We start from the raw sequence: 57,671 nt of genomic DNA on the forward strand, positions 1-57,671 counted from the left end.
GCGTTCCGTCCTCCCCCGAGGGCACCGTCCGCCTCAGCCGCCTCAGCCGTGTCCGCCGCATGTCTCGTCGTACCGAACGTCCTCGGGTGGCCTCGCGCGCCTCCCGGCGTTCCTCCGGGGCGCAGCAGCCCGCCTGCGAGGCTCGGGAGCTCCCCCACCCACAGACGAAGGACGGCCCCGGTCGTGGTGACCGGGGCCGTCCTGGCGGAGCAGCGGTGACGAGCTAGGCGCGCGAGTTCTCGAGCACGTAGCCCTCTTCGCCGTGCAGCGCGAGGTCGATGCCCGCGACCTCGTCCTCGTTCTTGACGCGGAAGCCGATCGTCTTCTCGATGGCCAGGCCGATCAGGAAGGCGAGCACGAACGAGTAGGCCATGACGGCGAGGGCCGAGAGCGCCTGGATGCCCAGCTGGCGGAACGAGCCGGAGAAGATCAGGCCCGAGCCGTTGGCGAAGAAGCCGAGGTACAGCGTGCCGAGGAGGCCGCCGACGAGGTGGATGCCCACGACGTCGAGGGAGTCGTCGAAGCCGAGCTTGAACTTGAGGTCGATCGCCAGGGCGCAGACGGCGCCGGCGACGACGCCGAGCACGATGGCCCAGAACGGCGACAGGGCGGCACAGGCCGGCGTGATCGCGACGAGGCCGGCGACGGCGCCCGAGGCGGCGCCGACCGAGGTGGCCTTGCCGTCCTTGACCTTCTCGACGACGAGCCAGCCGAGGATGGCGGCCGCGGGGGCGGCGATCGTGTTGAGGAAGGCGAGGGCGGCGACGCCGTCGGCGGCGAGTTCCGAGCCGGCGTTGAACCCGAACCAGCCGAACCAGAGGAGGCCGGCGCCCAGCAGCACGAAGGGCGGGTTGTGGGGCTTGTCGGCGCCCTTGGCGAAGCCGACGCGCTTGCCGAGCACCAGGGCGAGGGCCAGGGCGGCGGCGCCCGCGTTGATGTGGACGGCCGTGCCGCCGGCGAAGTCGATGACGCCCATGCTGGCGATCCAGCCGCCGTCGACGACCGAGCCGTCCTCGCCGAGGGTGAAGTTGAAGACCCAGCTCGCGACGGGGAAGTACACGACCGTGGCCCAGACGCCGGCGAAGATCATCCACGCGCCGAACTTGGCGCGGTCGGCGATGGCGCCCGAGATGAGGGCGACGGTGATGATCGCGAACGTCGCCTGGAAGGCGGCGAAGGCGATGGTCGGGTAGTCGCCGACCGGCGCCGCGCTCTCCTGGAAGAGCGAGTCGAGGCTGAACATCGACGGGTCGAAGCCGAAGACGCCGTCCCACCCGATGTAGGTGTCGGTGCCCGCGGGGCCCTGGGGGCCGTTCGAGAACGCGATGGAGTAGCCGAAGAGCACCCAGAGGACGCCGATCAGGCCCATGGCCCCGAAGCTCAGCATCATCATGCTGATCACGCTCTTGGCCTTGACGAGGCCGCCGTAGAAGAACGCCAGGCCGGGCGTCATGAGCAGCACGAGTGCCGCGCAGATCAGCATGAAGGCGGTGTTGCCTTGATCCATGTGTGTGTCACCTCTCGAGTTCTGACAAGCCAGGGAGGCACCGGCCGCCCCGACCGTGGGGGTGCCACGGGCTGTGCGGGACGATGCGGGTGGTGCCGCCCTCAGTGTCTCGACGAGGTGTTTCGGGTCGTGTGCCGTCGTGTTTCGGGGATGTAACACGTATCGCGCGACTGTGAACAACGTGTTTCGCCCGCCTCAGGAAGGCCTCCGGGGTCGGGGCCCAGGGGGCGACGTCGCCGCGCGCCTCCGACGTCAGTGCGCCGACGTGAGCGCCACGAGCCTCGAGGTGGCCCGCAGGTACTTCTTCCGGTAGCCGCCGGCCAGCATCTCGTCGCTGAACACCGTGTCGAGCGGTGCGCCGGACGCGAGGACGCGCACCTGCGCGTCGTACAGCCGGTCGACGAAGGCCACGAAGCGGAGCGCGTCCGTCTGGCTCGTGAACGGCCGGACGTCGCGCAGGGCGACCCCGTCGAGGCCGTCGATGAGCTTGACGTACCGGCTCGGGTGCACCGACGAGAGGTGCGCGACCACGGCCGCGAAGTCGTCCACCGACACCGTGCCCGGCAGGGAGGCCACCGCGGCGTCCAGGTCGTCGACCGTGTGGGCCTTCGCCTCGACCTCCCGACGGCGGTAGTCGTCACCGTCGATGCGGAGGGTGCGGAAGCGGTCGGAGAGCCCCTGGATCTCGCGGAGGAAGTCCGCCGCCGCGAACCGGCCCTCGCCGAGGGCCGCCGGCGGCGTGTTCGAGGTCGCGGCGATCCGCGTCCCGCCCTCGGCGAGGTCGCCGAGCAGCCGCGTCATCATCATCGTGTCGCCCGGGTCGTCGAGCTCGAACTCGTCGATGCAGACCAGGGAGGCGCCCTCCAGCTGGCGAGCGGCGCCCGCGTACCCGACGGCGCCGACCAGGGCCGTGTACTCGATGAACGTCCCGAAGTAGCGACGCCCCGTGGTCCGGTTGAAGAGAGCGGCGAGCAGGTGGGTCTTGCCGACGCCGAAGCCGCCGTCGAGGTAGAGGCCGGGGAGCACGTCGGGAGAGTCCGCGCGTCGGCGGAACAGGCCGCGTCGTGCGGGACGCTCGGCGGCGCCGCCGAAGCCGGCCACCGCCTCCACCGCTTCCGCCTGCGACGGGAAGGCCGCGTCGGGCACGTAGTTCTCGAGCGACGCCCCGTCGAACTGCCGGGGCGGGACGAGCTCGGCGACGATCTCGGCGCCCGTGATCGTGGGGGCGCGCTCGGTCAGCGCGACGCGGGCGGTGAGGGGATCTGGTGACATCGGGCGACCTCGCAGGCAGGGGACCAGGGGGCGACGCACGTCGGGGGCCTGGCCGCGGTGTGCGTCGGGGCGATCTGTGTCAGAGTCTGAGGGGCGCCCGGACGACGCTCACGCCGTGTGCGTAGCCTCGACGGTGACCCGGGCCCGAGTCTAGCCACCGGGCACCGGCGCCCGTCCGCAGCGCCCGCCGCGCTGCACCCGAGATCGTCCGCCGTCGCCGGCGGCGCTCCGTCCCCGCGACGGAGAGACACAGCAGGAGGCACCCATGGTCGTCGAGCACGACGCAGCACCGAAGTTCCAGGAGTTCGCGCACCCCGAGCGCCTCGTCAGCACCGACTGGCTGCAGGAGCACCTCGGCACGCCGGGGCTCGTCGTCGTCGAGTCCGACGAGGACGTGCTGCTCTACGAGACCGGGCACATCGCCGGCGCCGTCAAGATCGACTGGCACCTCGACCTCAACGACCCCGTGCAGCGCGACTACGTCGACGGCGAGGCCTTCGCGGCGCTCATGTCGCGCAGCGGCGTCACGCGCGACTCGACGATCGTCGTCTACGGCGACAAGAACAACTGGTGGGCGGCCTACGCCCTCTGGGTGTTCTCGCTCTTCGGCCACGAGGACGTGCGCCTGCTCGACGGCGGCCGCGCCGCGTGGGAGGCGGAGGGCCGTGAGTACACCACCCAGGCCCCGAGCCCGGAGCCGACCGACTACCCCGTGGTCGAGCGCGACGACACCGTGATCCGCGCCTACAAGGACGACGTGCTCGCCCACCTCGGCCGGCCCCTCATCGACGTGCGCTCCCCCGAGGAGTACTCGGGCCAGCGCACCACCGCCCCCGCCTACCCGGAGGAGGGCGCCCTGCGCGCCGGCCACATCCCCAGCGCCCAGAACGTGCCGTGGGGCAAGGCCGCGGCCGACGACGGCCGCTTCCGCGGGCGCGCGGAGCTCGACGCGATCTACCGCGACGGCGCCGGCCTCGCCGACGGGGACTCCGTCGTGGCCTACTGCCGCATCGGCGAGCGGTCGAGTCACACCTGGTTCGTGCTGCACCACCTGATGGGCTTCGAGGACGTCCGGAACTACGACGGCTCGTGGACCGAGTGGGGCAGCGCCGTGCGCGTCCCGATCGTGCAGGGCACCGAGCCCGGCGCCGTCCCGGCTCGATGACGGCCGTGGCCGACACCGCGGCCGGCGCGGGCGACCTGCCCGCCTCGCTCGCCGAGATCCGTGACGAGTTCCTCGCCCTCGAGGTGCGGGACCGCCTCCAGCTGCTGCTCGAGTTCTCGAACGAGCTGCCGGCGCTGCCCGCCGAGTACGAGGGCCACCCCGACCTGCTCGAGCGCGTCGAGGAGTGCCAGTCGCCGGTCTTCATCTTCGTCGAGGTCGTCGACGGCGTCGTCGCGATGCACGCCACGGCCCCCCGTGAGGCGCCGACGACGCGCGGCTTCGCGTCGATCCTGGCGCAGGGCCTCACGGGCCTGACCGCCCAGCAGGTCCTCCGGGACGTGCCGGACGACTACCCCCAGACGATCGGCCTGGTCGAGGCCGTCAGCCCGCTGCGGGTCCGGGGCATGACCGCCCTCCTCGGGCGGGCCAAGCGCCAGATCGCCGAGAAGACGGCGCAGGCCGACACCGCCGGCGCCCCGGGGGCCTCGGGCGCGTGAGCCTCCGGGTCCTGCACACCGCCGCCCCGGCCTCCCTCGCGTCGGCGGGCGACCTCGTCCCGGTGGAGGGCGACGGCGACGGGGGGCGCGAGACCCTCCGGGGCCTCTACGCTCCCCCGGCCGAGACCTGGCTGCGCCTCAACCTCATCGCGGCGGTGAGCGGCGACGCCGCCGGCGAGGACGGCACCTCCGACACGCTCAGCAACGCGGTCGACCGGGCGGTGCTCGCGGTCGTCCGTGACCTCGCGGACGGCGTGGTGGTCGGCGCCGCCAGCGTCCGCGCCGAGGGCTACCGGGTGCCCAAGACCTCCCGGCTCGTCGTCGTCACGTCGTCCGGCGACCTGTCGGGCCACCGGATGGACCCCGCGGAGGCCGAGCGCGTCGTCGTCGTGTGCCCCGCCGGCGCGACCGACGCCGTGGCCGCGAGCCTGGGGCCGGCGGTCGCCGAGGCGGCGACCGTCCTGGTGGTCGACGACGTGGACGGGCGTCTCGACCCCTCGACGGTGCTCCGACGGCTGCGTGACCACCGCCTCCTCTCGCTCGTCTGCGAGGGCGGGCCGTCGCTGGCCGGGCAGTTCCTCCGCGACGGCCTCGTCGACGAGCTCTGCCTCAGCACCTCCCCCGTCGCGATCGGCAGCGGCCTGCCCGTCTTCGGCCGCGAGAGGTTCGACCCCGCGCGCCTCTCGCTCAGCCAGCTGCTGAAGGACGACCACGACGCGCTGTACGCGCGCTGGCTCGTGGCAGACGGCCCAGCCACTCGCCGATGACCCGCTCGAAGCGCTCCGGGTCGTAGTTCCAGATCTTCGTGTGGCGCGCCACGGCGAAGACCTCCAGCTGCACGAGGTCGGGCCGCGCCTCGGCCAGCGCGTGCGACGCGGTCGACGGGACGAACCCGTCGTCGTCGCTGTGCAGCAGGAGCACCGGCACGTCGAGCTGGTCGGCCCGTGCCACGAGGTCGAGACGGTCGAGGTCGATCGGCCCGTCGCGGCGGCCGAGCCGCGCCGCCGCGGGCGACTGCAGGAGGCGCAGCGCGAGTTCCTGCACGAGGCGCGGGACGTGCATGGCCCGCCCCTGGAAGCGCAGCGTCGTCCGCCAGTCGACGACGGGCGACTCGAGGGCCACCCCCACGACGCGCTCGCCGTGCCTCGCGCGCGTGACGGCCTGCAGGACGGTCGCTCCGCCCATCGACCAGCCCATGAGCACGAGGGCGGTCGCGCCGGAGGAGACCGCGTGCTCCATCGCGGCCTCCACGTCGCGCCACTCCTGGTCGCCGAGGGCGTAGCGGCCGTCGGGAGAGGGGGGCGCCTCCCCGTCGTTGCGGTACGAGACGAGGAGCGACGTCCAGCCCGCGCGGTGCGCGGCCGGCGCGGCGCGGATGGTCTCGGCCCGCGTGACGCCCCGGCCGTGCACGCTGATCAGCCACGGCCCGTCGGTGCCGCCGGGAGCGGGGACGAGCCAGGCGGGGGCGGGCCCGACCGGGGTGCCGACCTCGACGTCGACGACGGGGAGGCCGGCGTCGGCCGGCGTGCGCCACAGCCAGCCCCCCAGTCGCCCCCGCCGGGCCGACGCGAGGTCGCCCGCGTCGACGGCCTCGACCGACCGGACCACCCGGTGGCCGTCGTCGCTCAGCACCTCTCCGACGCGGGCGTGGCCCCGGCCGTGGTCGAACCAGAAGCTGTAGCGGCCGGGCAGGCGGGTGTCGGGGTCGGAGCTGAGCGTGACCGAGGGGACGGCCGGGTCGTGCCCGAGCACCCGGACGCCGTCGGCGCGACGCCGGGCCGGCGTCACGACCTTGTCGGCCATGACCAGGGCGCCGGAGACGACGGCCGCCGCCGAGACGACGGCCGTGGCGACGACGGAGGCCGAGAGCACGAGGCCGACGCCCCGGGCGCGACGCGCGCCGAGGTCGGGGGACGGAGTCGAGGGGCGGGTCACGGGAGCTCCGATCGACGGGGCGGCGGGCGGACGCGGCGTGCCGCCCACCTCGGGATCAGCTGGGAGCCTAGTCTGCTGGGGTGTCCGACACCCCCTCGACGCCGACGACCCCGTCCGCGTTCGCCGCAGCGGTCGAGTCCGTGCGCCGAGCCGTCGCCCGCGACGACCTCGCCGTGAGCGAGATCCCCGCTCCGGGCGGCCTCGCGCCGCACGCCCTCGCCCTCGCCGGCGACGTCGTGGGCGCCTCGGGCCGCGCCGACCCCGACCTCGGCACGGGCCGCTTCGTCCTGCTGTACGACGAGTCGGCCCCGGAGGCCTGGGGCGGAGTCTTCCGCGTCGTCTGCTTCGCCCAGGCGCCGCTCGAGGCCGACCTCGCGCTCGACCCGTTCGTCGCCGACGTCGCCTGGTCGTGGCTCGTCGACTCCCTCGCCGCCGGCGGGGCCTCCCACCACTCCGCCTCCGGCACCGCCACGAAGGTGCTCTCGACCGGCTACGGCGACCTCGCCGACCAGGGCGAGGGGGCGCAGCTCGAGCTGCGCGCCTCCTGGACGCCGACGAGCACCGACCTCGCACCGCACCTCGAGGCCTGGAGCGAACTGATCTGCACCCTCGCGGGCCTGCCGCCGACCGTCGAGGGCGTCACCCTCCTCGCGTCGCGCCGCGTCGGGCGCGACTGACCCGTCGCCCACCGCGACACCTCCGAGCCGAGAACAGGACCGCCGAGACATGGACACCGTCACCCCCGACCCGAGCGAGACGCCCTCGCCCGAGGCCGCCGCCGCTCCCCGAGTGACCGTGGCCCCCGTCGTCGCCACGGCGGACTCCGCCCACGGGCACGTGGACGTCATCGACGACCGCGACGGCTACCTGGCCGCGGTCGAGGCGATCGCCGCCGGGACGGGGCCGATCTCGATCGACGCGGAGCGCGCCTCCGGCTACCGCTACTCGCAGCGCGCGTACCTCATCCAGGTGTTCCGCCGCGGCTCGGGCGTCTTCCTCTTCGACCCGCCGGCCATCGGGCGCTTCGACGAGCTCCAGGCCGTCATCGGCCACGAGGAGTGGGTGCTGCACGCCGCCAGCCAAGACCTGGCGTGCCTGCGCGAGGTCGGCCTCGACCCCGACCTCGTGTTCGACACTGAGCTCGGCGCCCGCCTCGCCGGGCTGCCGAAGGTGGGCCTCGGGGCCGTCGTCGAGCAGCTCCTCGGCGTCCACCTCGCTAAGGAGCACTCCGCGGCCGACTGGTCGACCCGGCCCCTCCCCCAGAGCTGGCTGGTCTACGCGGCCCTCGACGTCGAGCTGCTCGTCGACCTCCGGGACGCGATGGCCGAGCTGCTCGAGCGTGACGGCAAACTCGACATCGCCCGGCAGGAGTTCGCGGCGACGGTCGCCCGCGAGGTCAAGCCGGCCAAGGCCGAGCCCTGGCGTCGCCTCACCGGGCTGCACACCGTGCGCGGGTCGCGGGGCCTCGCCGTCGCCCGTGAGCTCTGGACCGCGCGCGACGACTACGCCCGGCAGGTCGACACCGCCGCGGGCCGGCTCGTGCCGGACTCCTCCCTGGTCGCCGCCGCGAAGGCGCTGCCGGCCGACAAGCGCGCCCTGGCCGGCCTCCGCGAGTTCGTCGGCCGCGCGAGCCGGAGCGAGCTCGACCGGTGGTGGGCCGCCGTCGAGCGCGGCCAGGCGACCGCCGACCTGCCCTCGCACCGCGGGCCGGCCGGCGACACGCTGCCCCCGCCCCGCAGCTGGGCCGACAAGTCACCGATGGCCGACGCCCGGTACCGGCACGCCCGCCCCGTCGTGGCGGCGATCGCCGAGCGCCTCGACCTGCCGGTCGAGAACCTCCTCACGCCGGAGCTCCTCCGCCGGGTCTGCTGGGAGCCGCCGATCCCCTTCGAGCCCGAGGCCCTCGCCGCGGCCCTCACCGAGCTCGGGGCGCGCGCCTGGCAGGTCGAGGCCGTCGCCGGGCCCCTCGCCGACGCCTTTGTCGACGCCCACCAAGAGCCCGAGACGCAGCCCGCCGAGCCTTCGTAGCAATCCGCGAAGGATTCTGCCCGCCCCCGCCGCCTCCCTAGGATCGGACCAGTTCCGAGCACTGGAGGCAACGTGGCCGAGAGAACAGAAGTCGTCTTCGTCGACGGGGTCCGCACCCCGTTCGGCCGGGCAGGGGAGAAGGGCGTCTACTGGGGCACCCGGGCGGACGACCTCGTGGTCAAGGCCATGAAGGGGCTGCTGGAGCGGAATCCCTCCCTCCCCCTCGACCGCGTCGACGACGTCGCGGTCGCGGCGACCACGCAGCAGGGCGACCAGGGGCTGACCCTGGGGCGCACGACGGCGCTCCTCGCGGGCCTCCCCCGGTCGGTGCCCGGCTTCGCGATCGACCGGATGTGCGCCGGCGCGATGACGAGCGTGACGACCCTCGCGGGCGGCATCGCCTTCGGCGCCTACGACGTCGCCGTCGCCGGGGGCGTCGAGCACATGGGCCGCCACCCGATGGGCTTCGCCGCCGACCCCAACCCGAGGTTCCTCACCGAGAAGCTCGTCAGCGGCGACGCCCTCAACATGGGGTCGACGGCGGAGCGCATCCACGACCGCTTCCCGCAGCTGACGAAGGAGCGCTCCGACCGCTTCGCGATGCGGTCGCAGCAGAAGCTCGCGGCTGCCTACGACGCCGGGCACATCCAGCCCGACCTCGTGCCGGTCGCCGTGCCGTCGGCCGAGGGCTGGGGCCTCGTGACCCGCGACGAGGCACCGCGCCCGGAGACCACGATGGAGGCGCTGGCCGGCCTGCGGACGCCGTTCCGACCCCACGGGCGGGTCACCGCGGGCAACTCGTCGGGGCTGAACGACGGCGCGACCGTCAGCCTGCTCGCCTCGGCGGACGCCGCGCGCGAGTACGGCCTCGCCCCGAAGATGCGTCTCGTCAGCTTCGCCTACGCCGGGGTCGAGCCGGAGATCATGGGCATCGGCCCCGTGCCCTCCACCGAGAAGGCGCTCCGCAAGGCGGGGCTCACGATCGACGACATCGGGCTCTTCGAGCTGAACGAGGCGTTCGCCGTACAGGTGCTGTCGCTGCTCGACCACTTCGGCGTCGACGACGACGACCCGCGGGTCAACCCGTGGGGAGGCGCCATCGCCGTCGGCCACCCGCTCGCCTCGTCCGGCGTGCGGCTGATGATCCAGCTCGCCCGCCAGTTCGAGCAGCACCCGGAGGTCCGCTACGGCCTCACCGCGATGTGCGTCGGCCTCGGCCAGGGCGGCAGCGTCATCTGGGAGAACCCGCACTTCGACCGGAAGGCCGCACGAGCATGAGCACGACCACGAACGCCCCCCTCGAGGCCCTCACCGAGCTCAGCCACGACGAGGTCGTGACCCACAGCCACGTCCGCGACGTGCCCCTCCCCTCCGGCGGGGTCCTCGCGCTCGTGACCCTCGACAACGGCCGGGACCACACCCGGCCGAGCACCCTCGGGCCGGCGACGCTGCTCGAGTTCGGCGCGACGCTCGACGAGCTCCGGGCGCGTGCGTCGCGCGGCGAGGTCGCCGCGATCGCCGTCACGGGCAAGCCCTACTTCCTCGCCGCCGGGGCCGACCTCAGCAAGGTCAGCCAGATCCCCAGCCGCGAGGTCGCCCGCGAGCTCGCTCGACTCGGCCACTCCACCCTCGGCAAGCTGCACGACGCCGGCGTGCCGACCTTCGTCTTCGTGAACGGGCTCGCGCTCGGGGGCGGCCTCGAGATCGCCCTGCACGCCGACTACCGCACCGTCGACACGTCCGCCGCCGCCCTCGCGCTGCCCGAGGTCTTCCTCGGCATCGTCCCCGGCTGGGGAGGCGCGTGGCTGCTGCCGAACCTCATCGGCATCGAGGCCGCCCTCCGGGTGGTCATCGAGAACCCGCTCAAGAACAACCGGACGCTGAAGCCGGCGCAGGCCCTGGAGCTCGGCATCGTCGACGTGGCGTTCGGCCCGGCGGCCTTCCTCGAGGACTCGATCCGCTGGGCGGACGGCGTGGTGGCCGGTACGACGAAGGTCGCCCGCCCCCACGTGCCCGGACGCCTGGAGCGTGCGGTGAAGTGGGACGCCGCCGTCTCGATCGCCCGGAAGTCGCTCGAGGGCAAGATCGGCACGGTGGCGCGCTCGCCCTACGCGGCCTTGGAGCTGCTGAAGGCCGCCCGGTCGACCGACCGGGCCACGGGCTTCGCCGCGGAGGACGAGGCCCTCGCCGGGCTCGTCGCGGGCGACCAGTTCGCCGCGAGCATGTACTCGTTCGACCTCGTCCAGAAGCGGGCCAAGAAGCCGGCCGGCGCTCCCCCGCGCGACCTGGCGAAGCCCGTGACCAAGGTCGGCGTCGTCGGCGCGGGCCTGATGGCCAGCCAGTTCGCCCTGCTCTTCGTCCGTCGTCTCCAGGTGCCCGTCGTCATCACCGACCTCGACCAGGCCCGGGTCGACGCCGGCGTCGAGCGGATCCGCGGCGAGATCGTCGAGCTCGCGACGAAGGGCCGCATCTCGGGCGACGAGTCGAACCGGCTCTCCGCGCTCGTGACCGGCACGACCGACCTCTCCGACTTCGCCGACTGCGACTGGGTGATCGAGGCCGTCTTCGAGGAGCTCGGCGTGAAGCAGGACGTCTTCGAGCGGGTGGAGGCGGTGGTCGCGGAGGGCGCCGTGCTCGCCACGAACACCTCGTCGCTCAGCGTGGAGGCGATCGGGGCCCGCCTCCGCCACCCCGAGCGGCTGGTCGGCTTCCACTTCTTCAACCCGGTGGCCGTGATGCCCCTGGTCGAGGTGGTGCGCACGCCCGCCACCGACGAGGCCACCCTCAGCACCGCCATGGTGACGGCGGCCGCCCTCCGGAAGAACGCGGTCATCACGGCCGACACCCCTGGGTTCGTGGTGAACCGCATCCTCGCGAAGCTGCTCGGCGAGGCCATGCACGCGGTGGAGACGGGCACCCCGTTCGAGGTCGTCGACCGTGCGACGGCCCCGTTCGGCCTCCCGATGACCCCGTTCGAGCTCCTGGAGCTCGTCGGCCTCACGGTCGGCGCCCACGTGCTCGACACGCACCACGCGGCCTTCCCCGACCGCTTCTTCGCCAGCGACGGCCTGCACCGCCTCGCTGAGCACGGAACGATCTTCGAGCGGGACTCCAAGGGCCGCCGCAAGGGCTTCGACAAGAAGGCGGTCGCCCTCGCGGCCGGGCCCGGCACCGCCATGACGGACGACGAGCTCCGTCGCCGGATCGAGGACGGCCTCGCCGACGAGGTGGGCCGGATGCTCGACGACGGCGTGGTGTCGGCGGCGGAGGACATCGACCTCTGCCTCATCCTGGGCGCCGGGTACCCGTTCCAGATGGGCGGGGTGACGCCGTACCTCGACCGTGTGGGGGCGACCCGCCGCGTGCGTGGCGCGACATTCCACGACCCGATGATCGTCGGGCCGGAGCACGTCGACGCCTGACGCCACGGGGCACGGCGATCGGAGGGCCCGCCACGACGACGGTCGTGGCGGGCCCTCCGACGCTGTCGGCGCGGCCCGCCGAGGCCGGACGGGCGCCAAGGAGAGCCGAGCCGGCGCGGACGCCGGTGTCGGTCAGTCGTGCTGGGCGTCCACCCGACGCTCGTCGGCGTCGTCGAGCGGGCGGGCCACGGGGATCTTGCTCCCGAGGACCTGCGCCACGACGTCCCGCGCGATGTGCTGGGGGGTGAGGCCCGCCTCCTCGAGGATCTGGGCCCGTGAGCCGTGCTCGAGGAACTCGTCGGGCAGGCCCAGCTCGGTCACGGCCGTGTCGACGCCCGCCTGACGGAGGTCTTGTCGGACCCGGGTGCCGATGCCCCCCACCCGGACGCCGTCCTCGATCGTGACGACGAGGCGGTGGTCGGCGGCGAGGTCGACGATCGACCGGGCCACGGGCACGACCCAGCGCGGGTCGACCACGGTGGCGCCGATGCCCTGTGCGGCGAGGCGCTCGGCCACCTCGAGCCCCACGGAGGCCATCGGCCCCACGCAGACGAGCAGCACGTCGCGGCGCTCGTCGCTCGAGAGGACGTCGACGCCGTCGTCGAGCCGGCGCTCGGCCTCGTGCTCGGTGCCGACCGTGCCCTTCGAGAAGCGCACGACCGTCGGGGCGTCGGTGACGGCGACGGCCTCGCGGAGCTCCTCCCGGAGGCGCGTGGCGTCGCGGGGCGCGGCGAGACGGATGTGCGGGACGATCTGGAGCAGCGCCAAGTCCCAGATGCCGTGGTGGCTCGGGCCGTCCGGCCCGGTGACGCCCGCCCGGTCGAGCACGAAGGTCACGCCCGCCCGGTGCAGGCCGACGTCCATCAGGACCTGGTCGAAGGCGCGGTTGACGAAGGTGGAGTACAGGGCGACGACCGGGTGGAGCCCGGCGTAGGCCAGCCCCGCGGCGGAGGTGACCGCGTGCTGCTCGGCGATGCCGACGTCGAGCACCCGCTCGGGGAACCGCTCGGCCATCTTGTGCAGCCCGACCGGCCGCAGCATCGCGGCGGTGATGCCGACGACGGTCTCGTCCTCGGCGGCGACGGCGACCATCTCGTCCGCGAAGACGCTCGTGTACGAGGGCGCGGCGGTCGTCTCGAGCGGCTCGCCGGTCTCGGGGTCGATCTGGCCGACCGCGTGGAACTGGTCGGCCACGTCGGCGCGGGCGGGGTCGTAGCCGCGCCCCTTCTCCGTGATGGCGTGGACGATGACCGGCGCCCCGTAGTTCTTGGCCTGGTGGAGGGCCTCCTCCATCGCGACCTGGTCGTGGCCGTCGACGGGGCCGATGTACTTGATGTCGAGGTTCGAGTAGAGCGCCTCGTTGTTGGTGAAGCGGCTGAGGAAGCCGTGCAGCCCGCCCCGCACGCCGCGGTAGAACGCGCGACCCGGGTGGCCGAGCCGGTCGAACACGGCCTCGCTGCCCATGTGCATCTCGCGGTAGGTGCTCCGCGTGCGCACCGTGTTGAGGAAGCGCGCCATGCCGCCGATGGTGGGGGCGTACGACCGACCGTTGTCGTTCACGACGATGATCAGGCGGCGGTCGTTGTCGTCGCTGATGTTGTTCAGCGCCTCCCACGTCATGCCGCCGGTCAGCGCGCCGTCGCCGACGACGGCGACGACGTGGCGGTCGGACTGGCCGGTGAGGCCGAAGCCGCGCGAGATGCCGTCGGCCCACGAGAGGCTGCTGGAGGCGTGCGAGCTCTCGACGATGTCGTGCTCCGACTCGCTGCGCTGCGGGTAGCCCGCGAGTCCGCCCCGGAGGCGGAGACCGCTGAAGTCCTGTCGGCCCGTCACGAGCTTGTGCACGTACGACTGGTGGCCCGTGTCGAAGACGAACGCGTCGTGCGGCGAGCGGAACACGCGGTGCATGGCCAACGTCAGCTCGACGACCCCGAGGTTCGGCCCGAGGTGGCCGCCGGTCTTGCTGACCTCCGCCACGAGGAACGCCCGGATCTCCGTCGCGAGGTCGACCATCTGCTGGTCGGTCAACGCGAGGAGGTCACGCGGACCGTTGATCGTCTCGAGAATGCTCATGCCGGCTTCCTTTCCGCCTACCCGGAGGCAGCCGGGCTCAGTTTATGCGTCGACCCGGCGAGAACGCCGGAAGCCCCCACCGGGCGTCGGCGACGCGGGTGGGGGCTCCTCGTGCGGGCTAGACCAGGCTGCGCAGCACGTACTGCAGGATGCCGCCGTTGCGGTAGTAGTCGGCCTCACCGGGGGTGTCGATCCGGACGACGGCGTCGAACTCGATCGTCTGAGCGCCGGCGGCGGAGTGCTCGGTCGGCTCGGCGACGACACGGACCGTCTTCGGCGTCACGCCCTCGTTCAGCTGCTCGAGGCCGGAGATGCTGATCGACTCGGTGCCGTCGAGCCCGAGCGACTCCCAGCTCTCGCCCGCGGGGAACTGCAGCGGCACGACGCCCATGCCGATCAGGTTCGAGCGGTGGATCCGCTCGAAGCTCTCCGTGATGACCGCCGCGACGCCGAGCAGGCTCGTGCCCTTGGCCGCCCAGTCGCGGGACGAGCCGGAGCCGTACTCCTTGCCGCCCAGGATGACCAGGGGCGTGCCCTGCTCCTGGTAGCGCGCGCTGGCGTCGTAGATGAACGACTGCGGCGCGTCGGGCTGCGTGAAGTCGCGGGTGTAGCCGCCCTCGACCCCGTCGAGGAGCTGGTTGCGCAGGCGGATGTTCGCGAACGTGCCGCGGATCATGACCTCGTGGTTGCCGCGTCGCGACCCGTAGGAGTTGAAGTCCTTGCGGTCGACGCCGTGCTCGTCGAGGTACCGGCCCGCGGGGCTGTCGACCTTGATCGAGCCCGCCGGGCTGATGTGGTCGGTGGTGACCGAGTCGCCGAGCTTCGCGAGCACCCGTGCCCCGTTGATGTCGCGGACCGGCGTCGTCTCGAGGGTCATGCCCTCGAAGTACGGGGGCTTCCGCACGTACGTCGACTCGGAGTCCCACTCGAAGGTGGCGCCGGTGGGCGTCGGCAGCGACCTCCAGCGCTCGTCGCCGTCGAAGACGCCCGCGTACTCGTGGGTGAACATGCCCGTGTCGATCGACGAGTCGATGGTCGACTGGACCTCGGCCGCGTCGGGCCAGATGTCGCGGAGGTAGACGTCGTCGCCCTCCGGCGTCGTGCCCAGGGGGTCGGACTCGAAGTCGAAGTTCATCGAGCCGGCCAGCGCGTAGGCGATGACGAGCGGGGGGCTCGCCAGGTAGTTCATCTTGACGTCGGGGTTGATGCGGCCCTCGAAGTTCCGGTTGCCCGAGAGGACCGCCGTGACGGCGAGGTCGTTCTCCTGCACGGCCGACGAGATCTCGTCGAGGAGCGGGCCCGAGTTGCCGATGCAGGTCGTGCAGCCGTAGCCCACGGTGTAGAAGCCGAGGTCTTCGAGGTAGGTCGTGAGGCCGGCCTTCTCGTAGTAGTCGGTGACGACCTTCGAGCCGGGCGCGAGGGTGGTCTTGACCCACGGCTTGGCCTTGAGGCCCTTCTGGCTGGCGTTGCGGGCCAGCAGGCCCGCGGCGAGCATCACCGACGGGTTCGAGGTGTTGGTGCACGAGGTGATCGCCGCGATCGCGACGGCGCCGTGGTCGAGGGTGAAGGTGGAGCCGTCGCCCAGCTCGACCGACGTCGGCTTCGAGACCTTCGCCGGGGCGTGCGACGTGTGCGAGATGCTGTGCGGCTGCGCCTCGTCGTCGTCCTCGGCGGTGAAGCCGATGGGGTCGGAGGCCGGGAAGGTGCCCTCGACCGCGGCGTCGACGTGCGAGTGGTCGGTCGTCGCGTAGTTCTCCAGGTCGACCTCGAACTGGCTCTTGGCCGCGGTGAGCTCGATGCGGTCCTGCGGGCGCTTCGGCCCGGCGATCGAGGGCACGACGGTGGCCAGGTCGAGCTCGAGGTACTCGCTGAAGACCGGCTCGACCGACGGGTCGTGCCAGAGGCCCTGGAGCTTGGAGTACTTCTCGACGAGCTCGATCTGCTCGTCGGAGCGCCCGGTGAGGCGGAGGTAGTCGAGGGTCACGTCGTCGATCGGGAAGATCGCGGCGGTCGAGCCGAACTCGGGGCTCATGTTGCCGATCGTGGCGCGGTTCGCGAGGGGGACCTCGGCGACGCCCTCGCCGTAGAACTCGACGAACTTGCCGACGACGCCGTGGGCCCGGAGCTGCTGCGTGATCGTCAGGACGACGTCGGTGGCGGTGACCCCGGTGGGGATCGAGCCGCGGAGCTTGAAGCCGACGACCTTGGGGATCAGCATCGACACGGGCTGGCCGAGCATCGCGGCCTCCGCCTCGATGCCGCCGACGCCCCAGCCCAGCACGCCGAGGCCGTTGACCATGGTGGTGTGCGAGTCGGTGCCGACGAGGGTGTCGGGGTAGGCCTGCAGGACCGTGCCGCCGCCCTCGACCGCGACGTCGCGGCTGTACGTGACCCGGGCCAGGTACTCGATGTTGACCTGGTGGACGATGCCCGTGCCGGGCGGCACCACCTTGAAGTCCTGGAAGGCCGTCTGGCCCCAGCGGAGGAACTGGTACCGCTCGCCGTTGCGCTCGTACTCGATCTCGACGTTGCGCTCGAGCGCGTTCTCGCTGCCGAAGAGGTCGGCGATGACCGAGTGGTCGATGACCAGCTCGGCGGGGGCGAGGGGGTTGATCTTCGTCGGGTCGCCGCCGAGGGCCGACACGGCCTCGCGCATGGTGGCGAGGTCGACGATGCACGGCACGCCCGTGAAGTCCTGCATGACGACGCGCGCCGGAGTGAACTGGATCTCGGTGTCGGGGTCGGCCGTGGGCTGCCACTCCCCCAGGGCCGTGATCTGGTCGCGCGTGACGTTGGCGCCGTCCTCGGTGCGGAGGAGGTTCTCGAGGAGGACCTTGAGGCTGAACGGGAGCCTGGCCGAGCCGTCGACCGCGTCGATGCGGTAGACCTCGTACTCGGTCGCGCCGACCGTCAGGCTGTCCTTCGAGCTGAAGCTGTTGATTGCAGACACGTGCCGTCTCCCTTGCTGACTACGCCCTCATCATGGTCGCCCGACCCGGAGCCGCACCAGCGAGGCCAGCCTAAGTCGATCGTCCGCGAGCGGCCGTGGCCGTCGATGTATCTCGATGTCGAGACAACGGTACCACCAGGAGTCGCGGAAGAGAGGTCAGGAGCGCTGCGGATCGCCCTCGGCGGCCGCGTCGCCGACCTCGGCCTCGGCTCGGCCGCGGTAGACCGTCCGCACGAGCAGCCACGTGACCCAGAGCAGGCCCGCGTAGAGGGGCACGCCCATGATCAGCTTCAGGGTCGCGAGGGCGGTGATCTGGCCCGCGAAGAAGAGCGGGAGCTGGACCGCCAGCCGGGCGGCGAAGAGCCCCGCCCACAGGACGGTCGCGAGGGTGAGGACGCGACGCTTGGCGCGGTCGCCGCGCCAGGCGGAGCCCTCGTTGGTCAGGAGGCCGACGACGACGCCGATCAGCGGCCAGCGGACCACGACGCTCGCGAGGAGGGCGAGCAGCGACACGGCGTTGATGACGAGCCCGGGCACGAAGTTTCCCTCGGCGCGACCGCTGAGCAGGGCGATCGCGGCGGAGATCGCGATGCCCAGGACGCCGGCCAGGGCCTGGGCCACGGGGCCCCGCTGCACGGCGCGGGCGACGACGAAGGCCAGGGCCACGACGACCGGGATCAGCACCGACGGGAGCACGTCGCGCGTCACGGCGTAGACGACGACGAAGCCCAGGCCGGGGACGATCGACTCGACGAGGCCGCGGACGCCGCCGATCGCCGAGAGGAGCGCCGACGCCGTGGGCACCTCGCCGGGCGCGACCTGCCCGATGCCGGCACGCTGCGCCGCCGAGCGGAGCTGGGCCGAGAGCGAGACGCGAGGGTCGTCGAGAGGCGACGCCTCGCCGTCGCCGACGGGCGTGCCGGTCGCGCGGAGGTCGTCGGCGTCGCCGAGGCCGGGCGTGCTCACGGGCTCGGTCGCGTCAGACGCGCGAGGGCGTCGTGCTGGGGGCGTCGGTCGGGCCGGCCTTCGGCATGGTCAGCGGGATGAGGTCACGCGGGGCCATCGGGGTGCTGCCGCGGACGACGACGACGCTCCGGAAGAGCTCCTCGATCTTCTCCGCGGCCTCCGGGTCGACCGCCGCCTCGCCGGCGATGACGCCGCGGAGGAACCAGCGGGGGCCGTCGACGCCGATGAAGCGGGCTCGGCGGGTCGTGCTGGCGTCTCCGCCCATGACGGGGATCTCGGCCCTGACCTCGGGGCCGAACGGGCCGTCGACCTCGGCCGTCGTGCCGCCCTGTCGCTGGATCTGCTCGGTGATCTGCTCGCGGATCTCGTTCCACAGGCCCGTGCTGCGGGGGGCGGCGAACGGCTGCACCTGGAGCGTCGACTTCGCGAAGTCGAGCCCGACGGCGACGACGCGCTTGCTGCCCTCCTCGACCTCGAGGCGAAGGTGCAGGCCGTCGCGCGGCAGGATCTTCACGCCGCCCAGGTCGACGTACGGGCGGACGGGGCTGGCCTCGGTCTCGTCGAGCGGGCCCGTGTCGGCACGGTCGGCAGGAGCGGACTTGGAGTCGTCGAAGACCTCGACCTCCGCGTCCTCCAGGGACTCGATGCTGACCTCGACGTCGTCGAGGTCAGCGGTCTCGACCTCGACCTCGGTCGTGGCCAGCTGCTGCGCTTCGCGCTTCGACTTCCTCATGATGCGGTGCCTCCGGTGGTGTGTGCGTAGCCCGTGGAGCCGAAGCCCCCCTCGCCGCGGACGCTCTCGGGGAGGGCGTCGACGGGGAGGAACTCGGCCCGGACGACGGGCATGACGACGAGCTGGGCGATCTTGTCGCCGACGGCGACGTGGTGCTCGGCCTCGAGGTCGGTGTTCAACAACGCGACCTTGATCTCACCACGGTAGCCCGCGTCGACGGTGCCCGGGCTGTTGACGACGGTCACGCCGTGCTTGGCCGCGAGCCCGCTGCGGGGCATGACGAAGGCCGCGTGGCCCTCGGGCAGGGCGATCGAGACCCCCGTGCCGACCAGGGCACGACGGCCGGGCAGGAGCACGACCGACTCGCTCGCGAGGAGGTCTGCGCCGGCGTCGCCCGGGTGGGCGTACCGCGGCGTGTGGTCGACGGCGGCCGTGCCCGTGGACGGGTCGGCGGGCGACCTCCGGGCCGTGAGGGGGACGTCGAGGCTCTGGGTCACGTGTCGAGGGTAGTGCAGAAGTCTGGTCGAATGGACCCATGAACCCCTACCGCGAACGGCTGCTGCCGCCGCTCACCGTCTTCCTCGCCTCGGCGCTCCTGGTGCCCGCGACCCTGCTGGTCTTCCTGCCCATCGACCCCGTCGTGGGCGTCGTGGTGGCCGTGCTGTTCTACGCGGCCGCGGTCGTGGCGCTCGTGGTCAGCTCGCCGGTCGTCCGTGTGGACGACGAGGGGTTCCACGCCGGCCGTGCCCGGCTGCACCCCGACGAGATCGGCGAGGTGACGGGGTTCACGGGCTCCGCCGCCACCACGCAGAGAGGGCCCGGGCTCGACGCGCGAGCCTGGACCCTCTTCCGGGGCTGGGTGGGGCCGGTCGTGAAGATCACGCTGACCGACGAGTCCGACCCCGCTCCTTACTGGTTGGTGTCGACGCGACGACCTGACGAGGTCGTGCGCCGGGTGGAGGAGCTCAGGCGGCGCACTCCCGGCAGATAGCGCCCAGCTTGGTCTCGTGGTCGAGCTGCGAGCGGTGCTTCACGAGGAAGCACTCCACGCAGGTGAACTCGTCGACCTGGGGAGGGAGGACGACGACGTCGAGGTCGAGGTCGGAGAGGTCCTGCCCGGCCAGCTCGAACGAGCCGGGGTTGTCGGCGTCGTCGTCGATGACGCCGGTCGTCTTGTCAGGGGTGCGCTCCTTGAGGCCCTCGATCGACTCCGAGTCGTCGTCGTTCTTGCGAGGTGCGTCGTAGTCGGTGGCCATGCCCATCCAGTCTTCGTGTTGATCGTTGCCCGATTCGGCGGGCACAGTTTGCATCACTCGTTGTCGAATAGCAAACCCGCCGCGGGGGGCCTCTCGGCCGCCTCGGTGGAACCCGCGGCACGCCCGTCGCATTCCCGGCAGACGGCCTCTGACGTGCGATTCTTCTCCCGGGAACACGACGGCGAAAGGCGTGCCACATGCAGGATCTGAGGGTCAACGGAGTCGAGGACGGAGCGCTCCTCCTGACCACCGACGCCGGTGTCGAGTACCGCCTCCCCGTCACGCACTCGCTGCGCGCGCAGCTGCGCACGGCGAGCGGCGAGACGCCCGCCACGACGCGCAAGGCCCCGCCGCGCGAGATCCAGTCGCTCGTGCGCTCCGGGCTCTCGTCGGCCGAGGTCGCCGCGCTCACCGGCGCCGACGTCGAGTTCGTCCACCGCTTCGAGGGCCCCGTCCTCGCGGAGCGCGCCTTCGTCCTCGAGACGGCCCTCCGCGTGGCCGTCTCCGTCGCCACCGAGGTGGCTCCCTCTACGGGCTCCGGCACCTTCGGCGCGGTCATCGAGTCCCGCCTCGACGCCGCCGACGCGACCGACCGCGAGTGGACGAGCTACAAGGACGGCGAGCACGGCTGGGTCGTGCGGGTCTCCTACGTCACCCAGGAGGTCGCCCGCGACGCCGTCTGGCGCTTCGACCCCAAGCGCACCGCCCTGGCGCCCCACTCGGGCGACGCCCACGTGCTGTCCCGCCACTCCGCCGACCCGGGCCCCCTCGTCCCGCGCCTCCGCGCGGTGGGCCACTCCTCCGACGCCGAGTCGGACGCCGGCGACCGCTTCGACACCGGCGCCTTCGAGATCACCCCCGACCGCTCCGACGTCGTCGACGACACCGTCGTCGAGTCCCCGGCCGCCGAGCGCTCCCGCGTCGACCCGCGGTCCGCCGCCTCCCTGGCCGCCACGAACCGCGACTCCGCCCCGACCTCCCCGTCGTCGCAGGCCCAGACGGCCGACCTGCTCGAGGCCCTGCGCCGCCGTCGGGGCGAGCGCGAGGCCGCCCGCTTCACGGACGACGAGCGCTCGGCGCACCCGTCCACGGGGTCGATGCGGGTCATCGACGTCCCCCTGACCGACTTCGGCCTGCCCGAGGGCGCCCCTCCCGCCCCCCGGGACGACGAGACCGAGAAGGTCGACCCGCCGGCCCCCGCCCCGGCCGAGCCCCGGTCCATCGGCTCGGCCCGTCGCGGCCGCGGTCGCGACCCGATCCCGACCTCCGCCACGACCACCCCGCCGAAGAAGGGCAGGGGGCGTGCGTCGATGCCGAGCTGGGACGAGATCGTGTTCGGTGCCCGGACGGACGACGAGGGCCCCGCCTGACTCAGCGGGCGAAGGCCCCGAACCGGCGCAGGGGCACCTGCGTCTCCTCGCTCGACCAGGACCCGTGCTGGCCGATCATGCTGCCCGCGGCACCGCCGGTGGAGCGGCCGTCGTAGTAGACGACCCCCTTGCGGGCGGCGACGAGCAGGTCGCCGATGCGAGGCAGCACCGCCTCGTCGACCGGGCCGAACCAGCCGGCCTCCACCGCCTCCTCGCGGGTGACGACCCAGGAACGGTGCGACTCCGCCTCGCGCCAGGCCGCGACGGTCGCGGCCCGCAGGGCGTCGCTCGCGTCGGGCTCGAAGTGCAGCTGGAGGCAGCGCGGCTCCCCCGCCACGTGGCGCACCCCGTCGACGAGCGCGGCCTGGCCGCCGAAGACGACGCGGCCCTTCTCGGCCACGTCGAGCACGCCGTGGTCGGCCGTGACGAGCAGCCCCTCGTCGGCGCCGAGCGCCTCGTCCAGGCGCCGCACCTCTCCGTCGAGCTCCTCCAGGGCCGCCGTCCACTCGTCCGACTCCCACCCGGCCCGGTGGGCGATCATGTCGAGCTCGGGCACGTAGAGGTACACGAGGGAGGCGCCGGGCGCGGCCACGAGGGAGCGCGCGGTGGCGAAGCGCTCGGCCACGGTCTCGGCGGTGACGTAGTCGGCGCCGGAGAGGATCGCCTCGGTGAGCCCGGAGGTGGCGTAGCGACGAGGCCCGACCGCGAAGCTGCGGACCCCGACCGCGGAGCCGCGCTCGAAGACGGTCGACCGGCGCTGCCAGGTGCTCGGGCGCATCCGGTCGTCCCAGCCGGAGAGCTGCTTGACGACCCGGTCGTTCTCCGGGTCGAGGACGGACCAGCCGACGAGCCCGTGCTCGCCGGGGAGCGCACCCGTCGTGAGCGTCGCGAGGGCGGCGGCCGTCGTGGTCGGGAAGCCTGACCAGATGCTGCCCTTCCGGCCCGTGAGGGTGCGCGCGTGGCCCGCGCGGGCCCCCAGGGAGGCCGAGCCGAGGCCGTCGACGAGGAGGACGACCGCCGAGCGGGCGGGGGGAAGGGGGAGGGGGAGGGCGCCGACCTGGCCCGTGAGGGCGGCGACGGACGACTCCAGGACGTCGGCCAGGCTCACGGCTCCGGTCGGGCGCGCCGGTACGATGGTCGTCATCGGCACCAGTCTGGCACAGCGCCGTCTGGCCGGTCCCGCCGCCCCGCAGCCGGGTGCCGGCCCCGCCGAGGCGCCCCGCGCCTCCTTCCCCCGAGAAGTGCATGACCACGACGACGAACGACATGAGCAGCGCCAGCGACGGTGAGCGGATCGAGGACATCGACGTCTCCCTCGAGATGCAGGGGTCGTTCCTCGAGTACGCGTACTCCGTGATCTACTCGCGGGCCCTGCCCGACGCCCGCGACGGCCTCAAGCCGGTCCAGCGCCGCATCCTGTACCAGATGTCGGAGATGGGGCTCCGCCCCGACCGCGGGCACGTCAAGAGCGCCCGCGTCGTCGGCGAGGTGATGGGCAAGCTGCACCCCCACGGCGACACGGCGATCTACGACGCCATGGTGCGCCAGGCCCAGTCGTTCACCATGCGCGTGCCGCTGATCGACGGCCACGGCAACTTCGGCTCCCTCGACGACGGCCCCGCCGCCCCGCGCTACACCGAGGCCCGGCTGGCGGAGGCCTCCCTCGCCATGACCCGGGGCCTCGACGAGGACGTCGTGGACTTCGTCCCGAACTACGACAACCAGCTGATGCAGCCCGAGGTGCTGCCCGCGGCCTTCCCCAACCTGCTCGTCAACGGCGCGAGCGGCATCGCCGTCGGCATGGCGACCAACATGGCGCCCCACAACCTCGTCGAGGTCGTCGGTGCCGCCCGGCACCTCATCGACCACCCCGGGGCCAGCCTCGACGACCTCATGGCCTTCGTGCCGGGCCCCGACCTCCCCACCGGCGGCACGATCTCCGGGCTCGCCGGGGTGCGCGACGCGTACGCGACCGGGCGGGGCTCGTTCAAGACGCGGGCCAAGGTCCAGGTCGAGAGCATCACCGCCCGCAAGTCCGGGCTCGTCGTCACGGAGCTCCCCTACCTCGTCGGCCCGGAGAAGGTCATCGAGAAGATCAAGGACGGCGTCCAGGCGAAGAAGCTGACGGGCATCACCGACGTCACCGACCTCACCGACCGCACGCACGGGCTCCGGCTCGTCATCGGCATCAAGACCGGGTTCAGCCCGGAGGCGGTGCTCGAGCAGCTCTACCGCTACACGCCCCTGGAGGACGGCTTCAGCATCAACGCCGTCGCCCTGGTGGAGGGCCAGCCCCGGACGCTGGGCCTCAAGGAGATGCTGCAGGTCTACGTGGGGCACCGCCTCGAGGTCGTCACGCGCCGCAGCCGCCACCGCCTGGGCAAGAAGGAGGACCGCCTCCACCTGGTCGAGGGCCTCCTCGTCGCCATCCTCGACATCGACGAGGTGATCCAGGTCATCCGCACGAGCGACGACTCGGCCGCCGCACGGGCCCGGCTCCGGGAGGTCTTCGACCTCAGCGAGATCCAGGCCGAGTACATCCTCGACCTGCGCCTCGGCCGGCTCACGAAGTTCAGCCGCATCGAGCTCGAGTCGGAGCGCGACGAGCTCGTCGCCGCCATCGAGGAGCTCCGCGCCCTCCTGGCCGACCCGGCCCGGCTGCGCGCGCTGGTGTCGTCCGAGCTCGCGGAGATCGCGGAGCAGTTCGGCACCCCGCGACGCACCCTGCTCACCGAGGCCGCCCCGAGCGTCGCGACGGCCGGGCGTGGACGCAAGGCGCCCGTGCTGGAGATCGCGGACACGCCCACGCGGGTGTTCCTCTCGACGACCGGGCGCCTCCTCAGGGTCGACCACCCCGAGCCGGGCTCCGCGGCACCGACTCCCCCGGCCCGACGCACGAGCCACGACGCGGTGCTCTCGTCGATCGACACCTCCACGCGGAGCGAGGTCGGCGCCGTGACGACGACCGGTCGTCTGATCCGGTTCACGCCGGTGGACCTTCCCTCCGTGCCGCCGACCTCGGTCCAGCTCGGGGCCGGCGTCCCGGTGCGCGAGTACCTCGGGCTGCCGGACGCCACCGAGAAGGTGCTGGCGCTCGTCTCCCTCACCGCCGACCGCCCGGTCGCCCTCGGCACGGCACGGGGCGTCGTCAAGCGGGTCGCCCCCGGCCAGTGGCCGGCCAAGCCCGAGTTCCCGGTCGTCACGCTCAAGCCGGGCGATTCGGTGGTCGGCGTGGCGCAGGGCACCGACGACGACGAGTTCGTCTTCGTCACGTCGGCCGGCCAGCTGCTCCGGTTCCCCGCGGCGTCCGTCCGGCCCCAGGGCCCGGCGGGCGGCGGCGTGGCCGGGGTCAGCCTGACCGACAGTGCGCGCGTCCTCTTCTTCGGGGCCGTGCCGGAGGGGCAGGAGGCGGTGGTCGCGACGGTGTCGACGAGTGCGGCCTCGATCGACGGCGTCGACCCCGGCCGCGCGAAGCTCAGCGCCTTCGACGAGTTCCCGGCCAAGGGCCGCTCGACCGGCGGCGTCCGTGCCCACGCCCTCCTCAAGGGGGAGGGCGGCCTCTCGCTCGCCTGGGTGGGGCCGGGCCCCGCCCGGGCGGTCGCGGCGGACGGCGCCGTGCGCTCGCTGCCCGAGGAGCTCGTGCGGCGCGACGCCTCGGGGGCACCGCTCCCGGCCGTCGTCGCGTCGGTGGGGGCCTCGGTCGCGCACGTCACCGACTCGGCCACGGGGGCCGAGGCCGGGGCCGAGCCAGTCGACTGACCGACGACGGGCAGCCACCGGCCCGGCCAGGCCGGCGGGGCTCCCCCGCGGCGAGCGGTCGGGCCGACCCCGGCGGCGGCGTCAGACGTCGATGCGGTCGCGGCTGAGGCCGGCCCCGTCGATGATGAACTCCTTGCGGGGGGCCACGTCGTTGCCCATCAGCAGCTCGAAGACCCGCGCCGCGTTCTCCGCGTCGTCGACCCTGACCCGGCGCAGCATGCGCCCCTTGCGGTCCATCGTGGTGGTCGCTAGCTGCTCGGCGTCCATCTCGCCGAGGCCCTTGTAGCGCTGGATCGGGTCCTGGTAGCGCTTGCCGCTCCGGCGGAGACCCGCCAGCACCCCCTTCAGCTCCTGCTCGGAGTACGTGTAGATGGTCTGGTTCGGCTTGCTGCCGGCGTTGATGGCCACGACCCGGTGGAGGGGAGGCACGGCCGCGAAGACGCGCCCCTGCTCGATCATCGGGCGCATGTACCGGAAGAAGAGCGTGAGCAGCAGCGTCCGGATGTGGGCCCCGTCGACGTCGGCGTCGCTCATGATGATGACCTTGCCGTAGCGCGCCGCGTCGAGGTCGAACGACCGCCCCGACCCCGCCCCGAGCACCTGGATGATCGACGCGCACTCGACGTTGGAGAGCATGTCGCTGACCGAGGCCTTCTGCACGTTGAGGATCTTGCCGCGGATGGGCAGCAGCGCCTGGAACTCGCTGTCGCGGGCCAGCTTGGCCGTGCCGAGGGCCGAGTCGCCCTCGACGATGAAGAGCTCGCTGTTCGCGACGTCGCTGGACCGGCAGTCGACCAGCTTGGCGGGCAGCGAGCTGTTCTCGAGCGCGTTCTTGCGCCGCTGCGTCTCTTTGTGGGCCCGAGCGGCGATGCGGGACTTCATCTCGGCGACGACCTTGTCGAGCACGAGCGTCGTCTGCGCCTTGTCCTCCCGGCGCGACGAGCCGAAGAGCTCGCCGAACTGGTCGGCCACGACGCCGGCGACGATCGCCCGCACGGCGGGGGTGCCGAGGATCTCCTTCGTCTGGCCCTCGAACTGCGGCTCGGGGAGGCGCACGGTGAGCACCGCGGTCAGCCCCGCCAGCACGTCGTCCTTCTCGACCTTGTCGGTGCCGACCTTGAGCCGACGGGCGTTCGCCTCGACCTGCTGCCGGAGGAACTTGAGCAGGCCCGCCTCGAAGCCGGCCTGGTGCGAGCCGCCCTTGGGCGTCGCGATGATGTTGACGTAGCTGCGGAAGACCGTCTCGTAGCCGCTGCCCCAGCGCAGCGCGATGTCGACCTCGCACTCGCGCTCGAGCTCGGTGGCGACCATGGCACCGCCCTCGGTCAGCACGGGGACGGTCTCGGTGTAGCTCCCCCGGCCCGTCATGCGCCAGGTGTCGGTCACGGCCGTGTCGGGAGCCAGGAACTCGACGAACTCGCTGATGCCGCCGTCGAAGCGGAAGGTGCTCTCGGAGGGGAAGCCACCGTCGGTCAGCGAGCCGGGCCGCTCGTCACGGATGCGCAGCGACAGGCCGGGGATGAGGAAGGCCGTCTGGCGGGCCCGCCCGAACAGCTCGTCGGGCTGGAAGCTCGCGCCGCGGGTGAAGATCTGGCGGTCGGCCCAGTAGCGGATGCGCGTGCCCGTCACGCCCTTCTTCACCTTCCCGACCCGGCGCAGCACGCTGCCGGAGACGAACGGCGTGAAGGGCGCGTCGGGCGTCGGCTCGCCGGAGTCGTCGAACGTGCCGGGTTCCCCGCGGCGGAACGACATCGCCCAGGTGACGCCGTCGCGGTCGACCTCGACGTCGAGCCGCTCCGACAGGGCGTTCACGACGGAGGCGCCGACGCCGTGCAGGCCGCCCGAGGAGGCGTACGAGCCACCGCCGAACTTGCCGCCGGCGTGCAGCTTGGTGAACACGACCTCGACCCCCGTGAGGCCGGTCTTGGGCTCGATGTCGACGGGGATGCCGCGCGCGGTGTCGCGGACGGTGACGCTGTCGTCGGCGTGCAGGACGACGTCGATGGCGTCGCCGTGGCCGCCGAGCGCCTCGTCGACGGAGTTGTCGATGATCTCCCACAGGCAGTGCATCAGCCCGCGGGAGTCGGTCGACCCGATGTACATGCCGGGTCGCTTGCGCACCGCCTCGAGCCCCTCGAGGACGGAAAGGTGACGAGCCGAGTAATCAGACGTGGCCAACGGGGATCTCCTGACGCTGAGCCGACCGCGTCGACCGGGGGATCCGGAGGCGGTGGGCTCGGACCATCTTAACGAGAGCCCCCGACACGGCCGGGTCGACACCCTCGAGGCCCCCGTCCGGGGCCGTTCCGCTACGCGCGGAGCGAAATCCCGCGCAATGTGCTCCGTGCTCGCCGCGCGCGTGTTTTGATGAGTGTCACCCACCCACAGCACCACCGTCAGGAGGAGCACCCCATGACTCAGATGGCCACCGACACCACCGCCGTCGACGAGCTCGGCTCCCGGTACCAGCTCAGCGCCGCAGACCGCTGCGACAGCTGCGGAGCCCAGGCCTACGTCCGCGCGACCATGGCCAGCGGCGAACTGCTCTTCTGCGCCCACCACGGCGCGAAGTTCAAGGACAAGCTGCAGCCCGACGCCGTCGAGTGGCTCGACGAGAGCGCCAAGCTCACGGCGAGCTGACCACCCACGACTCCCGGCCGGGCACGCCCCGGCCCGTGACGACGAAGGGCCCGTGCCACCCGGCACGGGCCCTTCGTCGTACGGTCGCCCGCGCTCGGGTCACATCGCCTTGAACGAGCGCTCCAGGTTGTCGCGGATGACGCGCTGTGAGGCCGCGGCGTACTCGTCGAGCTTCGCGTGCGCGGCCGACGGGTGGTACGAGATGCTCCGGCGCGTGAGCGCTGCCCGCAGCAGGCGGTCGCTCAGGGCCGGGTTGAGCGGGAGCAGGGGGCCCTTGAGCTGCGTGCCGAAGGAGGCGCCCCGCCGGATCCCCTCGGAGCGACCGTCACCGTTGCCGCCGCCGTGGACGACGGTGGCGAACGCCTCCGCGTCGGCGTCGAGCTCGACGTGCGCCGCGTGGTCCTCGAAGCCGAAGAGCGTCAGCGTGTCGCCGAGGTGCTCGGTCGTGACCTGGAAGTAGTTCGTGCGGCGCGGCGCGCCCCGACGGACGGTGCCGGGGAGGAAGCCGATGCCGGCCACCGTCTCGCCCTCCGTCGTCTGCACGCCGTGGCTGAGGAGCTCCATGCCGCCGCCCACCCCGACGACGGGGACGCCGGACGCGGCGAAGCCCTCCAGCGCGTCGCGGAGGCGCTGTGCGTCCTCGCTGACGGCGCGGACGCCCGAGAGCGGGCCGTGGCCGACGAGCACGACGTCGGCGACCGTGGGGACCGCGTCGCCGACCCGGTACTCGAGGACCTCGCTCTCGATGCCGGCCCGGCGGGCGCGCTCGACGAGGGCCGTCACGTTGCCCCGGTCGCCGCTGACGCCGAGCTGCTCGGGGTAGAGGTGGACGAGGCGGAGGGTGTCGCTGCTCACGCGGTCTTCTCCAGGTCGGGGTGGCCGAGGATGCGACGGGCCAGCATCATCTGCTCGTAGTTCGTCACGAAGTGCTTCGTGTGGTCGCTCGGCGAGGGCAGCCGGCGCATGAGCCGGATGGCCTTCGAGATGTCCTCCTCGATGACGTGCACGGGGATGCCGTCGTGCTCGAGACGGAGCGCGAGCTGCCAGGCCTTGGCACCGGCCAGCACGTCGACGTGGTCGAGGTGCGAGAAGTCGATGTCGTAGATCCACGAGATGTCGGGGGTGCCCTCGTCGATCGCCAGCATGACCTGCTCGACGTCCTGCGGCAGGGCGTCGAGGTTCAGCTGGAGGCTCGCGGCGTTCTTGAACATGATGAACTCCGCCTCGTCGGCGCCGAGCGACATGCGCTCGCCCCGCCCGTAAGCCGGCTTCATCGACTCGAACGCCCGGCTGACGGCGGCCGGGTCGACGGGTCGGCCGAGGACGACCGAGGCGGTCTGCAGCGCCGCCGCGGCGTCGACGGCGTAGTGCAGGCCACGGGCGGGCAGCCTGACCTCGACCGTGGTGCCGCCGACCGAGATGGTGGCTCGGTCGCCGGAGAGCGAGAGGACCTCGCTGTCGGCCGACCGCCCGCCGTCGGCCTCGCGGCTGAAGTCGTGGGCGTTCTGCAGGCCGTTGGGCGACGCCTCGACGACGTCGGGGGCCGCGCCGAAGCGGGTGACGATCTGACCCGGGCGTGCCTCGTAGGGCGCGAGGTGCTGGTCGTCGCGGTTCGTGACCACGGCGGTCGTCGCCAGCGCGGCCGTGTCGGTCATCATCGTGCCGACGCGCTCCGTCTCGAAGAAGCGGTAGAGCTGGTCGACCTGGACGTTGAGCATCAGCACCGTCGAGGGGTGCAGCGACCGGGTCAGCTCGACCGCGAAGGCCTCGTCGACCTCGATCACGCCGATGTCGTGCTTGACACGGCCGGTCACCGTCACCTCGCGGAGGAAGGCCGACGCGATGCCCTGGGGCAGGTTGGCCCCGGTCGGGTTGGTGAAGACCGACAGGCCGTGGGCCCGCAGCGTCTCCGTCAGCATCATCGTCGTCGTCGACTTGCCGTTGGAGCCGAGCACGAAGACGACGCCCTGCTCGAACTGCGACGCGACGTGGCTGAGGAAGTCCGGCGCCAGCGTCAGGACGGTGCGGCCCGGGTAGGCCGAGCCGCCGCCGCGGAGCCGGGCCGCGGCACGGACCAGGCGCCCGGCCAGGACGGGGATGACGTACTTCACGGGTCTACTCGAGGTAGTCGCGGAGCGACTGCGACCGGGACGGGTGGCGGAGCTTGGCCATCGTCTTCGACTCGATCTGGCGGATGCGCTCGCGCGTCACGCCGAAGGTGTCGCCGATCTGGTCGAGCGTCTTCGGCATCCCGTCGCCGAGGCCGAAGCGCATGCGGATGACGCCCGCCTCGCGCTCGGAGAGGCTGTCGAGCAGCGACTCCAGCTGCTTCTGCAGCATGGTGAAGCCGACCGCGTCGGCCGGGACGACCGCCTCGGTGTCCTCGATGAGGTCGCCGAACTCGCTGTCGCCGTCCTCGCCGAGGGGCGTGTGCAGCGAGATGGGCTCGCGGCCGTACTTCTGGACCTCGACGACCTTCTCGGGCGTCATGTCCAGCTCACGGGAGAGCTCCTCGGGCGTGGGCTCGCGACCGAGGTCCTGCAGCATCTGCCGCTGCACGCGGGCCAGCTTGTTGATGACCTCGACCATGTGGACGGGGATGCGGATGGTGCGGGCCTGGTCGGCCATGGCGCGGGTGATGGCCTGGCGGATCCACCACGTCGCGTAGGTGCTGAACTTGAAGCCCTTCGTGTAGTCGAACTTCTCGACGGCACGGATCAGGCCCAGGTTGCCCTCCTGGATGAGGTCGAGGAACTGCATGCCGCGACCGGTGTAGCGCTTGGCGAGGCTCACGACGAGGCGGAGGTTCGCGCCGAGCAGGTGGCTCTTGGCCCGCTGCCCATCGCGGGCGACCCAGCGGAGCTCGCGCTCGAGCTCCTTGCTGAGGCCCGTGCTGTGCGAGAGCTTGTCCTCCGCGAAGAGGCCGGCCTCGATGCGCATCGCCAGCTCGACCTCCTCGGCGGCGTTGAGGAGGGCGACCTTGCCGATCTGCTTCAGGTAGTCCTTGACGGGGTCGGCCGTCGCACCGGTGATGGTGGTCGAGTAGACCGGCATCTCGTCGTCGTCGTCCTGCGAGATGACGAGGGCACCGGTGGGCAGCACCTCGGGAGCCTTCGCGGGGGCGTCGCCCTCGGTCTCGTCGGCGGCGTCGGCCTCGGTGTCGGCGGGCACCTCGACGGGCTCGACCTCGGCCTCGTCGTCGGGGGCGTCGTCGCCGGCCGCCGCCTTCGTCGACTTCGCCGGAGCCTTCTTGGCCGGGGCCTTCTTCGCGGGGGCCTTACGGGCCGGGGCCTTCTTGGCGGGGGCCGCGGCGGCGGTCTCGGCCGCCTCCGTGGCCGGGGACACGAGCTCGGTCCCCTCGTCGGACACGGCCGGGGCGGCCGTGGTCGCCTTGCTGCGAGTAGCCATGCGAACACCTTTCGATCGTCGGTTGCGTCGGGGAGGCTGCGGCGCGGCGTCTCGACGTGTCGACCGGCGCCCTGACGTCGGTCGGCCTTGCTTCTGGGCGGACGGCCCGCGGGGCGGGCCGACCGGATCGGCCCGGGTGGCGGGCCGATGTCGCTGTGGTCTCGCACGCCACGGGGCGCGCGGGAGATGGTGCAGGATTTCGGGCAGTACGAGGACCCATGTCAAGTCCTCGCGGTGACGCGCCTCACGGCGGACGGTGTGCGAGGACACGAACGGGTCCTTCGACCATTATTGCACGGCCCGGGCGAGCCGTTCGACACGCGGGCGCCCCCGCGGTGCGCCCTCGGCGGACGCCCGTGCGTCAGGCGCCACCTCGCCGCCGACGCCGCGCCTCGCGCCAGCGGCGGTCGAGCGCGACCCAGAGCGGAGCGACCTGGATCCCCTCCTCGAGGTGCAGGCGACGACGCGTGCCGCGGCGGGCGAGGAGCAGGCCGACCACCCCGCCGCCCACGACCACGTACTGCACCAGGAAGGCCACCCGGAAGGAGTCGAACGCGAAGAGGTCGCTCGGCTGCCCGGACGCCACCCGTGCGGCGTCCACCTGGTCGAGGACGACGCCGATGAGGAACATCATGACGAAGCTCGCGAGGAAGCCCCCGACGTTGACCACCCCGTTCGCGACGCCCAGGCTGCGCAGGGGGTTGAACGTCCGGGCGAAGTCGAAGCCGATGATCGAGCCGGGCCCTCCCACGCCGAGGGCCACGACCAGGACGACCGCCAGCCACTGCGGGGGCACCCCGGGCCAGGCCAGCAGCACCGTCCAGACGACGCCGAGCACGGTCACGATGCCCAGCACGAGCGCCGAGCGGCGCAGCGGGAAGCGCGCCATCAGGACGCCGAGCACCGGCCCGGCCACGACGCCCGACACGACGAGCACGGTGAGGAGGCCCGAGGCCTGTCCGCTCGTGAAGCCGAGCCCGCCCACGAGGAAGGGCACGCCCCAGAGGAGGGAGAAGACCGTGCCCGACGACTGCGTCACGAAGTGCGACCAGAAGCCGAGGCGGGTGCCCGGCCGCTTCACGCTCTCGCCGAGCTGCCGGCCCGCCTCGCGCCAGGTGAGCACGGCGCGGTCGCGGTCGCGGCCCTCCGGGGACTCGCTGACGACGGCGACCACGAGGCCGACCGCGAGCACGGAGAGCGCCGCGGCGCTGAGGAAGGCGGGCGACCAGCCCGCGGAGTGCAGCACGAGCGACAGGGGCAGGGCGGAGAGCACCTGCCCGGCCTGGCCGATGTTGCCCGTCCACTGCGAGACCTGAGGCAGGATCGGCCCGCGGAACCAGGCCGGCAGGAGCCGCATCACCGAGATGAACGTCATCGCGTCGCCGGCCCCCACCAGCACCCGACCGACCACGGCCACGCCGATCACGGGCGGCGACAGGGCGACGACGCCCTGCCCGACCGCCAGGAGGACGCCGCCCGTCACGATCAGGGCCTTGGGCCCGACGCGGTCGAGCATGACGCCGACCGGGATCTGCAGCCCGGCGTAGACCGCGAGCTGCACGACGGCGAGCGTGGAGAGGGTGGCGGCCGAGATGCCGAAGAGCTGCTGAGCCTCGACGCCCGAGACGCCGAGGGAGGACCGCTGGAGCACGGCGACCACGTACGCGAGGACGGCGGTGCCCCAGACCAGCCAGGCACGCGCGGAGTTCACCCGACGAACCTACCCGACCCGCTCCTCCCCCGGCACGGAGCGGGCGTCAGCCCTCGTCGTCGGGGCGGCGCGTCGCGAGGAACTTCTCGAGCTCGGCCGCCAGGGCGTCGGCCGACGGGACCTGGCCGTCCTGGTCGGTGAGGGGCGACGGCAGGGGGTTGCCCTCCATGTACGTGTCGTGGCGCTCCTCCAGGGTCGTCACGAGCCGCGACAGCTCCTGGTTGCCGTGCACCTGCTCGTCGACCTTCACGAGGAAGTCGCGCCCCTCGGTGCGGAGGCGGTCGGTCGGGAAGATCAGTCCGGTGGCCGCGCTGATGCTCGAGAGCGCGGTCACGGCCGCGTCGGGGAACTCGGTGTCGGCCAGGTAGTGCGGCACCAGGAGGACGAAGCCCGCCGTCGGGTGGCCGTCGTCGTGCAGCCGCTTCTCGATCAGGTGGAGGGCGTTGGCGGGCGCCTGCGTCACGGGCTTCCAGACGGAGAGGGTCTCGATGAGGTCGGCCCGGTTGCCGCTGACCGTGACCCCGAGCGGGCGGGTGTGCGGCACGGGCATGGGGATCGAGTGCACCCACGTCGTCGTCGACACGCGGTACCGCTCGACCAGGCCCACCACCGCCGCCGTGAAGCGCTGCCACTGGAAGTCGGGCTCGAACCCGGAGAGGAAGAGGAACGGCTGCCCCACGTCGTCCTGCACGAGGTGCAGCGACAGCGGGGAGGTCGTGATCTCGGCGACGTGGTCCTGGTCGAAGGTGAACACCGGACGGCGGGCCCGGTAGTCGAGGAGCTCGTCGGGGTCGAAGGTCGCGACGAGGGTGTGGTCGAGGGTGTCGAGCACGTACTGCCCGAGCTGGCTGACGGCGGAGCCCGCGTCGGCGAAGCCGGTGAGCCCCGCGACGAGCGGCAGGCCCTCGGGCACGTCGTGGGAGTCGGGGGCGAGGTCGTAGAGGCCGGCGGGGTCGTGCATGTGATCGAGCCTAGACACCCCGGGGTCGCCTCCCCGGCCGCCGGCGCGTGCCGAGAGCGAACAGCGCCGTCGGTAGCATCGACGTCATGACCGAGCTCAGCCTGTCCGCCGTCCGCACCTCCCCCGCCGAGACCACCGCCGACGTCCTCGTCGTGGGCGTCCTCAAGGGAGCCGACGGCCCCACCGTGACCGTGGAGCTCGAAGGCCTGCCGACCGACCTCGCAGTCCTCGGCGTGACCGGTGCCCGTGACCAGCTCGTCCGCGTGCCCGCCCTGGGCGTGGCCGCGTCGGTCGTCGCCCTCGTGGGCCTCGGCGACGTCGTCGACGCGGAGTCCCTGCGCTACGCCGCCGGCTCGGCGGTCCGCCAGCTCACCGGCGTCGACCGCGTCGCCCTCGCCCTCCCCGTGGCCGACGACGACCAAGCCGCGGCCGTCCTCGAGGGCGCGGCCATCGCCTCCTGGGAGTTCGACTCCTTCCGCTCGACCTCGGCCGGCGAGTCGCGGCGGCACGCGCGCGAGCTGGTGCTGGTCGCCGACCGTGACCTCGAGGAGTCGCTGGTGACGCGCGCCGCGGTCGTCGCGGAGGCCGTCCACACCGTCCGTGACCTCGCCATGACCCCGCCGCAGCAGATGTTCCCGCAGGCGCTGGCCGACGTGGCCGTCGCCCGGGCCGAGGGCCTGCCCCTGACCGTCACCGTCCTCGCGGAGGACGAGCTGCGCGCCGGCGGCTACGGCGGCATCCTCGGGGTCGGGCAGGGGTCGTCGCGCGGGCCTCGCCTGGTCAAGGTCGAGTACGCGCCCGAGGGCGCCGCCAAGCACCTCGCCCTCGTGGGCAAGGGCATCACCTACGACACCGGCGGGCTCTCGCTCAAGCCGGCCGGCAGCATGCTCGGGATGAAGGACGACATGACGGGCGCGGCCACGGTGCTCGCCGTCACCGTCGCGGCCGCTCGCCTCGCCCTCCCCGTCCGGCTCACGGCGTGGCTCTGCATCGCCGAGAACATGGTCAGCGGCACGTCGATCCGCCCGGACGACGTCCTGACGATCCGCGGCGGCACCACCGTCGAGGTGACCAACACCGACGCGGAGGGCCGCCTCGTCATGGCCGACGGCCTGGTCGCCGCGAGCGAGGAGATGCCCGACGCGGTCGTCGACGTCGCCACGCTCACGGGCGCCCAGGTCGTGGCCCTGGGCACGCGCACGGTCGGGGTGATGGGCAACGACGCGCTGGCCGACGAGGTCGTCGGCCTCGCGGGCCGTGTCGGCGAGACGTTCTGGCGGATGCCGCTGCCCGGCGAGCTGCGCGCCCGTCTCGACTCCGACGTCGCGGACCTCGTCAACGCGACCCCGGGCAACACCGCCGCCGGCATGCTCCTCGCCGGCGTGTTCCTCCAGGAGTTCGTCGGGCGCCGCGAGGACGGCAGCGTCCTCCCGTGGGTCCACCTCGACATCGCGGGGCCGTCGAACAACAAGGGAGGCGGCTACGGCTTCACGGCCAAGGGCTCGACCGGCGTCTCCGTCCGCACCCTGCTGGAGCTGGCAGCCGTCTTTTCGGTCGCGTAGTAGGGTCGGGGAGGCGGGAGAAACCCGCCGAGATCGGTCCCCCGGGCGACACCAGCCCCGCGCCCTGCAGAGCACCTGCCGGGCGCAGCTCCTGACGGAGCAGACGCTGGCGGGTGCGACGACGCCGTCACCGCGACGCCGCAGCACCTCAGCCCCGCGGGGTACCTCCGAACGCACGAGGGAGTTGCTGGGTGTCGGAACAGAATTTTGACCTGGTGGTGCTCGGCGGCGGCAGCGGCGGCTACGCCGCCGCGCTGCGGGCGACCGAGCTGGGGCTGAGCGTCGCGCTCGTCGAGAAGGACAAGGTCGGCGGCACCTGCCTCCACCGGGGCTGCATCCCGACCAAGGCCCTGCTGCACTCCGCCGAGGTGGCCGACGTCTCGCGCGAGTCGGAGAAGTACGGCGTGCACACCGACTTCCACGGCATCGACATCGCCGCCGTGACCTCCTACCGGGAGGGCGTCGTGGCCAGCAAGTACAAGGGCCTGCAGGGCCTGCTCAAGGCCCGCAAGATCACGACCGTCGAGGGCGAGGGGCGCCTCACCTCGCCCACCACCGTCCAGGTCGGCGACGTGACCCTCACGGGCAAGAACGTCGTGCTGGCGACTGGGTCGTACTCACGGAGCCTGCCCGGCCTCGAGATCGGCGGCCGTGTCATCACCAGCGAGCAGGCGCTCGCCCTCGACCACGTCCCGTCGCGCGTCGCCATCCTGGGCGGCGGGGTGATCGGCGTCGAGTTCGCGAGCGTCTGGAAGTCGTTCGGCGCCGAGGTCGACATCATCGAGGCGCTGCCGCACCTCGTGCCGAACGAGGAGGAGTCGATCTCGAAGCAGTTCGAGCGCGCCTTCCGGAAGCGCGGCATCGGCTTCTCGCTCGGGGTCCGCTTCCAGAGCGTCACCCAGAGCGACGACGGCGTCGTCGTCACCCTGGAGGACGGCAAGACCTTCGAGGCCGACATCCTGCTGGTCGCCGTGGGCCGCGGCCCCTCGACCGCGGGCCTCGGCTACGAGGAGGTGGGCCTGACCATGGACCGCGGCTTCGTCATCACGAACGAGCGCCTCGCGACGAGCGTCCCCGGCGTCTACGCCGTCGGCGACATCGTCCCCGGCCTCCAGCTCGCCCACCGCAGCTTCCAGCACGGGATCTTCGTCGCGGAGGAGATCGCGGGGCTCTCGCCCCAGGTCATCGACGACGTGAACATCCCCAAGGTCACCTACTCCGACCCCGAGGTCGCCTCCGTCGGCCTCTCCGAGGCCAAGGCCGTCGAGAAGCACGGCCGTGACGCCGTGGCGACCTACGACTACAACCTCGCGGGCAACGGCAAGAGCCACATCATCGGCACGAGCGGCTCGGTGAAGGTCGTCCGCGTCGTCGACGGCCCCGTCGTCGGCGTCCACATGATCGGCGCCCGCGTCGGCGAGCTCATCGGCGAGGCCCAGCTGACGGTCAACTGGGAGGCCTACCCGGAGGACGTCGCTCCCCTGGTCCACGCCCACCCCACCCAGAACGAGGCGCTCGGCGAGGCCATGCTGGCCCTGGCGGGCAAGCCCCTCCACGCGATGTAGCACCACCCACCACTGCACCGCACCGCACACACAGGCACATGATGTCGTCAAAGGAGTTCCACGCATGAGCGAATCCGTCAACCTCCCGGCACTCGGGGAGAGTGTCACCGAGGGCACGGTCACCCGATGGTTGAAGAACGTCGGCGACCGGGTCGAGGTCGACGAGCCCCTGCTCGAGGTCTCGACCGACAAGGTCGACACCGAGATCCCGTCGCCGGTCGCCGGCGTCGTCGAGGAGATCCTCGTCCAGGAGGACGAGACGGTCGAGGTCGGCACGGCGCTGGTGCGCATCGGTGACGGCAGCGGCTCCTCCGACGGCGGCTCCGCCCCCGAGTCGGCGCCCGCCGAGGCCGAGCAGCAGCCCGAGCCCGAGTCGGAGACGGAGGAGACCGTCGTCTCGTCGTCGAACGCTCCCGCTCCTGGCGAGGAGGCCCCCGCGGCTCCCCTCGCCCCGGCGGACGAGGTCGACCCGGCGCCCGCCGCGTCGGACGACGCGCCCGCCCAGCCGGGGGCGACCGATGCGTCGGCTCCCGTCCCCGCACCCTCCGCCCCGGTGGCCGCTCCCGCCGCCGTGCCGGCCGCGGTGCCCGCCGCCGCCCCGGCTCCGGCAGCGCCGGCGGCCAGCCCCGCGCCGGCCGCCGCTCCCGCCGCCGAGTCCGCCTCGAGCAGCTCCGCTCCGACGGGCTACGTCACCCCCCTCGTGCGCAAGCTCGCCAACGAGAAGGGCGTCGACATCAGCACGCTCAGCGGCAGCGGCGTCGGCGGACGCATCCGCAAGGAGGACGTGCTCGCCGCCGCCGAGGCCGCCTCGGCCGCGGCGTCGGCCCCGGCGTCGTCGGGCGCCGCGGCTCCCGCCCCCGTCGAGGTCTCGCCGCTCCGCGGCACGACCGTCCCGATGACCCGCCTCCGCAAGGTCGTCGCCGAGCGCGCCGTCCAGTCGATGCAGGCGATGGCCCAGCTCACCAGCGTGGTCGAGGTCGACGTGACCGCCGTGGCCTCCTTCCGGGACGCCCACAAGGCCGAGTTCCTGGAGAAGACCGGCAACAAGCTGTCGTTCCTCCCGTTCTTCACCCTCGCGGCGGCGGAGGCCCTCAAGGCCCACCCGAAGCTCAACGCGACCGTCGACGGCGACTCGATCGTCTACCCGGACCACGAGAACGTCAGCATGGCCGTCGACACGGAGCGCGGCCTGCTCACGCCCGTCATCAAGAACGCCTCGGAGCTCGACCTGGCCGGCATCGCCGCCCAGATCGCCGACCTCGCCCAGCGGACGCGCGACAACAAGCTGAAGCCCGACGAGCTCGCCGGCGGCACCTTCACGGTCACGAACACGGGGTCGCGCGGCGCGCTGTTCGACACCCCGGTGGTGTTCCTGCCGCAGGTCGCCATCCTCGGCACCGGCATCGTGGTCAAGCGCCCCGTCGTCGTCAAGGCCGCCGGGGGCGAGGCCATCGCGGTCCGCTCCATGGTGTACCTCGCCCTGTCGTACGACCACCGCATCGTCGACGGCGCTGACGCCGCCCGCTTCCTCGTCGCGGTCAAGGACCGCCTCGAGGCAGGCGACTTCGCCTCCGTGCTCGGCATCTAGCCCGGTCGNCGGCCCCGCGGGCGTCGAGGAGCACCGTCTCGCCCAGTCGCTGCACCTCGCCGTCGACCGCCGTCGGGACGAGTGCCCCTCCCGCCGCCCCGGGGTCGTCCAGCAGCTGCGCGTCTCGCGCCGCGACCGGTGAGCCCGGCTGGTCGACGGCCGCGAGGCACGAGGGCGTGACATCGGCGAGACAGCGTTCCCGAGCCTCAAGGAGCACCCGGGCCGCGGCGACGGCGTCCTCCCCCGTGGTCACGACGTCGTCGTCGCCCGGGGTCGGCCGGTCGCCACCCCGGGAGGTCGTCGGCGGCTGCCCGGGAGGAGACGTCGCACCGGCATCACCGCCATCACCGGCGTCCGCTGCCGGGGCGAGTGTCGGGGAGGGGCCGGCCGCGCCCCCGCCGTCCGTCGCGACGGCGGTGCCGCCGTCGACGGACCCTCCCGGTGCCGAGAGCAGGAGGGCGATCACGACCGACGCCGCCACGACGCCGCCCAGGAGCCAGAACCGGGGCCTCACCGCCGCGACGCGCGCCCGGACGGAGGTCTCGCGACGGGCGGCGAGCCAGTCGAGGGCCGCGTCGACCACGGCCGCCTCCGGCAGCGCGGCCGCCCACGCGGGGCGCGGCGGACCCGCCAGGGCGGACCAGTCGACCTCGTCGCCCCGGGTCGCGTCGTCCGTCTCCGCCGCCGCCGACGGCAGGGGCAGCGGGGCCGCGAGGTCGTGCACGGCCTCCACGACGGCGTCGAGGTCGTCCGCTGCCGCCAGGGCCGTGAGCAGGGGCGACGAGCCCTCCTCGAGGTGCCCCGCCACGAGCTCGACGAGACCCCGCGAGGCGGCGGCCGCCGACGCACGGGCCGCCGCGACGTCCGCCGTCGCGCCCGCCGTGCGCAGGCGCCGCAGCAGCGGTGCGCCGCGGTCGTCGAGGACCACGTCGCCGAGGTCGGGGCGGTCGACGAGCAGACCCGTTGCGGCCGCGCGCTCCAGCACCGCGAGGAGGGGCACCGCCAGGGTGACCAGCTCCCCCGGCACCAGGGGCCCCCGGCCCGCGAGCCACGACGGGAGGGGGACGAGCTCGCCGTCGGGCACGACCATGACCAGGCGCCCGTCGGGGTCGTGCAGGACGTCGACGGTGGGCAGCAGGTGGGCGTGCCGCACCGGGGCGGCCCGGGCGAGCTCCGCCTGCACGCGCGCTCCGTGCGGGCCGGCCTGCGCCGGCCTCAGGAGGACGACCGGCAGCCCGTCCGGTCCCGTCGCGCGGAGGGCCTCGAGGCCGTCGTGCTCGTCTCGGGCGTGGACGTCGTAGGGGCCGGTGCGGGAGCTGCTCACCCGGAGAGCGTGCCCGGTGCCGGGCCCGGCACCGCGACTCCCCGGGGTGCCCTGTGGACGGGCCCGCCCCGGGCGGAGGCCGGGAGGGCCGACCGGGCCGCCGTGCGCACGCCCGTCCCGTATCCTGGTCGACATGGCACGACGCTCCGAGAACCCGACCCCCAAGCCGCCCAAGGAACCGGGTCGGTTCAAGCAGATGTGGCAGGTCTTCCAGATGACCCGCCGCTACGACTCCCAGGCGCTGCCGCTGATGCTCGCGGCGCTGCTCGTGCCGGTGGTGCTCGGCGTCGTCGCGGCCCTGCTGCTCTCGGGCGGCAACGTGCTCGCGCTCGTGCTCTACATCATCGTCGGGCTCATGCTCGGCGTCCTCCTGCTGCTCATCGTCCTGGGGCGACGTGCCGAGAAGGCCGCGTACTCGCAGATCGAGGGCCAGCCGGGCGCCGTCGGCGCCGTCATGAAGAGCGGCCTCCGCCGCTCGTGGCGTGCGGCCGAGATGCCCGTCGCCGTGCAGGGCCGCACCCAGGCCGCGGTCTACCGGGCCGTGGGCAAGGGCGGCGTCGTCCTCATCGCCGAGGGCGCCGCGGCCCAGACCAAGAAGCTCGTCGACGAGGAGCGCCGCAAGGTAGCCCGCATCCTCCCGAACGTCGCCGTGACCGTGCTGCACGTCGGCCCCGACGCCGACGCCGTCCCGCTGCACAAGCTCGCCGGGCGCATGAACAAGGTCAAGTCGACCCTGAACCGCAACGAGGTGCTGGCGGTCAGCAACCGCCTCCAGTCGCTCGGCAAGAACGGCCTGCCCATCCCCAAGGGCGTCGACCCGTTCAAGGTCCGCTCCGGCCGACCGCGCTGACCGTCTGCGCTGACCGACCGCCCCGCACGACGACGGCGCCGCTCCCCTCGGGGGCGGCGCCGTCGTCGTGTCGAGCGGCACCCACCGGACCGGGCGGGCCCGCGCGGGCGGCGTCAGACGCGGACGAGCACCGTGCCGGCGATGCGGTCGTGGAGGCCGCGCTGGTCGAGGTCCCACACCACGGCGGGGACGACGAGGGCGACCAGGAGCGTGCGGACCAGCGGGCGCCAGAGACCGACCGCTCCCCCTCGCATCGGCACGAGGCGCATGCCCAGGGCGAGGTGGCCCGGAGTGCCCCCGAGGGTGACCAGGAAGAGCACCTGCACGACGACGAACACGGCGGTGATGGCGAGGCCCTCACCGTCGAAGAACGCGTACGCGACGACCGAGGCGAGGGCCCAGTCGATCACCAGGCCGCCGACCCGGCGCCCGAGGCGCGCGATCGACCGCGGCCCCTCGCGCGGCAGGCCGAGACGCTGGCCCGGCCACTCCTGGCGGCCGTCGGAGCCGCCCTGGCCGGAGGGCGCGGCGGGCTCGGACGGAGGTCGACGGATGGAGTCGGGCATGGCGTCGAGCCTACCGACCGGCACATGCGTAACATGCCGGAAACACGAGGGACACCGCAGCGAAACCCCTCGCCCATACCGTCGTCAGTGGCTGCGTCCCGCTGGCCGATCCGTTCCACACCATTGGAGAGACATCTAGATGTTCACTGATTCTTCCGAGGTGCTGAAGTTCATCAAGGACACCGACGTCAAGTTCCTCGACATCCGGTTCACCGACCTCCCCGGCGTCCAGCAGCACTTCAACATCCCCGCCTCCACGGTCGACGAGGAGTTCTTCTCCGTCGGGCAGCTCTTCGACGGATCGTCCATTCGTGGCTTCGCCTCGATCCACGAGTCGGACATGCAGCTCATCCCCGACGTCACGACCGGCTACGTGGACCCCTTCCGGGCCGAGCGCACGCTCATCCTGGTCTTCGACATCTTCAACCCGCGGAACGGCGAGCTCTACAGCCGCGACCCCCGCCAGGTCGCCAAGAAAGCCGAGAAGTACCTCGCCTCGACCGGCATCGCCGACACGGCGTTCTTCGCGCCCGAGGCCGAGTTCTACATCTTCGACGACGTCCGCTACGAGGTCACGCAGAACGCGAGCTTCTACAGCGTCGACTCCGAGGAGGGCGCCTGGAACACCGGTCGCGTCGAGGAGGGCGGCAACCTCGCCAACAAGACGGCCTACAAGGGCGGCTACTTCCCCGTCAGCCCCGTCGACAAGACGGCCGACCTCCGCGACGACATCAGCCTCAAGCTGATCGACTCCGGCCTGGAGCTCGAGCGCGCGCACCACGAGGTCGGCACGGGCGGCCAGCAGGAGATCAACTACAAGTTCGACACGATGGTCCACGCGGCGGACGACATCCTGAAGTTCAAGTACATCGTCAAGAACACCGCCGAGCAGTGGGGCAAGGTCGCGACCTTCATGCCCAAGCCGCTCTTCGGCGACAACGGGTCGGGCATGCACACCCACCAGTCGCTCTGGAGCGACGGCAAGCCCCTCTTCTACGACGAGAACGGCTACGGCGGTCTCTCCGACGTCGCGCGCTGGTACATCGGCGGCCTGCTCAAGCACGCTCCGGCGGTGCTCGCCTTCACCAACCCGTCGATCAACTCGTACCACCGCCTGATCCCCGGCTTCGAGGCCCCCGTCAACCTGGTCTACTCGGCCGGCAACCGGTCCGCGGCGATCCGCATCCCGATCACGGGCACGAACCCGAAGGCCAAGCGCATCGAGTTCCGCGTCCCCGACGCGGCCTCGAACCCGTACCTCGCGTTCGCCGCCCAGCTGATGGCGGGCCTCGACGGCATCCAGAACCGGATCGAGCCGCACGAGCCCGTCGACAAGGACCTCTACGAGCTGCCCCCGGAGGAGGCCAAGAACATCCCCCAGGTGCCCGCCTCGCTCGACGCGGCCCTGCTCGCGCTCGAGGCCGACCACGAGTTCCTCACCAAGGGCAACGTGTTCACCGAGGACCTCATCGAGACCTGGATCGCGTACAAGCGCGACAAGGAGATCCTGCCCATGGCGCAGCGTCCCCACCCGTTCGAGTTCGAGATGTACTTCGGCGTCTAGCTCACGAGCGTTCTCCGCGGAGGCCCGCNGCACGCGGACGGGCCGCCCTCCCGGAGGAGGACGGCCCGTGATCGCCGAGCGGCGGCTGGCTCAGGCCGGGATCGCGACCGGCGACAGCGCCTGGCGACGCGCGGGGACGCGGCGGCTGCCGAGCGGCCGGACCTCCCAGCCGGCGCTCGCCCAGACCTCGGCGTCGAGCGCGTTGCGGGCGTCGATCACGACGGGGTTGGCGGCCAGCTGCGCGAGGGGCAGCGGCTCGGCCCCGACGAACTCGGGCCACTCGGTCAGCAGGAGGACGGCGTCGGCGTCGGTCACCGCCTCCTCGATGCTGTCCGCGAACGACAGCGTGGGGAAGCTGCGCTGGGCCGTCTGCGTCGCCTCGGGGTCGACGACGAGCACCTGCGCACCGCGCAGGTGCAGCGCCGCGGCGACGTTGAGGGCGGGCGAGTCGCGGACGTCGTCGGTGTGCGGCTTGAAGGCCGCGCCGAGGACGGCGATCCGGCGGTTGAGCACGGAGCCGCCGCAGGCGTCGATGGCCTGGTCGATGACGCGCTGGCGCTGGGCCATGTTGATCTCGTCGACCTGCTGCATCAGGCCCACCGCGCGATGGGCGCCGAGCTCGTTGGCCCGGAACATCAGGGCGCGGATGTCCTTGGGCAGGCAGCCCCCGCCGAAGCCGAGGCCCGCGTTGAGGAACTTGCGGCCGATGCGGTCGTCGAAGCCCAGCGCGTCGGCGAGCGTCGACACGTCGGCGCCGGCGGCCTCGCAGAGCTCGGAGATGGCGTTGATGAACGAGATCTTCGTCGCGAGGAAGGCGTTGGCGCTGACCTTCACCAGCTCGGCCGTCGGCAGGTCACACGAGATGACCGGCGTACCGGTCGAGATGGGCTCGGCGTAGACGGCCCGCAGCACGGCCTCCGAGCGGCTGTCGGTGCCCCCGAAGACGATGCGGTCGGGGCGCAGGGTGTCCTCGACGGCGTGGCCCTCGCGGAGGAACTCGGGGTTCCAGACGACGTCGGCCGAGATGCCGGCGGGCAGCACGCCCGCGACGATCTCACGAAGCCGGGCCGCCGTGCCCACGGGCACGGTCGACTTGCCGACGATGAGGCCGTCGTGGCTCAGCGAGCGGGCCACGGCCCGGGTCGCCTCCTCCACGTAGGTCAGGTTCGCCGCGTGGCTCCCGCGCCGCTGGGGCGTGCCCACGCAGATGAAGTGGACGTCGCTGAGGGCGACGGCCTCGGCGAGGTCGGTGGTGAACACCAGCCGGCCGGAGTCGACGTGCTTGACGATCAGCTCGGGCAGGCCGGGCTCGAAGAACGGGACGCGGCCCTGGGCCAGCGCCTCCACCTTCGAGGGGTCGGTGTCGACGCCGATCACGTCGAAGCCCATCTCCGCCATGGCGGCCGCGTGGGTGGCGCCGAGGTAGCCGGTGCCGATGACGCTGATGCGCGGCCGGGCGGAGTCGGCGGAGGTGACGGGGGCGTCGCTGTCGAAGGGGGTGAGGTCGTCGGTCATGATGCGCTCCTGAGGATGGTGGGGGCTGCAGGGAGGGAGGAGGGACGGGCGGGGCCGGTCACGGGAGGGTCCGGAGGTCGAAGCCCGTGTCGCGCCGGGCGATGCCCTCACGGAAGGCCGTGATCGAGTCCTGTCGGGAGACGATCCGCCAGTCGTTGGTCAGGTACGACCCGGACGCGACGGTGGTCGCCGTGAGGTTGAACCAGGCGAAGCCGACGATGTCGTCGTTCGCCGGGTCGGCCAGGGTGTCGAACAGCGAGTCGATCCAGCGCGGCTTCTGGGCGGCCTTCGTCGTGCCCAGCTCGGCCGCGCCGATCTCGGCGAGGACGATCGGCTTGTCGGTGATGGCCCGCAGGTAGCCGAGGGTCTTGCCGAAGGTGCCGTCGAAGTCGCCGGTCTGCGGCGTCTCGGCGTTGCTGCGGAGGTAGCCGGTCATGCCGACCCAGTCGACGTAGTCGTCGCCGGGGTACAGGCTCGCGGTGTACTCGAGCGTCCGGTTCTTGGTCGGCACGCCCTCCACGCGGGTGGGAGCCCAGACCCAGGCGACGAGGTCGTTCGCCCCCTCGCGCTCGAAGACGTCGTGCACGTGGCGCCACATCTCTCGGTACTGGCCGGGAGTGTTGTTGTTGACGCCCTCGTCCCACGGGTACCAGTTGCCGTTCATCTCGTGGTCGAGACGGATGGCGAGGGGCAGCCCGGTGGTCTTGATGTCCTGGGCGTACTTCGTCAGGTACGCGTCGAACTCGCCGTCGATGATCTTGCCGAGCTCGTAGTCGGGGTCGACGACCTGGTCGTTGGCCGCCTTCAGCGGGCGCGACTCCCAGGTGAGGAAGGGCAGGTCGCCCTTGGCCCACGCCCGGGTGACCGCGTTCGGGTCGAAGTCCTGGTCCCAGCCCTGGAAGTACCCCGCCATGTTCGGCTGCGCGCCGACCTTGCTGCTGACGTCGTCGAACTCGGACCAGCTGAAGGGCGACTGCGTCGTGTAGAGGCCGAAGTAGCGCGACTCGGGCTGGATGATGCTCGCCAGCGACGGCGCCGTGACGGGCTGGGGGGCCGCCGGGGTCCCGCTGCCGGTGCCGGAGCCCGAGCCGCTGCCGCTGCCGCTGCCGGAGCCCTTGCCCCCCGACCCCGTCGCGCCCTTGGCGCCCGAGAAGGCGGCGGCGCCGCCGGACCCGCCGGCTGCCGACCCTGCGGCCGTCGATCCGCCGTCGGCCGCGGCCTGCGCCTGGTCGAGGGCGCTCTGCGCCGAGGCGAGCTTCGCCTGCGCCGCGGTCAGCTGCCCCTCGGAGGTCCAGGCCTGCTGCTGCACGTCGGCCAGGGCGGTCTTGCTGTCGGCCAGCTGCGCCTTGGCGCTCACCAGCTGGTCGAGCAGGGCCGACCGGTCGGCCTTCAGCTCGGCGACGTCGGACGGCGAGGCGCCCACGGCGGTCTGCACCGCGCTGCGCACGGCGTTGTCGGACGGGGAGATCCAGATCAGCCACGAGATCATGGCGAGCAGGACGACGACGGCGGTGGCGCCGAGGCCCGTGCGGCGGGCGTTGCCGTGGGACTGCGCCCACCAGGCTCCCGACTGCACGTGCGCCGGGGCGACGAACTTCTGTGCGGACTCAGACAATGAAGAGCACCTCCAGGGCGAGGATGACGGCACCGATCAGGTACGGGAAGCCGGCTTTGGGGTTGAGGCGACGACGGGGAGGCGCGGCCACGCGGGCCGGGGAGGTCGCCTCCGCCAGCGCGGTCGCCGTGCTGGTCGTGACGGCGTCGCCGGGGCGGGCGTCCACGGCCGTCTCCGCGCGGTGGCTGCGCACCATGACCGCGCCGCGGTCACCGTCGCGCACCGTGGTGGAGTCGCCGGTCGGGCCGGCCGTCGAGGTGGACGGTCCGAAGTCGAACAGGGTGTCGACGCCGGGGTCGGCCTCGCCCCGGAACTCGCGCTCCAGCACGTCGAGGGAGTCGTCGGCCCCCACGGACTGGACCTGGGCCTGCACGGCGTCGTCCGCCGCGCCTCCCCCGTAGGCACCGGCACGGGTGCCCCAGCCGCTCGCGTGGCCCATGCGGAAGAAGCCGATGACGCGGATGGGCATCAGGAAGAACGTCGACACGATGATGAAGACGGGCAGGCGGAAGAAGTCCGAGGGCTTCTCGGCGAGGTGGCGCATCTGGCGGATCGCCATGCTCAGCACGGAGGAGAGGACCATCAACACGATGATGCTGATGAGCCCGGTCGAGACGCCGTACTCGGCGAGGATGCCGCGGTAGAGGTTGACGCCCTGGCCGGTGATGCCGCGGTAGACCCAGCCGCCGATGACGCCCATGAGCATGAACGGCAGGATGATGTCCATCGCGAAGAAGAAGGCGAGCATCGGAGCGTGGCCGAGCATCCACGGCATCATCCGGAAGGTGTTGTACTGGCTGCCGCGGGCCCAGCGGAGCTGCTGCTTGAAGAGCTTCTTCACCTGGAGGGGCGCGTCGGTGTAGACGAGGCTCGTGTGCTGGTAGACGGTGCGGTAGCCCTCCTTGAGCGTGAGGTTCGTCAGGGTGCGGTCGTCGCTCACCTCGAGGAAGACGCCCATGAACTTCTCGGTCATGAACTTGTCCATGACCCGCTCGAGGATGACGCGGCGGAAGGCGATGGTGCGGCCGGGGAGGCAGCCGATCTGGCCGAGCACGCTCTGGGCGGGCATCGAGTACAGGGCCCGCGAGTTCTCGAGCCAGTCCGCCCAGCGGGTGATCCAGCTGCGCTCGGGCTCGAGGATGCGCTGACGGGTGGTGACGCCGCCGACGTTGGCCTCGGAGAAGGGGCGGACGAGCTCGGAGAGCGTGCCCGGCGTCCACACCGTGTCGGAGTCGACGAGCACCGTGATGTCGCCGCGGCTCAGCTCGGTGCCGATCATGACGGCGTTGCGCTTGCCGGGGATCGGCGTGTGCACCCAGCGCACGAGGGGCGCGTACTCGTCGCAGACCGCGGCGAGGTCGGGGTTCGGGGCGCCGTTGATGACGACGATGATCTCGCCGGGCGCCTGCTCGACCATGCGGCCGATGACGTCGCGGAAGAGGTCGAGGGGCTCGTCGACCACGGGGACGACGACGCTGGTCGTGCCGGTGAACTCGCCCGTCGAGGGGCGGTACCGGCGCGAGAGGACCACCTTGACGATCCACAGGACCCAGATGAGGGCCGAGTACACCGCGAACAGGTAGACCTCGGGGTAGCCGCCCGCCATGGAACGGATCTGAAGGATGAAAGTCAACACGATGGCCGCCTCGGAAGATGGGGGAACAGGGGGTGGCGTCCGCGTCGTCGGGGAACCTGGGTGTCGGATGAGGCAATCTTCAGTCACCCTGCGGGTGCTCACAAGCCGTCACCTCTTCGGGGGCGTGCTCTCACCCCGTGGGGTACGGCACTTGTCCTCCCTCTGGTGTCAGGCGAAATGCCGACACCGGACAGCGACACGGCTGGTGCCCCCTGAACGACGGCCGTCGCCTCCCTCAGGGCTCGATGAGAGCCCGCCTCACGATCGGCGACAAGCCCTCTGGACAGGGTTTTCTACCGGATGGACTGAAGCACCGAGAGCGAGCACCCGTGAACCTGAGAAGGACCTGTCAGACACGGGCCGTGCTCCTGTCAGCCACGAGCCCGAAACACGCCGGTCATCTCGGTCGGGGTACATCGGGTGATATCGGGGTACGCAGCGATCACCCGCGACGAATTCGTGCATCACCCGTCGAGATCTGCATCCCGGGCGTGTCGCGCCTCAGCCCGTGGGGGTGGGAGCCTCGTCGAGGCCGTAGAAGCCCCGCTCGAAGACGGCCCGGGCACGCCGGGTCGCGGCGAGGTAGTCCTCCTCCAGCCGCGTCGCCGAGCCGGGCGGGTACTCCATCAGCCGCGCCACGCCCTCGAGCTGACGACGGTCGGTCGGCAGGACGTCGGACGTCCGCGACGTCCAGAGGACCCCGGCCGAGCGTGCGCGGGAGGCGATCACCCAGGCGTCGTGCAGCTTGCGGGCGTCCTCCGCCGAGACGAGCCCGGCCTCCTCCGCCGCCGCCAGGGCGTCGAGGGTCGAGGGCGTGCGGAGGGCGGGCACGGCGTGGGCGTGCTGCAGCTGGAGCAGCTGCACGAACCACTCGACGTCGCTCAGCGACCCCCGCCCGAGCTTGAGGTGCCGGGACGGCTCGGCGCCGCGGGGCAGCCTCTCGGCCTCGACGCGCGCCTTGATGCGCTTGACCTCCCGCACCTCCTGCTCGGAGAGCTCCGCGGGGTACCTCACCGTGTCGGCGACGGCCGTGAAGTCACGGCGCAGCGCCTCGTCGCCGGCCACGGCACGAGCCCGGAGCAGCGACTGCGCCTCCCACGTGAGCGACCACCGGTCGTAGTACGCCCGGTACGACGTCAACGAGCGCACCACGGGCCCGCTGCTGCCCTCCGGTCGCAGGCCGGCGTCGAGGTCGAGGGGCACGAGGGAGTCGGCGGTCAGGCGGTTCAGCTCCGCCACGACGCGGACGGCCCGGCGGTGCGCGGTCTCGTCGCCGTCCGGGGCCCGGTAGACGTAGAGCACGTCCGCGTCCGAGCCGAAGCCGAGCTCCCGGCCTCCGTAGCGCCCCATGGCCACGACGGCGAACTCGATGTCGCCCGCGTCGCGCCGCGCGAGGGCGAGCGCGCCCGTGATGGCGGCCGTGGTCACGTCGGTGAGGCCGGCCGCCAGCTCGTCGATCGTCATCAGGCCGAGGATGCCGCCGATGGCGAGGCGGAGGACCTCGCGTCGGCGGGCGTTCCTCAGGACCGCGGCCCCCGCCTCCGGGGTGTCGTGGCGGGCCAGGGTCGCGTGCGTCTCGTCGAGCAGGCTGGGGAGGCTGCGCGGGCGCAGCTCGTCGTCGTTCTCGAACCAGACCGCGGCCTCGGGGGTGCGCTCGAGGAGGTCCGCCACGAAGCGCGACGTCGACAGGACGGTGGTGAGCCGGTGCGCCGCCCCGGACGAGTCGCGGAGCATGCGCAGGAACCAGTAGGACTCCCCCAGCCCGTCGCTGAGGCGACGGAAGGCGAGGAGGCCCAGGTCGGGGTCGGTCCCGTCGGCGAACCACTGCAGCATCGCCGGCAGGAGGTGGCGCTGGATGCTCGCGCGGCGGGAGACGCCGCCCGTGAGGGCCGCGATGTGCCCCAGCGCTCCCCGCGGGTCGGCGAAGCCGATGGCCGCGAGCCTCGCGGCGGCCTGGTCGGTGCTGAGCGCGAGCTCCTCCTCCGGCCGCGCCGCGACGGCGGAGAGCAGCGGGCGGTAGAAGAGGCGCTCGTGGAGGGTGCGCACCCGTCGCTTGACGCCCTGCCACGCCTCGACGAGTTCGCGCGCCGAGCCGGCCAGGCCGGTGCCGCGGGCGAGGGCGCGGAGGTCGTCGTCGTCGGTCGGCATGAGGTGCGTGCGGCGCAGGCGGGAGAGCTGGATGCGGTGCTCGAGCAGCCGGAGGACGCGGTAGTCGCGGTCGAACTCGGCCGCCTCGGCCCGCCCGACGTAGCCCCGGCGGGCGAGGGCCGACAGGGCCGCGAGGGTCGACCGCTCCCGGACGCCGTCGTCGGCCTGGCCGTGCACGAGCTGGAGCAGCTGGATCGTGAACTCGACGTCGCGGAGGCCCCCGGGGCCGAGCTTGAGCTGACGGTCGACCTCGTCGGCGGGGATGAGGTCGGTGACGCGCTCGCGCATCCGCTGCACCGACTCGACGAAGGCCTCGCGGGAGGCCGCCGACCAGACGAAGGGCGCGATGCGCTCGACGTAGCGCTCGCCCAGCTCGCGGTCGCCCGCGATCGGCCGGGCCTTGAGCAGCGCCTGGAACTCCCACCCCCGGGCCCAGCGGTCGTAGTACGCCACGTGCGAGTCGAGGGTGCGGACGAGCGCGCCGTCCTTGCCCTCGGGGCGGAGGTTCGCGTCGACCTCCCAGAGCTCGGGCTCGATCGACAGGTCGGAGACCGCGCGCACGGCGTGGACCGCGAGGCGGGTGGCGATCTCGACGGCCCGGCCCGGCCCGAGCCCGTCGGCGCCCTCGGCGACGTACACGACGTCGACGTCGCTGAGGTAGTTGAGCTCGCGGGCGCCCGTCTTGCCCATGCCGATGACGGTGAAGCGCGTGCGGGCGACGTCGTCGGCGGGGAAGGGCACCTCGCGCCGGGCGACGTCGACGGCGGCCTCGAGGGCGGCGCCGGCGAGGTCGGCGAGGGCGGCGGCCACCTCGGGCAGGACGGCGACCGGGTCGGCCGACTCGAGGTCCCAGGCCGACAGCCGCAGGAGGTGGTGGCGGTACCGGCGACGGAGCGCGACCGCGGCGTCGTCGCCCACCAGCCCCGCGACGACGGCGAGGAGGTCGCCGACGTAGTCCTCCGGTGAGGGAGGCGCGGTGAGGGGCACGAGGAGGCCCGCGAGTTCGTCCGGTCGTCGCGTCAGGAACTCCGCGAGGCCCGACGACGCCCCGAGCACGCGCACCAGGCGGGGCCCGGCTCCGGCGTCGAGGAGCCGGGAGACGCCGTCGGCGTCGCGCTCGACGAGCCGCTCGAGGTGCCGGAGCGCCGCGTCGGGGTCGGGAGCACGGGCGAACGACGCGACCAGCGACTCCGCCCGGGGCTCCTCGGCGACCAGCCGCTCGATGCGGTCGCGGGCCTCCCGCAGCTCCGCGAAGCCCAGCCGGGCGAGCTCGGACAGTCCGGTGCTCGGGCGGGTCATGACGGTCGGGCGCGCGGGGTGCGGCGCGGGCTAGAGGATCTCGAGGTTCGAGCGCAGCTCGTAGGGGGTGACCTGGGCGCGGTAGGCCTTCCACTCCTGGCGCTTGTTGAGCAGCACGTAGTTGAAGACCTGCTCGCCCAGCGTCTCGGCGACGAGCTCGCTGTCCTCCATGATGGACAGGGCGTGGTCGAGGCTGGCGGGGAGCTGCTTGTAGCCCAGCGCGCGGCGCTCCGCGTCGCTCATGCCCCAGACGTTGTCCTCCGCCTCGGTCGGCAGCTCGTAGCCCTCCTCGATGCCCTTGAGGCCGGCGGCCAGCATGAGCGAGAAGGCGAGGTACGGGTTCGCCGCCGAGTCGATCGCGCGGTACTCGACGCGGCTCGAGTTGCCCTTGTTCGGCTTGTAGAGCGGCACGCGCACGAGGGCGCTGCGGTTGTTGTGGCCCCAGGTGACGAAGCTCGGGGCCTCGTCGCCGCCCCAGAGGCGCTTGTAGCTGTTGACGAACTGGTTCGTGACGGCCGTGATCTCGGGGGCGTGCTTGAGCAGGCCGGCGATGAACTGTCGACCGATGCGGGAGAGCTGGTACTCCGCGCCCGCCTCGTAGAAGGCGTTCGAGTCGCCCTCGAAGAGCGACATGTGGGTGTGCATGCCCGACCCGGGGTGCTGGCTGAAGGGCTTCGGCATGAACGTCGCGTAGACGCCCTGCTCGATCGCGACCTCCTTGATGACCGTGCGGAAGGTCATGATGTTGTCGGCTGTGGTCAGCGCGTCGGCGTAGCGGAGGTCGATCTCGTTCTGGCCGGGGCCGGCCTCGTGGTGGCTGAACTCCACCGAGATGCCCAGGTCTTCGAGCATGCGCACCGAGCGACGACGGAAGTCGTGGGCGGTGCCGCCGGGCACGTTGTCGAAGTAGCCGGCGGAGTCGACCGGCTGGGGGCCCTCCGGGCCGTGCTGGGCGCTCTTGAGGAGGTAGAACTCGACCTCGGGGTGCGTGTAGAAGGTGAAGCCCCGGTCGCCGGCGCGGGCGAGCGTGCGCTTGAGCACGTTGCGGGGGTCGGCGACCGCCGGCTGCCCGTCAGGCGTCGTGATGTCGCAGAACATGCGGGCCGTCGGGTCGATCTCGCCCCGCCAGGGCAGGATCTGGAACGTCGTCGGGTCGGGCTGCGCCAGGACGTCGGCTTCGTAGGAGCGGGTCAGCCCCTCGATCGCCGAGCCGTCGAAGCCGATCCCCTCGGCGAACGCCCCCTCGACCTCGGCCGGCGCGATGGCCACCGACTTGAGGGTGCCGATCACGTCGGTGAACCAGAGGCGGATGAACTTGATGCCCCGCTCTTCGATGGTCCGAAGAACGAAGTCTGTCTGCTTGTCCATGCACGGCCTTTCTGCTCGACGACCAGGCTAGTGGACGGGACGCACGCCGCGGGGGCGCGGGCCCGGTCAGTCGTCGGCGGCGTCCTCGGCGTCGAGGCGGGCGTTGCGCTCCGTGATGGTCTGGATCGCGCGCTCCGCCTCCTCACGGGTGGCGTAGGGGCCTGCTCGGTCGACGGCCGGCGAGACCTTGCCCTCCTCGACCTCGTGGGTGGTGATGTTGTACCAGTACTCGGGTGCCATGGCAGCAGGCTACCTCCGGGTCCCGGACCCGGGGCCGCCGGGGGCCCGCCGGGTGCGCCCCGCGGACGACGTCTCCCCCTAAGGTGGACGACATGCCTCGGGACTCCCACGGACACCTGACCCCGGGCCGGATCTCAGCGCAGCGTCCGGTCCCCGCGTCGATCCCTCGACCGGAGTACGTGGGCAAGGCCGGGCCGGCTCCCTACACGGGCGGCGACGTGTACGACGCCCCGACCGTCGAACTCATCCGCGAGAGCGGCCGGATCGCCTCGCAGGCCATCGACGCCGTCCAGGCGGCCCTCCGCCCCGGCGTCACCACCGACGAGCTCGACCGGGTCGCCCACGAGTTCGTCGTCGCGCACGGCGCCTACCCCTCCACCCTGGGCTACCGCGGCTTCCCGAAGTCGATCTGCACCTCGCTCAACGAGGTGATCTGCCACGGCATCCCCGACGACACCACCCTCGTCGAGGGCGACCTGCTGAACGTCGACGTCACCGCGTTCAAGGACGGCGTCCACGGCGACCTCAACCGCACGATGATCGTCGGCGAGGCGCCCCAGGCCACGGTCGACCTCGTCGACCGGACGCGGGAGGCCCTGCGTCGGGGAATCAAGGCCGTCGCGCCGGGCCGGCAGGTGAACGTCATCGGCCGCGCGATCGAGTCGTACGCCGCGCGCTTCGGCTACGGCGTCGTCCGCGACTACACCGGCCACGGCGTGGGCCGTGCGTTCCACTCCGGCCTGGTCATCCCGCACTACGACGCCCCGCAGTACGACGACGTCATGACCCCCGGCATGGTCTTCACCATCGAGCCGATGCTGACGCTCGGCGGCGTCGAGGCCGACATCTGGCCCGACGACTGGACGGTCACGACCCGCGACCGGTCGCTCACGGCGCAGTTCGAGCACACCCTCGTCGTCACCGAGCGCGGCGCCGACGTGCTCACCCTCAGCTGACCCCAACTCCGACACACTCCCCTAGGAAGGTTCCACCCGTGGCACAGAAGGCAGTGGGCATCGACATCGGCGGCACCGGCATCAAGGGGGCGATCGTCGACGTCGAGTCGGGCGAGCTGCTCACCGACCGCCTCAAGAAGCCGACCCCGGCCGGCGGCGAGCCCGACGACATCGTGGCCGTCGTGAAGCAGATCGTCGAGGAGCTCGGCGTCGACGACCTCGACGTGCCCGTCGGCGTCTGCTTCCCCGCCGCGATCATGGACGGCAAGACGCTGTCGGCCGCGAACGTGTCGAAGAAGTGGATCGACTTCGAGGCCGAGCGCCTCTTCGAGACCACCCTCGGGCGCGACATCCACTTCGTCAACGACGCCGACGCGGCGGGCTACGCCGAGACGCGCTACGGCGCGGCGAAGGGGGTCCCGGGGCTGGTGGTCATGACGACGCTGGGCACCGGGATCGGCACCGCGCTCATCAACGACGGCGTCCTCATCGTCAACGCCGAGCTCGGCCACCTCGAGATCGGCGGCAAGGACTACGAGACGAAGGCCTCGTTCGCCGCCAAGGAACGCGACGAGCTGAGCTGGAAGCACTGGGCCAAGCGCCTGCAGAAGTACTACTCGCACCTCGAGGCCCTGCTCTACCCGCGGCTCATCATCGTCGGCGGCGGCGTCTCGAAGCACCACCAGGAGTTCCTCCCCCTGCTCGACCTCCGGGCCGAGATCGTGCCGGCCGTGCTCCGCAACAACGCGGGCATCCTCGGCGCGGCGGCCCTCGCGGCGTCGTCGCGGCCCACGACCGCGGTCTGAGCCGACGACGGCCCGGGGCGGCGACCGCCCGGGCCGACCGTCGTCACGACGTGACGGAGGCCCGGGTGCGGGAGGCGTGCCTCCTGCACCCGGGCCTCCTGTCGGTCTGGGGCGGATGGGCCGGCTGATACGCCGGGTTCTGTCCCGGTGCCGAGGCACCATGGACGGCCATCTATCTCGGGACTACGTTGCCGCAGCCCTCCAGCGGTCTACCCGAGGACTCGGCGAGCCACCTCGACGTCCTCTGTCTGACCTTGCTCCGGGCGAGGTTTGCCTAGCCGGTCGGTCACCCGAACCGCTGGTGGTCTCTTACACCACCGTTTCACCCTCACCGCGGCCCCGTCTCACGACGTGACCGAGGCGGTCTGCTCTCTGTTGCACTGTCTCGCGGGTCGCCCCGGGTGGGTGTTGCCCACCGCCCTGCTCTGTGGAGCCCGGACGTTCCTCGGCGGTCGGGAGCGAGCCCCCGACCGACGCGACCGTCTTGCCGACCCATCCGCCCTGCCACTGTAGCGCGCGCCGGCGGGGCGCCGAGCCGGTGCCGGCCCCCGTGCCCCGGAGAGGCCTAGATCCCGGACTCGTTCGTGCGCACGAGGACGGCGTTGCTGTCGGGGCAGAGCACGACGTCGTACGCGCTGGCGGAGCGCACGGCGGCCAGGTCGCTGCCGGTCAGGGTGACCCCGCTGGCGCTCGAGACGCCGCCGCGCAGGAGGGAGGCACCGATGCCGTACCGGCGACGCTGCGTCTCGTAGAGGTCGAGCAGGTCGGCCGGCACCTTCTCGGCGAGCGTGGCGCGGTCGGCCTCGACCTGACGGCGCTCGATCTCGAGCTCGCCGAGCTTGGCGTCGCGCGTGCTCCGGGCGTCGGCCCGGCGGACCTCGAGCTGGTCGAGCTCCTCGTGGGTGACCGTGGCGACGGCGCCGAGGCTCTCGACGCGCTCCATCACCTCGAGCTGCATGTCCTCCAGGTCGGAGCCCCGCTTCGCGAGGGCGGCTAGCTCCGCCTCGAGCGCCTGGACGTCCTTGACGGACGAGGTGCTCGCGAGCCGCTGCTGGTCGCGGGCGACGCGGGCCTCGACGACCGCCACGTCGGACTCGACGCGGCGGAGCTCGGCCTGCGCGTCCTCCCAGGCGCCTTGCTCCGACGCCATGCGGCTGCGGAGGCGGTGGGCGTCGCCGTCGACCGTCGCGAGGACGGCGATCTCGGGGAGGTTCGCGGCACGGTGCGCGAGCTGCTGCAGGGTGGTGTCGAGCTTCTGGAGGTCGAGCAGCAGGGCCTGGTCGGCGGGGCTGGCTTGCAACGGCACGGGGACTTCTTTCGTCAGGGGCGGAACGGGGCGGGCGCCGGGGCGCCCGGGCGGGTCGGCGGCGGCTACTGCACGACCGCGAAGTCCCAGGGGTCGGTGCGGAGGTCGCTCAGGGTGACCTCGACGTCGTCGAGCTCGCGTCGGAGCTGCTCCGCGGCGGTGTCGAGCCAGAGCCACTCGCTCGCCCAGTGCGACACGTCGACGAGGGCGGGCCCGTGGCCGAGGCGCATCAGGTCGCGGGCGTCGGAGGCGGGGTGGTGCCGGAGGTCGCTCGTGACGTAGACGTCGGCGGCCCGCACGGCGGGGTGGTCGAGCAGCGAGTCGCCGGCGCCCGCGCAGAGCGCCACGGTCTCGACGACGCGGTCGGCGTCTCCGGCCACCCGGACTCCGGAGGCCGTGGGCGGCAGCACGTCGCCGAGCTGGCGGGCGAGCGCGACGAGGCTGATCGGGCGCGGGAGGCGCCCGACGACGCCGAGCCCGGTGCCCGGGAGGGCGCCCGCCGTGATCGGCGACTGGTCGACGAGGCCGAGCTGGTGGGCCAGCACCCGCGAGGTGCCGGTGGGCACGACGTCGGCGTTGGTGTGCGCCGCGAGGAGGGCGCACCCGGCCCGCTGCAGCCGGGCCACGACGGCGCCCTTGGTCGTGTCGCCCGCCAGCGTCGTCACGCCGCGGAAGAGCAGGGGGTGGTGCGTCAGGAGGAGGTCGGCGCCCAGGGCGACGGCCTCGTCGACGGTGTCGAGCACCGCGTCGACCGCCAGGTGCACGTGCCGGACGGGCTGCTCGGGGTCGCCGAGCACGAGGCCCGGAGAATCCCACGACTCGGCGCCCGCGAGGGGCCAGAGGCGCTCGACGGCGGCGGAGACGGCTGCGAGGGAGGACACCCCGTCAGCCTAGTCGCGGGCCGCCGGGCGGACGAGGGCGACGGACGCGACCACGACCACCGCGACGAGGGCCGCGGCGACCAGGGCGACGAGCAGGCCGACGACCGGCTCGAGCGGGGCGCCGCCGAGCAGGTAGCCCTGCCACGAGAGGGCCTCCGACGAGGGGGCCAGCAGGCCGAGGCCGACGACGGCGGAGAGCACGACGGCGGCCACGACGGCGATCGGGCCCCGGGTCTCGAGCCGGGCGTCGCCCGGGCGGCGCTGTGAGGCGACGCGGAGCGCCGCGGTGGCCACGAGGCCCCCGACGACCGGCACCGCGAGGGTCGCCACGACGGCGGAGACCAGGAGGCCGGCGTCGAGGAGCGTGAGCACCAGGGCGGCGAGGACGACGAGGACGCCGACGGCCAGGCCGGCCAGGCCGAGGGGGCGTCGCGAGGGCGCGGCCACGGCGACGGGGGCGACCGGGGCGTCAGCGGCCGAGGTGCCGGCGACGACGTCGGAGGGCACGGGAGCCGGCTCGGCGCGGGCGACCTCGGCGGCGGCGGCGGTCGTGACCGGTGCCGGGGACCCGGCGGGCGCCTCCTCCACGACCTGCGGGCCCTCGGGGGCAGGAGCGACGTCGAGGACGGCAGGCTCGGCGGCCTCGGACGAGACCTCCGGGGCGACGGCGACCTCGTCGCCCGGAGCGAGCGTCAGGGGCAGGACGACGTCGATGACGCCGGTGAAGCGGAGGCGGGTGCGCTCGAGGGCCTCGGCGGCCTCGTCGGTGCCGATGCGGCCGACCTCGTCGGCCCAGCGGGCGAAGCGGGCGGCCTCCTGGCGGCGCGCCTCCATCTGGGCCTGGACGACGGCCATCAGGTCGACGGTCGCCGTGTCGTCGAGGCGTCGCTCGACCATGCGGACGAGGACGTCGTCGTCGAGCGAGATGCGCTCGGGCGGCTGCGGCAGCGAGGGGTCGACGGGCTCGGCGAAGACGGGGAGGGTGATGCTCGACGTGTCGAGGGAGTGACGCGCGACGCTCGCGGGGCGGGGCTCGGCGGCGTCGGTCGGCACGACGTCGGCGGGCACGTCGGCCCGGTGCGACGGGACGGAGACGGGACGCGGCTCGCGCACCGGGGCGATCGGCTCGACGACCGCCGCCGGGTCGAGGTCGGCGGGCGACGGCTCGGGGTCGGCGGGCGACTGCTCCAGGTCGGCGGGGGCCTCGGGCGTCAGGGTGGGTGTCACGG

Annotated in this window: 44 protein-coding genes and 1 other RNA gene (1 of these 45 only partly in view); 18 read left to right on the top strand and 27 right to left on the bottom strand. The window is 72.8% G+C overall.

Going from position 1 to position 57,671, the window contains the following annotated elements:
- Positions 1-223 precede the first annotated feature (223 nt).
- Together IFT45_RS08870 and zapE are read right to left on the bottom strand one after the other, a co-directional pair.
- Positions 224-1,507 carry an ammonium transporter gene (locus IFT45_RS08870; protein WP_056054591.1) on the bottom strand — a complete coding sequence of 428 codons (1,284 nt, stop codon included), beginning with the start codon at positions 1,505-1,507 and terminating at the stop codon, positions 224-226.
- A gap of 252 nt (positions 1,508-1,759) precedes the next feature.
- A complete protein-coding gene (zapE, locus tag IFT45_RS08875; RefSeq protein ID WP_192127702.1) occupies positions 1,760-2,779 on the bottom strand; it encodes a cell division protein ZapE in 1,020 nt (339 codons plus the stop codon).
- Between the two features lie 265 nt (positions 2,780-3,044).
- Between zapE and IFT45_RS08880 the strand changes: the two genes are divergently transcribed.
- The 3 genes from IFT45_RS08880 to IFT45_RS08890 are packed head-to-tail and all read left to right on the top strand — an operon-like array spanning position 3,045 to position 5,208.
- Positions 3,045-3,944: a sulfurtransferase gene (locus IFT45_RS08880; RefSeq protein ID WP_056054586.1), complete on the top strand. Its 900-nt coding sequence runs from the start codon at positions 3,045-3,047 to the stop codon at positions 3,942-3,944.
- Between the two features lie 5 nt (positions 3,945-3,949).
- Complete coding sequence (locus tag IFT45_RS08885; protein WP_255465402.1) at positions 3,950-4,441, top strand: SufE family protein; 492 nt, start codon at positions 3,950-3,952, stop codon at positions 4,439-4,441.
- Entirely contained in the window at positions 4,438-5,208 is a 771-nt protein-coding gene (locus IFT45_RS08890) for a dihydrofolate reductase family protein (RefSeq protein ID WP_192127704.1), read from the top strand. The genes IFT45_RS08885 and IFT45_RS08890 overlap by 4 nt, the downstream gene beginning before the upstream one ends.
- Here IFT45_RS08890 and IFT45_RS08895 read toward each other — a convergent pair.
- Entirely contained in the window at positions 5,129-6,376 is a 1,248-nt protein-coding gene (locus IFT45_RS08895) for an alpha/beta hydrolase family protein (RefSeq protein WP_371810929.1), read from the bottom strand. The two genes, IFT45_RS08890 and IFT45_RS08895, sit on opposite strands and share 80 nt — an antisense overlap.
- A gap of 80 nt (positions 6,377-6,456) precedes the next feature.
- Between IFT45_RS08895 and IFT45_RS08900 the strand changes: the two genes are divergently transcribed.
- The 4 genes from IFT45_RS08900 to IFT45_RS08915 all read left to right on the top strand — a co-directional run bounded on the left by IFT45_RS08900 (position 6,457) and on the right by IFT45_RS08915 (position 11,826).
- Positions 6,457-7,053 carry a DUF3000 domain-containing protein gene (locus tag IFT45_RS08900; RefSeq protein ID WP_167259123.1) on the top strand — a complete coding sequence of 199 codons (597 nt, stop codon included), beginning with the start codon at positions 6,457-6,459 and terminating at the stop codon, positions 7,051-7,053.
- A 49-nt stretch (positions 7,054-7,102) separates the two neighbouring features.
- The gene (locus IFT45_RS08905; RefSeq protein ID WP_185232581.1) at positions 7,103-8,404 is read left to right on the top strand and encodes an HRDC domain-containing protein; all 1,302 of its coding nucleotides are present in this window, start codon (positions 7,103-7,105) and stop codon (positions 8,402-8,404) included.
- Between the two features lie 72 nt (positions 8,405-8,476).
- Positions 8,477-9,682, top strand: a complete 1,206-nt coding sequence (locus IFT45_RS08910; protein ID WP_192045670.1) for a thiolase family protein — start codon at positions 8,477-8,479, stop codon at positions 9,680-9,682.
- Positions 9,679-11,826 carry a 3-hydroxyacyl-CoA dehydrogenase NAD-binding domain-containing protein gene (locus tag IFT45_RS08915; protein ID WP_192127706.1) on the top strand — a complete coding sequence of 716 codons (2,148 nt, stop codon included), beginning with the start codon at positions 9,679-9,681 and terminating at the stop codon, positions 11,824-11,826. The genes IFT45_RS08910 and IFT45_RS08915 overlap by 4 nt, the downstream gene beginning before the upstream one ends.
- 132 nt (positions 11,827-11,958) lie before the next feature.
- On the opposite strand, the gene dxs is transcribed toward IFT45_RS08915, so the two are convergent.
- The 5 genes from dxs to dut form a co-directional block, all read right to left on the bottom strand.
- Positions 11,959-13,899 (bottom strand): 1-deoxy-D-xylulose-5-phosphate synthase, encoded by a 1,941-nt coding sequence (dxs, locus tag IFT45_RS08920; protein WP_192127707.1) that lies wholly within the window; start codon positions 13,897-13,899, stop codon positions 11,959-11,961.
- A gap of 118 nt (positions 13,900-14,017) precedes the next feature.
- The gene (gene acnA, locus IFT45_RS08925) at positions 14,018-16,849 is read right to left on the bottom strand and encodes an aconitate hydratase AcnA (RefSeq protein ID WP_192127708.1); all 2,832 of its coding nucleotides are present in this window, start codon (positions 16,847-16,849) and stop codon (positions 14,018-14,020) included.
- Between the two features lie 156 nt (positions 16,850-17,005).
- On the bottom strand, positions 17,006-17,815 hold the full coding sequence (locus IFT45_RS08930; protein ID WP_056054557.1) for a DUF3159 domain-containing protein: 810 nt from the start codon (positions 17,813-17,815) through the stop codon (positions 17,006-17,008).
- A gap of 13 nt (positions 17,816-17,828) precedes the next feature.
- Positions 17,829-18,548, bottom strand: coding sequence for a DUF3710 domain-containing protein (locus tag IFT45_RS08935; protein WP_082514344.1), 720 nt, complete (start codon positions 18,546-18,548; stop codon positions 17,829-17,831).
- Entirely contained in the window at positions 18,545-19,045 is a 501-nt protein-coding gene (dut, locus tag IFT45_RS08940; RefSeq protein ID WP_056054554.1) for a dUTP diphosphatase, read from the bottom strand. Before dut ends, IFT45_RS08935 begins: the two co-directional genes overlap by 4 nt.
- 38 nt (positions 19,046-19,083) lie before the next feature.
- Here dut and IFT45_RS08945 point away from each other — a divergent pair, with 38 nt between their 5' ends.
- Positions 19,084-19,539: a DUF3093 domain-containing protein gene (locus IFT45_RS08945; RefSeq protein ID WP_056054551.1), complete on the top strand. Its 456-nt coding sequence runs from the start codon at positions 19,084-19,086 to the stop codon at positions 19,537-19,539.
- Here IFT45_RS08945 and IFT45_RS08950 read toward each other — a convergent pair.
- On the bottom strand, positions 19,514-19,804 hold the full coding sequence (locus IFT45_RS08950; protein WP_056055877.1) for a DUF4193 domain-containing protein: 291 nt from the start codon (positions 19,802-19,804) through the stop codon (positions 19,514-19,516). The genes IFT45_RS08945 and IFT45_RS08950 overlap by 26 nt on opposite strands.
- A gap of 197 nt (positions 19,805-20,001) precedes the next feature.
- Between IFT45_RS08950 and sepH the strand changes: the two genes are divergently transcribed.
- Entirely contained in the window at positions 20,002-21,174 is a 1,173-nt protein-coding gene (sepH, locus tag IFT45_RS08955) for a septation protein SepH (RefSeq protein ID WP_192127709.1), read from the top strand.
- Position 21,175: 1 nt separating this feature from the next.
- On the opposite strand, the gene IFT45_RS08960 is transcribed toward sepH, so the two are convergent.
- Complete coding sequence (locus IFT45_RS08960) at positions 21,176-22,318, bottom strand: alkaline phosphatase family protein (RefSeq protein ID WP_192127710.1); 1,143 nt, start codon at positions 22,316-22,318, stop codon at positions 21,176-21,178.
- A gap of 101 nt (positions 22,319-22,419) precedes the next feature.
- Here IFT45_RS08960 and IFT45_RS08965 point away from each other — a divergent pair, with 101 nt between their 5' ends.
- Positions 22,420-24,933 (top strand): DNA topoisomerase (ATP-hydrolyzing) subunit A, encoded by a 2,514-nt coding sequence (locus IFT45_RS08965; protein WP_244637827.1) that lies wholly within the window; start codon positions 22,420-22,422, stop codon positions 24,931-24,933.
- Positions 24,934-25,014: 81 nt separating this feature from the next.
- Here the strand turns inward: IFT45_RS08965 and IFT45_RS08970 are convergent, their stop codons facing one another.
- Positions 25,015-27,111: a type IIA DNA topoisomerase subunit B gene (locus IFT45_RS08970; protein ID WP_192127711.1), complete on the bottom strand. Its 2,097-nt coding sequence runs from the start codon at positions 27,109-27,111 to the stop codon at positions 25,015-25,017.
- Positions 27,112-27,345: 234 nt separating this feature from the next.
- Here IFT45_RS08970 and IFT45_RS08975 point away from each other — a divergent pair, with 234 nt between their 5' ends.
- The gene (locus IFT45_RS08975) at positions 27,346-27,573 is read left to right on the top strand and encodes a hypothetical protein (protein WP_056054537.1); all 228 of its coding nucleotides are present in this window, start codon (positions 27,346-27,348) and stop codon (positions 27,571-27,573) included.
- Positions 27,574-27,672: 99 nt separating this feature from the next.
- On the opposite strand, the gene IFT45_RS08980 is transcribed toward IFT45_RS08975, so the two are convergent.
- The 5 genes from IFT45_RS08980 to IFT45_RS09000 form a co-directional block, all read right to left on the bottom strand.
- Positions 27,673-28,428 carry a type 1 glutamine amidotransferase gene (locus IFT45_RS08980; protein ID WP_185232567.1) on the bottom strand — a complete coding sequence of 252 codons (756 nt, stop codon included), beginning with the start codon at positions 28,426-28,428 and terminating at the stop codon, positions 27,673-27,675.
- Complete coding sequence (locus tag IFT45_RS08985) at positions 28,425-29,684, bottom strand: MurT ligase domain-containing protein (RefSeq protein ID WP_185232565.1); 1,260 nt, start codon at positions 29,682-29,684, stop codon at positions 28,425-28,427. Before IFT45_RS08985 ends, IFT45_RS08980 begins: the two co-directional genes overlap by 4 nt.
- 4 nt (positions 29,685-29,688) lie before the next feature.
- Entirely contained in the window at positions 29,689-31,206 is a 1,518-nt protein-coding gene (locus IFT45_RS08990) for an RNA polymerase sigma factor (protein WP_082514457.1), read from the bottom strand.
- Positions 31,207-31,342: 136 nt separating this feature from the next.
- On the bottom strand, positions 31,343-32,692 hold the full coding sequence (locus tag IFT45_RS08995) for an MFS transporter (RefSeq protein WP_192127712.1): 1,350 nt from the start codon (positions 32,690-32,692) through the stop codon (positions 31,343-31,345).
- A gap of 46 nt (positions 32,693-32,738) precedes the next feature.
- Entirely contained in the window at positions 32,739-33,653 is a 915-nt protein-coding gene (locus IFT45_RS09000; protein ID WP_056054517.1) for a proteasome assembly chaperone family protein, read from the bottom strand.
- 86 nt (positions 33,654-33,739) lie between these two features.
- Between IFT45_RS09000 and IFT45_RS09005 the strand changes: the two genes are divergently transcribed.
- The 4 genes from IFT45_RS09005 (at position 33,740) to IFT45_RS09025 (ending at position 40,542) form a co-directional block, all read left to right on the top strand.
- Positions 33,740-35,215: a leucyl aminopeptidase gene (locus tag IFT45_RS09005; RefSeq protein WP_192127714.1), complete on the top strand. Its 1,476-nt coding sequence runs from the start codon at positions 33,740-33,742 to the stop codon at positions 35,213-35,215.
- A 191-nt stretch (positions 35,216-35,406) separates the two neighbouring features.
- The gene (lpdA, locus tag IFT45_RS09010; RefSeq protein ID WP_192045661.1) at positions 35,407-36,780 is read left to right on the top strand and encodes a dihydrolipoyl dehydrogenase; all 1,374 of its coding nucleotides are present in this window, start codon (positions 35,407-35,409) and stop codon (positions 36,778-36,780) included.
- Between the two features lie 64 nt (positions 36,781-36,844).
- On the top strand, positions 36,845-38,368 hold the full coding sequence (gene sucB / locus IFT45_RS09015) for a 2-oxoglutarate dehydrogenase, E2 component, dihydrolipoamide succinyltransferase (RefSeq protein ID WP_192127716.1): 1,524 nt from the start codon (positions 36,845-36,847) through the stop codon (positions 38,366-38,368).
- 1,457 nt (positions 38,369-39,825) lie between these two features.
- Positions 39,826-40,542, top strand: coding sequence for a DUF4191 family protein (locus IFT45_RS09025; protein WP_167259108.1), 717 nt, complete (start codon positions 39,826-39,828; stop codon positions 40,540-40,542).
- A 113-nt stretch (positions 40,543-40,655) separates the two neighbouring features.
- Here IFT45_RS09025 and IFT45_RS09030 read toward each other — a convergent pair whose 3' ends face one another.
- The gene (locus IFT45_RS09030) at positions 40,656-41,108 is read right to left on the bottom strand and encodes an RDD family protein (RefSeq protein WP_167259107.1); all 453 of its coding nucleotides are present in this window, start codon (positions 41,106-41,108) and stop codon (positions 40,656-40,658) included.
- A 139-nt stretch (positions 41,109-41,247) separates the two neighbouring features.
- On the opposite strand from IFT45_RS09030, the gene glnA reads away from it, so the two are divergent.
- Entirely contained in the window at positions 41,248-42,672 is a 1,425-nt protein-coding gene (glnA, locus tag IFT45_RS09035) for a type I glutamate--ammonia ligase (protein WP_056054503.1), read from the top strand.
- A gap of 90 nt (positions 42,673-42,762) precedes the next feature.
- On the opposite strand, the gene IFT45_RS09040 is transcribed toward glnA, so the two are convergent.
- The 6 genes from IFT45_RS09040 to IFT45_RS09065 all read right to left on the bottom strand — a co-directional run bounded on the left by IFT45_RS09040 (position 42,763) and on the right by IFT45_RS09065 (position 52,493).
- Positions 42,763-44,187: a UDP-glucose/GDP-mannose dehydrogenase family protein gene (locus tag IFT45_RS09040; protein ID WP_056054500.1), complete on the bottom strand. Its 1,425-nt coding sequence runs from the start codon at positions 44,185-44,187 to the stop codon at positions 42,763-42,765.
- Between the two features lie 58 nt (positions 44,188-44,245).
- The gene (locus IFT45_RS09045) at positions 44,246-45,802 is read right to left on the bottom strand and encodes a glycoside hydrolase family 26 protein (RefSeq protein WP_192045658.1); all 1,557 of its coding nucleotides are present in this window, start codon (positions 45,800-45,802) and stop codon (positions 44,246-44,248) included.
- A complete protein-coding gene (locus IFT45_RS09050; RefSeq protein ID WP_156369927.1) occupies positions 45,795-47,438 on the bottom strand; it encodes a glycosyltransferase in 1,644 nt (547 codons plus the stop codon). The genes IFT45_RS09045 and IFT45_RS09050 overlap by 8 nt, the downstream gene beginning before the upstream one ends.
- 501 nt (positions 47,439-47,939) lie before the next feature.
- Positions 47,940-50,885: a bifunctional [glutamine synthetase] adenylyltransferase/[glutamine synthetase]-adenylyl-L-tyrosine phosphorylase gene (locus tag IFT45_RS09055; protein ID WP_192127721.1), complete on the bottom strand. Its 2,946-nt coding sequence runs from the start codon at positions 50,883-50,885 to the stop codon at positions 47,940-47,942.
- A gap of 30 nt (positions 50,886-50,915) precedes the next feature.
- Entirely contained in the window at positions 50,916-52,253 is a 1,338-nt protein-coding gene (locus IFT45_RS09060; protein WP_056054486.1) for a glutamine synthetase family protein, read from the bottom strand.
- 66 nt (positions 52,254-52,319) lie between these two features.
- On the bottom strand, positions 52,320-52,493 hold the full coding sequence (locus tag IFT45_RS09065; RefSeq protein ID WP_056054483.1) for a hypothetical protein: 174 nt from the start codon (positions 52,491-52,493) through the stop codon (positions 52,320-52,322).
- Positions 52,494-52,585: 92 nt separating this feature from the next.
- On the opposite strand from IFT45_RS09065, the gene map reads away from it, so the two are divergent.
- Both map and ppgK read left to right on the top strand, forming a co-directional pair.
- Positions 52,586-53,449, top strand: a complete 864-nt coding sequence (gene map / locus IFT45_RS09070) for a type I methionyl aminopeptidase (protein ID WP_192127723.1) — start codon at positions 52,586-52,588, stop codon at positions 53,447-53,449.
- A gap of 38 nt (positions 53,450-53,487) precedes the next feature.
- The gene (ppgK, locus tag IFT45_RS09075; RefSeq protein ID WP_056054479.1) at positions 53,488-54,255 is read left to right on the top strand and encodes a polyphosphate--glucose phosphotransferase; all 768 of its coding nucleotides are present in this window, start codon (positions 53,488-53,490) and stop codon (positions 54,253-54,255) included.
- Between the two features lie 112 nt (positions 54,256-54,367).
- Here ppgK and rnpB read toward each other — a convergent pair.
- The 4 genes from rnpB to IFT45_RS09095 form a co-directional block, all read right to left on the bottom strand.
- An RNA gene (gene rnpB / locus IFT45_RS09080) (RNase P RNA component class A) lies at positions 54,368-54,750 on the bottom strand.
- A 70-nt stretch (positions 54,751-54,820) separates the two neighbouring features.
- The gene (locus IFT45_RS09085) at positions 54,821-55,561 is read right to left on the bottom strand and encodes a zinc ribbon domain-containing protein (RefSeq protein WP_371810930.1); all 741 of its coding nucleotides are present in this window, start codon (positions 55,559-55,561) and stop codon (positions 54,821-54,823) included.
- 65 nt (positions 55,562-55,626) lie between these two features.
- Positions 55,627-56,442, bottom strand: coding sequence for a Nif3-like dinuclear metal center hexameric protein (locus IFT45_RS09090; RefSeq protein WP_192045656.1), 816 nt, complete (start codon positions 56,440-56,442; stop codon positions 55,627-55,629).
- 9 nt (positions 56,443-56,451) lie between these two features.
- Positions 56,452-57,671: the 3' portion of a hypothetical protein gene (locus IFT45_RS09095; RefSeq protein WP_192045655.1), read on the bottom strand. 163 nt of this gene lie beyond the right edge of the window; the window shows 1,220 of its 1,383 coding nt (coding positions 164-1,383); the start codon falls outside the window, past its right edge; it ends in the stop codon at positions 56,452-56,454.

The organism is Frigoribacterium sp. CFBP 13707 (assembly GCF_014842245.1).
GTDB classification, from domain to species: domain Bacteria; phylum Actinomycetota; class Actinomycetes; order Actinomycetales; family Microbacteriaceae; genus Frigoribacterium; species Frigoribacterium endophyticum.

What these genes read in the sequence shown, in the direction of transcription:
- IFT45_RS08935 (WP_082514344.1), bottom strand. Translation starts at nt 18,548, where the DNA reads ATGAGGAAGTCGAAGCGCGAAGCGCAGCAGCTGGCCACGACCGAGGTC.
- sucB (WP_192127716.1), top strand. Translation starts at nt 36,845, where the DNA reads ATGAGCGAATCCGTCAACCTCCCGGCACTCGGGGAGAGTGTCACCGAG.
- map (WP_192127723.1), top strand. Translation starts at nt 52,586, where the DNA reads ATGCCTCGGGACTCCCACGGACACCTGACCCCGGGCCGGATCTCAGCG.
- IFT45_RS08880 (WP_056054586.1), top strand. Translation starts at nt 3,045, where the DNA reads ATGGTCGTCGAGCACGACGCAGCACCGAAGTTCCAGGAGTTCGCGCAC.
- IFT45_RS09005 (WP_192127714.1), top strand. Translation starts at nt 33,740, where the DNA reads ATGACCGAGCTCAGCCTGTCCGCCGTCCGCACCTCCCCCGCCGAGACC.
- IFT45_RS08975 (WP_056054537.1), top strand. Translation starts at nt 27,346, where the DNA reads ATGACTCAGATGGCCACCGACACCACCGCCGTCGACGAGCTCGGCTCC.
- IFT45_RS09025 (WP_167259108.1), top strand. Translation starts at nt 39,826, where the DNA reads ATGGCACGACGCTCCGAGAACCCGACCCCCAAGCCGCCCAAGGAACCG.
- glnA (WP_056054503.1), top strand. Translation starts at nt 41,248, where the DNA reads ATGTTCACTGATTCTTCCGAGGTGCTGAAGTTCATCAAGGACACCGAC.
- IFT45_RS08905 (WP_185232581.1), top strand. Translation starts at nt 7,103, where the DNA reads ATGGACACCGTCACCCCCGACCCGAGCGAGACGCCCTCGCCCGAGGCC.
- IFT45_RS08915 (WP_192127706.1), top strand. Translation starts at nt 9,679, where the DNA reads ATGAGCACGACCACGAACGCCCCCCTCGAGGCCCTCACCGAGCTCAGC.
- IFT45_RS08965 (WP_244637827.1), top strand. Translation starts at nt 22,420, where the DNA reads ATGACCACGACGACGAACGACATGAGCAGCGCCAGCGACGGTGAGCGG.
- IFT45_RS09030 (WP_167259107.1), bottom strand. Translation starts at nt 41,108, where the DNA reads ATGCCCGACTCCATCCGTCGACCTCCGTCCGAGCCCGCCGCGCCCTCC.
- IFT45_RS09000 (WP_056054517.1), bottom strand. Translation starts at nt 33,653, where the DNA reads ATGCACGACCCCGCCGGCCTCTACGACCTCGCCCCCGACTCCCACGAC.
- IFT45_RS09055 (WP_192127721.1), bottom strand. Translation starts at nt 50,885, where the DNA reads ATGACCCGCCCGAGCACCGGACTGTCCGAGCTCGCCCGGCTGGGCTTC.
- IFT45_RS08960 (WP_192127710.1), bottom strand. Translation starts at nt 22,318, where the DNA reads ATGACGACCATCGTACCGGCGCGCCCGACCGGAGCCGTGAGCCTGGCC.
- dxs (WP_192127707.1), bottom strand. Translation starts at nt 13,899, where the DNA reads ATGAGCATTCTCGAGACGATCAACGGTCCGCGTGACCTCCTCGCGTTG.
- IFT45_RS09040 (WP_056054500.1), bottom strand. Translation starts at nt 44,187, where the DNA reads ATGACCGACGACCTCACCCCCTTCGACAGCGACGCCCCCGTCACCTCC.
- IFT45_RS08870 (WP_056054591.1), bottom strand. Translation starts at nt 1,507, where the DNA reads ATGGATCAAGGCAACACCGCCTTCATGCTGATCTGCGCGGCACTCGTG.
- IFT45_RS08950 (WP_056055877.1), bottom strand. Translation starts at nt 19,804, where the DNA reads ATGGCCACCGACTACGACGCACCTCGCAAGAACGACGACGACTCGGAG.
- sepH (WP_192127709.1), top strand. Translation starts at nt 20,002, where the DNA reads ATGCAGGATCTGAGGGTCAACGGAGTCGAGGACGGAGCGCTCCTCCTG.
- IFT45_RS08945 (WP_056054551.1), top strand. Translation starts at nt 19,084, where the DNA reads ATGAACCCCTACCGCGAACGGCTGCTGCCGCCGCTCACCGTCTTCCTC.
- zapE (WP_192127702.1), bottom strand. Translation starts at nt 2,779, where the DNA reads ATGTCACCAGATCCCCTCACCGCCCGCGTCGCGCTGACCGAGCGCGCC.
- IFT45_RS09065 (WP_056054483.1), bottom strand. Translation starts at nt 52,493, where the DNA reads ATGGCACCCGAGTACTGGTACAACATCACCACCCACGAGGTCGAGGAG.
- IFT45_RS09060 (WP_056054486.1), bottom strand. Translation starts at nt 52,253, where the DNA reads ATGGACAAGCAGACAGACTTCGTTCTTCGGACCATCGAAGAGCGGGGC.